The sequence below is a fragment of the Streptomyces sp. NPDC048352 genome (assembly GCF_040651895.1).
Taxonomy (GTDB): domain Bacteria; phylum Actinomycetota; class Actinomycetes; order Streptomycetales; family Streptomycetaceae; genus Streptomyces.
In genome coordinates, this window is sequence record NZ_JBEZKZ010000002.1 from 54454 (window position 1) to 111852 (window position 57399).

Annotated in this window: 48 protein-coding genes and 1 tRNA gene (2 of these 49 cut by a window edge); 26 read left to right on the plus strand and 23 right to left on the minus strand. The window is 72.3% G+C overall.

Going from position 1 to position 57399, the window contains the following annotated elements; genetic code table 11:
• The 7 genes from AB0D45_RS01480 to AB0D45_RS01510 all read right to left on the minus strand — a co-directional run.
• Window positions 1-579, minus strand: partial view of a helix-turn-helix transcriptional regulator gene (locus AB0D45_RS01480; protein ID WP_362454798.1) — the 5' portion only. 300 nt of this gene lie to the left of the window's left edge; 579 of the gene's 879 nt are visible here — the first part of the coding sequence; the start codon lies at window positions 577-579; its stop codon lies off the left edge, out of view.
• A gap of 324 nt (window positions 580-903) precedes the next feature.
• Window positions 904-991 (minus strand) — tRNA-Ser (locus AB0D45_RS01485).
• 60 nt (window positions 992-1051) lie between these two features.
• A complete protein-coding gene (locus tag AB0D45_RS01490; protein WP_362454799.1) occupies window positions 1052-1990 on the minus strand; it encodes a peptidase in 939 nt (312 codons plus the stop codon).
• A 200-nt stretch (window positions 1991-2190) separates the two neighbouring features.
• A complete protein-coding gene (locus tag AB0D45_RS01495) occupies window positions 2191-3237 on the minus strand; it encodes a putative sulfate exporter family transporter (protein WP_362454800.1) in 1047 nt (348 codons plus the stop codon).
• A complete protein-coding gene (locus tag AB0D45_RS01500; RefSeq protein WP_362454801.1) occupies window positions 3237-3785 on the minus strand; it encodes a cysteine dioxygenase family protein in 549 nt (182 codons plus the stop codon). The genes AB0D45_RS01495 and AB0D45_RS01500 overlap by 1 nt, the downstream gene beginning before the upstream one ends.
• 101 nt (window positions 3786-3886) lie before the next feature.
• Complete coding sequence (locus AB0D45_RS01505) at window positions 3887-4792, minus strand: LysR substrate-binding domain-containing protein (RefSeq protein ID WP_362454802.1); 906 nt, start codon at window positions 4790-4792, stop codon at window positions 3887-3889.
• Window positions 4793-4906: 114 nt separating this feature from the next.
• The gene (locus AB0D45_RS01510) at window positions 4907-6457 is read right to left on the minus strand and encodes a trypsin-like peptidase domain-containing protein (protein WP_362454803.1); all 1551 of its coding nucleotides are present in this window, start codon (window positions 6455-6457) and stop codon (window positions 4907-4909) included.
• A 289-nt stretch (window positions 6458-6746) separates the two neighbouring features.
• Between AB0D45_RS01510 and AB0D45_RS01515 the strand changes: the two genes are divergently transcribed.
• The 3 genes from AB0D45_RS01515 to AB0D45_RS01525 all read left to right on the plus strand — a co-directional run bounded on the left by AB0D45_RS01515 (window position 6747) and on the right by AB0D45_RS01525 (window position 9397).
• Window positions 6747-7547, plus strand: a complete 801-nt coding sequence (locus AB0D45_RS01515; protein ID WP_361595497.1) for a glycerophosphodiester phosphodiesterase — start codon at window positions 6747-6749, stop codon at window positions 7545-7547.
• 183 nt (window positions 7548-7730) lie between these two features.
• Window positions 7731-8246 carry an ATP-binding protein gene (locus AB0D45_RS01520; protein ID WP_362454804.1) on the plus strand — a complete coding sequence of 172 codons (516 nt, stop codon included), beginning with the start codon at window positions 7731-7733 and terminating at the stop codon, window positions 8244-8246.
• Between the two features lie 176 nt (window positions 8247-8422).
• A complete protein-coding gene (locus AB0D45_RS01525) occupies window positions 8423-9397 on the plus strand; it encodes a DUF5926 family protein (RefSeq protein ID WP_362454805.1) in 975 nt (324 codons plus the stop codon).
• 181 nt (window positions 9398-9578) lie between these two features.
• Here AB0D45_RS01525 and AB0D45_RS01530 read toward each other — a convergent pair whose 3' ends face one another.
• Together AB0D45_RS01530 and AB0D45_RS01535 are read right to left on the minus strand one after the other, a co-directional pair.
• The gene (locus AB0D45_RS01530; protein ID WP_362454806.1) at window positions 9579-10139 is read right to left on the minus strand and encodes a hypothetical protein; all 561 of its coding nucleotides are present in this window, start codon (window positions 10137-10139) and stop codon (window positions 9579-9581) included.
• 156 nt (window positions 10140-10295) lie between these two features.
• Complete coding sequence (locus AB0D45_RS01535) at window positions 10296-11018, minus strand: bifunctional DNA primase/polymerase (protein WP_362454807.1); 723 nt, start codon at window positions 11016-11018, stop codon at window positions 10296-10298.
• 421 nt (window positions 11019-11439) lie between these two features.
• Here AB0D45_RS01535 and AB0D45_RS01540 point away from each other — a divergent pair, with 421 nt between their 5' ends.
• Window positions 11440-13044, plus strand: coding sequence for a PP2C family protein-serine/threonine phosphatase (locus AB0D45_RS01540; protein WP_362454808.1), 1605 nt, complete (start codon window positions 11440-11442; stop codon window positions 13042-13044).
• A gap of 148 nt (window positions 13045-13192) precedes the next feature.
• Window positions 13193-14659, plus strand: a complete 1467-nt coding sequence (locus AB0D45_RS01545) for an aminopeptidase P family protein (RefSeq protein ID WP_362454809.1) — start codon at window positions 13193-13195, stop codon at window positions 14657-14659.
• A gap of 60 nt (window positions 14660-14719) precedes the next feature.
• Here the strand turns inward: AB0D45_RS01545 and AB0D45_RS01550 are convergent, their stop codons facing one another.
• Window positions 14720-15235, minus strand: a complete 516-nt coding sequence (locus AB0D45_RS01550; RefSeq protein ID WP_362454810.1) for an ATP-binding protein — start codon at window positions 15233-15235, stop codon at window positions 14720-14722.
• A gap of 224 nt (window positions 15236-15459) precedes the next feature.
• Here AB0D45_RS01550 and AB0D45_RS01555 point away from each other — a divergent pair, with 224 nt between their 5' ends.
• The 10 genes from AB0D45_RS01555 to AB0D45_RS01600 all read left to right on the plus strand — a co-directional run bounded on the left by AB0D45_RS01555 (window position 15460) and on the right by AB0D45_RS01600 (window position 25521).
• On the plus strand, window positions 15460-15615 hold the full coding sequence (locus AB0D45_RS01555; RefSeq protein ID WP_362454811.1) for a hypothetical protein: 156 nt from the start codon (window positions 15460-15462) through the stop codon (window positions 15613-15615).
• 35 nt (window positions 15616-15650) lie between these two features.
• Entirely contained in the window at window positions 15651-16475 is an 825-nt protein-coding gene (locus AB0D45_RS01560; RefSeq protein WP_362454812.1) for a hypothetical protein, read from the plus strand.
• A gap of 113 nt (window positions 16476-16588) precedes the next feature.
• Entirely contained in the window at window positions 16589-17320 is a 732-nt protein-coding gene (locus tag AB0D45_RS01565; protein WP_362454813.1) for a YcnI family protein, read from the plus strand.
• An 80-nt stretch (window positions 17321-17400) separates the two neighbouring features.
• A complete protein-coding gene (locus AB0D45_RS01570; RefSeq protein ID WP_362454814.1) occupies window positions 17401-18054 on the plus strand; it encodes an SCO family protein in 654 nt (217 codons plus the stop codon).
• Window positions 18051-18581, plus strand: a complete 531-nt coding sequence (locus AB0D45_RS01575) for a copper chaperone PCu(A)C (protein WP_362454815.1) — start codon at window positions 18051-18053, stop codon at window positions 18579-18581. Before AB0D45_RS01570 ends, AB0D45_RS01575 begins: the two co-directional genes overlap by 4 nt.
• Window positions 18582-18603: 22 nt before the next feature.
• Window positions 18604-20619 carry a copper resistance protein CopC gene (locus tag AB0D45_RS01580; protein ID WP_362454816.1) on the plus strand — a complete coding sequence of 672 codons (2016 nt, stop codon included), beginning with the start codon at window positions 18604-18606 and terminating at the stop codon, window positions 20617-20619.
• Between the two features lie 5 nt (window positions 20620-20624).
• Complete coding sequence (efeB, locus tag AB0D45_RS01585; RefSeq protein ID WP_362454817.1) at window positions 20625-21908, plus strand: iron uptake transporter deferrochelatase/peroxidase subunit; 1284 nt, start codon at window positions 20625-20627, stop codon at window positions 21906-21908.
• A gap of 42 nt (window positions 21909-21950) precedes the next feature.
• On the plus strand, window positions 21951-22886 hold the full coding sequence (pheA, locus tag AB0D45_RS01590; RefSeq protein WP_361595539.1) for a prephenate dehydratase: 936 nt from the start codon (window positions 21951-21953) through the stop codon (window positions 22884-22886).
• A 548-nt stretch (window positions 22887-23434) separates the two neighbouring features.
• The gene (gene serS, locus AB0D45_RS01595) at window positions 23435-24712 is read left to right on the plus strand and encodes a serine--tRNA ligase (protein WP_361595542.1); all 1278 of its coding nucleotides are present in this window, start codon (window positions 23435-23437) and stop codon (window positions 24710-24712) included.
• Window positions 24709-25521: an HAD family hydrolase gene (locus AB0D45_RS01600; RefSeq protein WP_361595545.1), complete on the plus strand. Its 813-nt coding sequence runs from the start codon at window positions 24709-24711 to the stop codon at window positions 25519-25521. The genes serS and AB0D45_RS01600 overlap by 4 nt, the downstream gene beginning before the upstream one ends.
• Window positions 25522-25706: 185 nt before the next feature.
• On the opposite strand, the gene AB0D45_RS01605 is transcribed toward AB0D45_RS01600, so the two are convergent.
• From AB0D45_RS01605 to AB0D45_RS01625, 5 genes are all read right to left on the minus strand, one after another.
• Window positions 25707-26378 carry a rhomboid-like protein gene (locus AB0D45_RS01605; RefSeq protein WP_362454818.1) on the minus strand — a complete coding sequence of 224 codons (672 nt, stop codon included), beginning with the start codon at window positions 26376-26378 and terminating at the stop codon, window positions 25707-25709.
• Between the two features lie 86 nt (window positions 26379-26464).
• Window positions 26465-27184 (minus strand): ABC transporter permease subunit, encoded by a 720-nt coding sequence (locus AB0D45_RS01610; protein ID WP_361595551.1) that lies wholly within the window; start codon window positions 27182-27184, stop codon window positions 26465-26467.
• Between the two features lie 14 nt (window positions 27185-27198).
• Window positions 27199-28110, minus strand: coding sequence for an ABC transporter ATP-binding protein (locus tag AB0D45_RS01615; protein WP_362454819.1), 912 nt, complete (start codon window positions 28108-28110; stop codon window positions 27199-27201).
• The gene (locus AB0D45_RS01620) at window positions 28107-28994 is read right to left on the minus strand and encodes an ABC transporter permease subunit (RefSeq protein WP_361595557.1); all 888 of its coding nucleotides are present in this window, start codon (window positions 28992-28994) and stop codon (window positions 28107-28109) included. Before AB0D45_RS01620 ends, AB0D45_RS01615 begins: the two co-directional genes overlap by 4 nt.
• Window positions 28984-29973 (minus strand): ABC transporter ATP-binding protein, encoded by a 990-nt coding sequence (locus tag AB0D45_RS01625; protein WP_362454820.1) that lies wholly within the window; start codon window positions 29971-29973, stop codon window positions 28984-28986. The genes AB0D45_RS01620 and AB0D45_RS01625 overlap by 11 nt, the downstream gene beginning before the upstream one ends.
• A gap of 217 nt (window positions 29974-30190) precedes the next feature.
• Between AB0D45_RS01625 and AB0D45_RS01630 the strand changes: the two genes are divergently transcribed.
• The 3 genes from AB0D45_RS01630 to AB0D45_RS01640 all read left to right on the plus strand — a co-directional run bounded on the left by AB0D45_RS01630 (window position 30191) and on the right by AB0D45_RS01640 (window position 33924).
• Entirely contained in the window at window positions 30191-31060 is an 870-nt protein-coding gene (locus AB0D45_RS01630) for a M24 family metallopeptidase (RefSeq protein WP_361595563.1), read from the plus strand.
• Window positions 31061-31065: 5 nt separating this feature from the next.
• Complete coding sequence (locus tag AB0D45_RS01635; protein ID WP_362454890.1) at window positions 31066-32838, plus strand: SDR family oxidoreductase; 1773 nt, start codon at window positions 31066-31068, stop codon at window positions 32836-32838.
• Between the two features lie 171 nt (window positions 32839-33009).
• Window positions 33010-33924, plus strand: coding sequence for a MerR family transcriptional regulator (locus AB0D45_RS01640; RefSeq protein ID WP_362454821.1), 915 nt, complete (start codon window positions 33010-33012; stop codon window positions 33922-33924).
• 115 nt (window positions 33925-34039) lie between these two features.
• Here the strand turns inward: AB0D45_RS01640 and AB0D45_RS01645 are convergent, their stop codons facing one another.
• The gene (locus tag AB0D45_RS01645; RefSeq protein WP_362454822.1) at window positions 34040-34825 is read right to left on the minus strand and encodes an aquaporin; all 786 of its coding nucleotides are present in this window, start codon (window positions 34823-34825) and stop codon (window positions 34040-34042) included.
• A 133-nt stretch (window positions 34826-34958) separates the two neighbouring features.
• On the opposite strand from AB0D45_RS01645, the gene AB0D45_RS01650 reads away from it, so the two are divergent.
• The 3 genes from AB0D45_RS01650 (at window position 34959) to AB0D45_RS01660 (ending at window position 40586) form a co-directional block, all read left to right on the plus strand.
• Complete coding sequence (locus tag AB0D45_RS01650) at window positions 34959-35498, plus strand: RNA 2'-phosphotransferase (protein ID WP_361595572.1); 540 nt, start codon at window positions 34959-34961, stop codon at window positions 35496-35498.
• Window positions 35499-35640: 142 nt separating this feature from the next.
• Window positions 35641-37545 carry an HSP90 family protein gene (locus AB0D45_RS01655; RefSeq protein WP_362454823.1) on the plus strand — a complete coding sequence of 635 codons (1905 nt, stop codon included), beginning with the start codon at window positions 35641-35643 and terminating at the stop codon, window positions 37543-37545.
• Window positions 37542-40586, plus strand: coding sequence for a tetratricopeptide repeat protein (locus AB0D45_RS01660; RefSeq protein ID WP_362454824.1), 3045 nt, complete (start codon window positions 37542-37544; stop codon window positions 40584-40586). The genes AB0D45_RS01655 and AB0D45_RS01660 overlap by 4 nt, the downstream gene beginning before the upstream one ends.
• 95 nt (window positions 40587-40681) lie before the next feature.
• Here AB0D45_RS01660 and AB0D45_RS01665 read toward each other — a convergent pair whose 3' ends face one another.
• A complete protein-coding gene (locus tag AB0D45_RS01665; RefSeq protein ID WP_362454825.1) occupies window positions 40682-41584 on the minus strand; it encodes an LLM class flavin-dependent oxidoreductase in 903 nt (300 codons plus the stop codon).
• Between the two features lie 179 nt (window positions 41585-41763).
• On the opposite strand from AB0D45_RS01665, the gene AB0D45_RS01670 reads away from it, so the two are divergent.
• Window positions 41764-42645: a Cof-type HAD-IIB family hydrolase gene (locus tag AB0D45_RS01670; protein ID WP_361595584.1), complete on the plus strand. Its 882-nt coding sequence runs from the start codon at window positions 41764-41766 to the stop codon at window positions 42643-42645.
• A gap of 28 nt (window positions 42646-42673) precedes the next feature.
• Here the strand turns inward: AB0D45_RS01670 and AB0D45_RS01675 are convergent, their stop codons facing one another.
• The 4 genes from AB0D45_RS01675 to AB0D45_RS01690 all read right to left on the minus strand — a co-directional run bounded on the left by AB0D45_RS01675 (window position 42674) and on the right by AB0D45_RS01690 (window position 50660).
• A complete protein-coding gene (locus AB0D45_RS01675; RefSeq protein ID WP_361595587.1) occupies window positions 42674-44446 on the minus strand; it encodes a GAF domain-containing protein in 1773 nt (590 codons plus the stop codon).
• Window positions 44447-44542: 96 nt separating this feature from the next.
• On the minus strand, window positions 44543-48088 hold the full coding sequence (cydD, locus tag AB0D45_RS01680) for a thiol reductant ABC exporter subunit CydD (RefSeq protein ID WP_362454826.1): 3546 nt from the start codon (window positions 48086-48088) through the stop codon (window positions 44543-44545).
• A gap of 46 nt (window positions 48089-48134) precedes the next feature.
• Window positions 48135-49136, minus strand: a complete 1002-nt coding sequence (cydB, locus tag AB0D45_RS01685) for a cytochrome d ubiquinol oxidase subunit II (RefSeq protein WP_362454827.1) — start codon at window positions 49134-49136, stop codon at window positions 48135-48137.
• A gap of 18 nt (window positions 49137-49154) precedes the next feature.
• The gene (locus AB0D45_RS01690; RefSeq protein ID WP_362454828.1) at window positions 49155-50660 is read right to left on the minus strand and encodes a cytochrome ubiquinol oxidase subunit I; all 1506 of its coding nucleotides are present in this window, start codon (window positions 50658-50660) and stop codon (window positions 49155-49157) included.
• Between the two features lie 202 nt (window positions 50661-50862).
• Here AB0D45_RS01690 and AB0D45_RS01695 point away from each other — a divergent pair, with 202 nt between their 5' ends.
• Complete coding sequence (locus AB0D45_RS01695; RefSeq protein ID WP_361595600.1) at window positions 50863-51231, plus strand: cyclophilin-like fold protein; 369 nt, start codon at window positions 50863-50865, stop codon at window positions 51229-51231.
• A gap of 118 nt (window positions 51232-51349) precedes the next feature.
• Here the strand turns inward: AB0D45_RS01695 and hisC are convergent, their stop codons facing one another.
• The gene (hisC, locus tag AB0D45_RS01700) at window positions 51350-52429 is read right to left on the minus strand and encodes a histidinol-phosphate transaminase (protein WP_362454829.1); all 1080 of its coding nucleotides are present in this window, start codon (window positions 52427-52429) and stop codon (window positions 51350-51352) included.
• Window positions 52430-52791: 362 nt separating this feature from the next.
• On the opposite strand from hisC, the gene AB0D45_RS01705 reads away from it, so the two are divergent.
• From AB0D45_RS01705 to AB0D45_RS01715, 3 genes are all read left to right on the plus strand, one after another.
• On the plus strand, window positions 52792-53907 hold the full coding sequence (locus AB0D45_RS01705) for a LacI family DNA-binding transcriptional regulator (RefSeq protein ID WP_361595606.1): 1116 nt from the start codon (window positions 52792-52794) through the stop codon (window positions 53905-53907).
• A gap of 231 nt (window positions 53908-54138) precedes the next feature.
• The gene (locus tag AB0D45_RS01710; RefSeq protein ID WP_362454830.1) at window positions 54139-55383 is read left to right on the plus strand and encodes a metallophosphoesterase; all 1245 of its coding nucleotides are present in this window, start codon (window positions 54139-54141) and stop codon (window positions 55381-55383) included.
• 150 nt (window positions 55384-55533) lie between these two features.
• Window positions 55534-56343, plus strand: coding sequence for a hypothetical protein (locus tag AB0D45_RS01715; protein ID WP_362454831.1), 810 nt, complete (start codon window positions 55534-55536; stop codon window positions 56341-56343).
• 69 nt (window positions 56344-56412) lie between these two features.
• Here the strand turns inward: AB0D45_RS01715 and AB0D45_RS01720 are convergent, their stop codons facing one another.
• Window positions 56413-57399: the 3' portion of a hypothetical protein gene (locus AB0D45_RS01720; RefSeq protein ID WP_362454832.1), read on the minus strand. It continues 75 nt past the right edge of the window; only the last 987 of its 1062 coding nucleotides appear in the window; the start codon falls outside the window, past its right edge; it ends in the stop codon at window positions 56413-56415.

Genomic DNA, 57399 nt, shown 5'->3' on the forward strand with positions numbered 1-57399 from the left:
CAGGAACTCGAGCTGTTCACGCATGATCTCGGGGCTGCCGACCACGCGGCGCAGTGCGGATTCGTCCAGCACGGCCCATAAGCGAAGGGGCCGTGCCGGGTGGTGGGCCCGGGACTGACGGCGCAGCCGGACGTCGTGGCGTACTGCAATCTGATCGGGGGTGGCGTGAGGGATCGTTTCCGCGATGACCGCGGCCGCGTAGGCAGGAGTTTGCAGCAGACCGGGGATCACCAGGGACTCGTAGGTGCGGATCGAGGAGGCTGCCGTTTCCAAGCCGATGTAGACGGCGTAGGGAACCTCACCGCAGGCGACCCACCAGCCCTGCCGGTCCGATTCCGTTGCCATCTGCATCAGCAGGTCGATGGCCTGCGGGTCTGTGACTCCGTAGAGGCCGCACAGGTCCCGTACGTCGCGGCGCTTGATGGCACGGCGGCCGTTCTCCAGGTGGCTGACCTTGGACTGGGAGATCAACAGGTGCTCCGCCACCTGCGTACAGGTCAGGCCGCGTGCCAGGCGGAGCCGACGCAGCTCCGCGCCCAGTCGGCGCCGTCTGAGGGTCGGGTTCCCACTCACCGCCACGGACGGTCTACCTCCGGCTCGGAGCAGTCGTACAGCCACAAGGTGCCCGGGCGGACGTGTCCGCCACGAGTGATCAACGGGCCCTGCCGACAAGTCTCATGTCTGGCGAACGCAGCCGCGTGCAGAGCCCGAGCGAATTTCACCCGGACGACACGGACTTCCACCTATCCGCAGGAAAAGCAGGTATATCTGCCGATTGCCTGCGTGAGCACTCGCCAGGGGCTCGGCGCGGCTCTGGGGCTCGTGCGCGGGAAAGACGGGACACACGGCGAAGGGGTGCCCCTGATCGGGGCACCCCTTCTGGTCAGCGCGTGCGCTGAGGTGTGGCGGTGGGTGTGGGATTTGAACCCACGGTGACTCGCGCCACGACGGTTTTCAAGACCGTTCCCTTAGGCCGCTCGGGCAACCCACCTGGCCGGTACAGAGTACCGGGATGTCGGGGTGGGTGGGGTGGGTGTTCCGGTCGGCGGGGTCAGGAGGTCTGGGCCTTGTCGTAGGCGGCCTTGACCTCGTTGCCGAAGTACGGGCCGAACATCGTGTTCGGCAGGAAGGTGTAGCCGAAGCTGTTCACCGAGACCTGGGTGCCGAGGCCCGTGGACTCGTTGAAGTCCTGGAACCAGGGGCCGCCGCTGGAGCCGCCGGTCATGTTGCAGGCCAGGCTGTGGTCCTTGGTCAGCAGGAAGTCCTTGCCGGTGCCGGCGCTGCAGTAGACGAGCTTGGTGCCGTCGTAGGGCGCGGCCGCGGGGAAGCCGAAGGAGTACATCCGCTTGTTGTAGCCGCCGTTGAACAGGATGCCCTGGGCGCCGACGACCTGGCTGAGCTTCTGCCCGTTCAGCGGAGCCACGACGGCGAGGCCGACGTCCATGTTCATGTCCTCGCTAGCCGCCCACTGGTCGGTGGCGAAGGTCTTGGTCGCCGGCCATTGGCCGTACGGGGCGTTGCCGTTGTCGTACGCCGGCACGAAGATCCAGTTGGTGTGCCAGGCGCCCTGGTACTTCACGCAGTGGCCGGCCGTGATGACCGTGCTTCCGTTCTGGCTGGTGATCGAGTCGCCCGAGCAGGAGGCCGTACGGCCCTGGAAGGTGAAGAACACCCGGCCCGAGGTCTTCACCACGGCCCCGCCGCCCGTCCACGCGCCGCCGGCCTGCGGGAACGCCGTGGGGGAGGTGGCGGGGACCGTGGTGGGGCGGACCGCCGCCGTGGGCGCCGTACGGGCGCCGCGGGGGGCCGCCGACACGTCCAGCGGGGTGGCCTGGCGCATCCGCTCGGGAGTCCAGAAGCCGGAGGTCTGCCGGGGCCGGAACGAGGCGGGCGACTCGGCCGCCGCCGAAGGGGAGGCCGCCGTCAGGGCCCCCGCGAGCAAGGCGCCCGCGGCCAGGAGGACGGATGCCGCCGTGCGATGACGATTCACGCAGGACTCCTTCTGCCGTGCCCGTGCCGGTGGGGCCCGGGCAGGGTGGGGTGCAGAGCTGTCGGTGCGGATCGGCTGTTCGGATTGCGGGGGCAGAGTCGCACGAGGCCCCGCAGATGTCAGGGGGCAGTCCGTACGTTCGGTCGGTTCCGGCCAGGAAATGGCCAACTGTCCATGCGTCGCTTCGTCATGTGGGGTCCTCAGGCCGTCAGGACGACTCCCGCGTACGAGACGCCGGCCACCACCACCCAGGCGCCGAGACCGAGCGCCGCGGCCCGCCCGCCCGTCCTGGCCAGCGTCGGCAGGTGCACCGCGCTCCCGAGCCCGAACAGGGCTGCCGCCAGCAGGCCCTCCTGCGCCGTGTGCGCCCACTCCAGCACCGCCCCGGGCAGCAGCCCCGTGGCACGCAGCGCGGCCGCCACCAGGAACCCGGCGACGAACAGCGGCACCGGAGCCGGCCGGCGCCCCGCGGAGGTACGCACCCCGCGCCGCCGGGCCCGCATCGAGAAGGCCACGGCCGCCACCAGCGGAGCCAGCAGGGCCACCCTCATCAGCTTGACCAGCACTGCCTCGCCGAGCGCTCCGGCACCGGCGGTCTGGGCCGTCGCCACCACCTGCCCGACGTCGTGGACGCTCGCCCCCACCCACCGTCCGAAGGCGAGGTCCGAGAGCCCCAATGGGCCTTGCAGCAGCGGGAGCACGGCGATGGCAAGGGTCCCGCACAGGGTGACCAGCGCCACCGAGGCGGCCACGTCCTCCTCGTCGCTTCCGGAGACCTCGCTCACCGCACCGATGGCCGAGGCTCCGCAGATCGAGTAGCCGGTGGCGATCAGCAGCGGCTGGTCCCCCGGGAGTCCGAGGCGGCGGCCCAGCCAGACCGTGCCGAAGAAGGTGGCCGCGACCACCCCGGACACCATGGCCACCGTCCCCCAGCCCAGTCGGAGCACCTGGTCCAGGCCCAGGCCGAGGCCCAGCAGGACGATGCCGATCCGCATCAGCCGCCGCCCGGCCAGTGACAGGCCCGGGCGGGCGGGCCCGCGCACGAAGGTCCGTACACCGGGGAGGTGGGCCACCGCGATCCCGAGGACCACCGAGGCGGTCAGCATCGGCACGGCGGGCACCAGCAGGTGCACGCACCAGGCCGCCAGGGCTCCGGCGGCGGCAGCCGCCAACCCGGGCCAAGGCGTGGGTGTTTCACGTGAAACATGGCGGACCGCCTCGCTGTGGGGGCGGTGGAGGAGGGCCATCAGTCGACGGGGAGCGTGTAGACGCGGCGGATGCTGGTGCCCAGGCGGGAGACGTCGGCTCCGTACACGTGCAGGGATATGGCCTTCGTACTACAGGAGTTGCGCACCTTGTGGATGTCTCCCGGAGGGGCGAAGCCGCAGACGTCGCCCTGACCGTTGACCACGTCCTCCGTGGCGACCAGCCGCGCCACGCCCGTGCCGGGCGCGAGCCGGTACCGGCGCTCGCTCTCCTCGCCCTGGTGCACCCCGGCCACGCACCACGACACGTGGTCGTGGATGCAGGTCTCCTGGCCGGGCAGCCAGACCAGCGCGACCACCGAGAAACTGCCGTCGGGCTCCGCGTGCAGGATGTGCTGGCGGTACCGCTCGGGGTCCCCCTCCTGCTGGGCGGCGGTCAGCAGGTCGGACGCGCCCAGGTGCGGGGCGAGCCGCTCGCCCACCAGGTAGGCGGTCAGGTCGGGGGCCAGGCCCCGGTCCACGACGCTGCGGATCTCACTGACGAGGGCGGCCATCCTCGTGGTCGTACGGGCCGGCGTGGTGGTGGTCATGCAAGCAGCGTCCGCCGGTGCATCCATCACGTCCAACGACAGTTATGACGTGAAATCCCTAGCTCTGCTTATGGATTGCAGGGTGGTGGGGGATGGCCGCATCAGCAGCCGATGCGGTTCGACGCGGCCTTCTTCAGCTCGTCCAGCACCACCGCTGTCGCCGGGATCCGGAGATGGTCCCGGTAGACGTACGCGGCGATGTGGCGACGGGCCGCGGGCTCCAGCACCCGCCCGCAGACCCGGCTGAGGGAGAGCGAGGGCAGGACAAGCGCGGGCATCATCGCCACGCCCAGACCCTGCGCGACCAGGCTCTGGACCACCAGGTTGTCATCGGTGGCGAAGCGGATGTCCGGTACGAAGCCGAGCTCCGCGCACTCGTGCAGCAGGTTCGCCCGGCAGCGCGGACACCCCGCGATCCACCGCTCCTCCGCGAGGTCGGCGAGGTGCACGGCCCGGCGCCGGGCCAGCGGGTGACCGGTCGGCAGCAGCACCGTGAGCTGGTCCTCCAGCAGCCTGACCTCGGCCACCTCCTCCGGGACCTCCTCGTGCAGCCCGGGATAGGTGAAGGCGAGGGTGATGTCGCACTCGCCGCGCTGGAGCCGCCGCAGGGATTCAGGGGGCTCGCCCTCCAGCAGCTCCACCTGGACGCCCGGGTGGTCCTTGGCGAGACCGCTGAGCGCCTCCGGCACAAGGGTGACGTTGGCGCTGGGGAACCCGCAGACCCGTACGCGCCCGGTCCGCAGCCGCGTGTACGCCTTCAGCTGGGCCTCGGCGGCGGAGAGGGTGCCGAGGATGGACTCGGCATGCCTGGCCAGGGACTCGCCGGCTTCGGTGAGCTTCATCCGGCGGCCGACGCGCGTGAACAGCGGGGTGCCGACGGCACGTTCGAGTGCCTTCATCTGCTGGGTGATCGCGGGCTGGGTGTAGCCCAGGACGCGAGCGGCCGCCGAGTACGATCCCGCGGCGACCACTTCATGGAATGTCCGTATGTGCCGTGAATCGAACACGAGCGAAGCATAAGCAGATATTGGAAGGGGCCGTAGGCGGAATCCCGCCCACGGCCCCTTCCATCAAGCCACTGTCGAGCGGCTGTTCACCGCTCCCGCCGTGGCCGCTGCCGGTTACTTGTCGCCGACGCGCGAGCCGAGGGTGATGTCGACCGTGGTCGGCTTGCCGCCGCGCAGGTAGGTCAGCTTCACCGTGTCGCCCGGCTTGTACGTCCAGATCAGGCTGATCAGGGTCGGGCCGCTGTCGACCGGCTTGCCGCCGAACTCGGTGATGATGTCGCCGGGCTTGAGGCCCGCCTTGCCGGCCGGGCCGTTGGGGTCGACCAGCTCGTTGGCGGGCGCCCCCTGCTCGGAGATCTTGGCGCCGTCCGACTTGGCCTGGAGGTCGACCGAGACCGAGATCACCGGGTAGACCGGCTTGCCCGTCTTGATCAGGGACTCCGCCACGTTCTTGGCCTGGTTGATCGGGATGGCGAAGCCCAGGCCGATGGACCCGGCCTGGCCGCCGCCGAATCCACCGTTGCCGGCGGACTGGATCGCCGAGTTGATGCCGATGACCGCGCCTCGGCCGTCGAGCAGCGGGCCGCCCGAGTTGCCCGGGTTGATGGAGGCGTCCGTCTGCAGGGCGCTCATGTACGAGTTCTTGCCGCCGGAGCCGTCACCGGACGCCACGGGCCGGTTCTTGGCACTGACGATGCCGGTGGTCACCGTGTTGGACAGGCCGAAGGGGGCACCGATCGCGATGGTCGGATCGCCGACCGCGACCTTGTCGGAGTCGCCCAGCGGCAGCGGCTTGAGGCCGGCGGGCGGGTTCTTCAGCTTGAGCACGGCGACGTCGTAGCCCTGGGCCCGGCCGATCACCTCGGCCTCGTACTTCTTGCCGTCGGAGAAGGTCGCGGAGAGCTTGCCGCCGTTCGCCGCGGAGGCCACCACGTGGTTGTTGGTGAGGATGTGGCCCTCTTGGTCGTAGACGAAGCCGGTGCCGGTGCCGCCCTCGCCGTCCCCGGCCGAGGCCTCGATGGTCACGACGCTGGGCAGGGCGTTCGCCGCGGTGCCCGCGACCGAGCCGGCATCGCGCTTGAGGTCCTTGGGGGTGTTGCCCGCGGTGATGGTGGTGGAGCCGAAGCCGCCGCCGTCGTTCCGCTCGGCCGCCCAGTAGCCGACGCCGCCGCCGACGCCGCCCGCGAGGAGGGCCGCCGCCAGGACGGCCGCCACGAGGCCGCCCTTGCCCTTCGGCTTCGGCGCCGGGGTGCCGTCGGTGGTGAGCGGGGCGCCCCAGGCTCCGCCGTGCCCGCCGTGGCCGCCGTACGCCGGGACCGCGGGCGGCGGCGGGGGCCAGGCTTCGGCGCCGTACGCCGTCTGCCCGGCCGGGGCGTGGGGCTGCGCGTCGGGCTGGCCGTAGCCGTAGGCCGGGGGCGCCGAAGCCGGCGCGGGCGGCAGCTGCTGGGTCTGCTCGGCACCGGCCGGAGCAGGAGCCGACGTCGGAGCAGGGCCCGGCGCCTGAGCGGCGTCCGGCTCGACGGGCACACCCCCGTGGGCCGCCGGTGCGGCGGCGGGCGCGGCCGGAACCTTGGCCAGGTCGGGGGTGGAGGCGGCCGGCGCGGGGGGTACGGACGGGGCCGCGGGGGGCGTCGGGGCCGCGGTGCCCTCGTTCTCGGTGCTCACAGCGCTCTCTCCTCGTCACACACGGCTTACAGGCTTACACGGCTGCACAGGATCGGGACAGGTCCGACTCCGGACATACAGGATGAAACCGGGCCGACGCCCATCTGGCATCGGTCCGACTGAACGTTCGAGCTGCCGTACAAGTTCCACGGCAAAGCCTTTCCCATGGCCCGTCAGGGCACTGTAAGCCGGACCTGTGCGTCTTCCCCCATTCTTTATATCCGACATATCAGACGCACCCGCAGGACTCCCCCCGACACGCGGGGCTCCTCGATGGCACCATGACCGGGTGACCCACGCATCGCCGCGCCCCATCCAGGTCGTCGCCCACCGCGGCGCCTCGGAGGACGCCCCCGAGCACACCTTGGCCGCGTACCGGAAGGCCATCGAGGACGGCGCGGACGCCCTCGAATGCGACATCCGGCTGACCGCCGACGGCCACCTGGTCCTGGTCCACGACCGCCGCGTGAACCGCACCTCGAACGGCCGCGGCGCCGTCTCCGCCCTGGAGCTGGCCGATCTCGCCGCCCTCGACTTCGGCTCCTGGAAGGACCGCGAGGAGTCCCCCGACTGGGACGCGGACCCGGAGCGGACCTCCGTGCTCACCCTGGAGCGGCTGCTGGAGCTGGTCTCCGACGCCGGCCGGCCCGTCCAGCTGGCGATCGAGACGAAACACCCCACCCGCTGGGCCGGACAGGTGGAGGAGCGGCTCCTCTTCCTCCTCAAGCGCTTCGGACTGGACGCCCCGCCCGCCGACGGCCCGCACCCGGTCCGGATCATGAGCTTCTCCGCCCGCTCCCTGCACCGGGTCCGCGCGGCCGCGCCGACGGTACCGACCGTGTACCTGATGCAGTTCGTCTCGCCCCGGATGCGCGACGGGAGGCTGCCCGCCGGAGTGAAGATCGCCGGACCGTCCATGCGGATCGTGCGCAACCACCCCGGCTTCATCCGCAGGCTCCAAACCGCCGGCCACTCCGTACACGTATGGACAGTGAACGCTCCCGAAGATGTTCAGCTATGCGCTGATCTGGGTGTGGAAGCGATCATCACGAACAGGCCACGCCAGGTTCTGTCCCAACTCGGGCGCTGACGTCCCCTTTTGCCCACCCGTCACGCCCGCCCCGCCCGTAACGGGGAGTGCACCGGCGCATCCGCTGCGCATCCGGGGCTCGCGAATGCGTCATGACAGCGTCAGAGGGCCTCGTCACGGCGGTTTCCGGTCCAGGCCATTGGGGCATCCAGACCATGGCGTGGGGCTAAGGAGGTTCCGGGGGTGGCGTTGGTGATGGCACAGGAAGTGCCCACGTCGTCGTGCATGGACATTCGCCATGGTCCTGCGGGCGTGGGCGAGGCGAGGCACCGGATGCGCGAGCAACTGCGCATGAGCGGCCTGTCCGAATCGGTCGTGGACGATGCCGTACTGATCCTTTCCGAACTGCTCAGCAACGCCTGCCGCCACGGCCGGCCGCTGGGCCGGCGTGAGATCGGGGACGGGGAGGTGCGCGCCGCGTGGCGCGTCGACACCACGGGGCGGCTGACGGTCGAGGTCACGGACGGTGGCGGCCCGACCCGCCCGGTTCCGGCCACGCCCTCGGTCACCGCGCACGGCGGGCGGGGGTTGAACATCATCAGCGCCCTGGCCCAGGACTGGGGTGTCCGGGACGGAGCGGCGGGTGAGGTCACCGTCTGGGTGATCGTCGCCCGGGGGTCCCGGCACGACGATTTCGCTACGCGCGTCACAGCCCCGGCGATGGACTTCGCGGCGGCCTTCGACGATCTGGATCCGTGAAGCGGACCGGTCCCGCACGACATGCTTGACCCGCACCACCGGCCATCCGCACAGGCGGCCGTCCGGGAGCGCACGCCGACCGTGCTCCCGGCCGCACCCCACCGGTCGCGGCGGTACGAACGGCTAGGCTCGCGCCCAGAGAACCGCCGTACCGCCGCAACCGGGAGACACCCACGATGGCCAAGAAGCGCCCTGCCGCGAAGACCGCGAAGCCGCAGCTCGAGAACGGGGAGATCCCGGTCGTCGGCGCGCGCGAGCCCTGCCCCTGCGGCTCGGGCCGCCGCTACAAGGCCTGCCACGGCGCAGCCGCCTCGCACGCCTCGACCGAGCACGTGCGGCGCCCGTTCGAGGGACTTCCGGGCGAGTGCGACTGGGTGGCGCTGCGCGAGCTCGTCCCCGCGGCCACCATCCCGCTGACCCTCAAGGGCGGTCTGCCCGAGGGCGTCCCGTCCGTCACCCTGGTGACCGTACTGCCCATGGCCTGGCCGGCCCTGCGGCGCGAGGACGGCTCGGTCCTGCTCGGCCTCCAGAACGACTCGACCACCGGCGACCTGGCCCGCGATCTGGCCGACACCCTGGAGCGCGCGCTCGTCGCCGAGCCCGGCACCCCGGTGGCGGCCCGCCGGGTGCCGGCCGAGGGTCCCCGGCTCCAGGATCTCCTCGACCCGGACGGCGTTTTCGAGCCGGTTGTGCACACGGGCTTCGAATTCTGGATTCCGGAGGCGGAAAGCGCCCAGAACGCCTCTCCGGAGATCGCCGCCTCGCTGGAGCGCGCCAACGCCGCCGCCATCCCGACCGTCAAGCTGACGGGCGTGGACGCGGCCTACTGGTGCGAGACCCCGGATAAGAACCACCTGCGCTGGGTCATGCCGCACCCCGAGGAGAAGCTGCTCGACGCCCTCGCGCGCCTGCACGCCGCGGGCACGTCCTCCCTCGGCGAGGGCACGAAGCTCGTCGGTTCCTTCCGCGCCCACGGCCTCGTGGTCCCGGTCTGGGACCTGCCCACCGGGGTCTCCGCGGACGACGTGGAGAAGCCCGCCGCCGAGTTCGCGGAACGGCTGGCCGCGGCCCTCGCCGCGGACGCTCCGCTGACCCCCGAGGAGCGCCGCGCTCGCGGCGGCCTCACCAACCGCCAGGTGACGCTGAGCTGACGCACGGCCACGCACGGGTCCGGTGACTGGGGTCACAACTCCCGCTAATCGCCTGCAAATCGATGTCTGAATATCAGAGATCGAATTTGCGAACAGGCGATCTCTTGTTACCGTTCTTGTAGCCCGGTCGCTGGTGCATCCCCCGTCGCCAGCGACCGGGCCCTTGTCTTTCCGGTGGCGTTCAACCTTCGCCCGGGCCCGGTGAGTTGCTCCCGGACCGCAGCAGCAGCCGCCCTTCATCATCCGGAACTGCAAACTCCGCTACGGCCGAGTAGTCCTCCGGCGCCCCCGCCGAATCACCCCGGGGCGTCTCGCACAGTCCGGGCTCGTCCCCCGCCCCGACCGCACAGCGGATCTGCACCGTGCGCCCCGCGGGCCCCATCACGGTCAGTACGGCGTCCAGCGCGCGTCCGCTGGTGTTGCGGTAGTAGCTGCGGCCCCAGGTCTGTCCCGCGCTCTCCAGGACGCACGTCTGCGCCTCCAGCCCCTGCGGAGCGGAGAGTTCGGGTCCGCAGCGGGAGGCGGTACGCGGCTGCTCCGCGGGTCCCGGCCGGGCCGGGCCCGCGGCGGGACGCGCCGCGTTCGGGGCGGGGGAGGAGCGGGAAAGGCCGAGCGAGGTGAGCAGTCCCCCGCCTTTTCCGTCATCCTGACCGGCGATATCCGGCCCGGCGATCGCTCCGGCCAGGGGAAGCGACAAGATGACCAGCACACCGGCGCCGATACCGATCAGGCGGAGATTCATTCGCCGAAGATAGCGACGCGGGAAAGGGGCGCGGAGATCCCCGCGCCCAATTCCCTTGCAAACCCGCTGCGCTGGCACCCGTACGAGTGATGCGGCGGCGCGACTCCGGCGACCCCGGCCGCTCGGTATGCGAGCCGACTCCGGCGACGCGCCTGTTCAGTACGCGAGCCGGCTGCCGCCGCCGGGCGCGCCGCTGCTCGCCTCGACGAGCGCGTCCACGACCGCCTCGACCTCCGGCAGCCACAGCCCGCCCGGGCCGGACGCGGGCTCCCGCTCCCAGCGGACCTGCCCGCCGCCGCTGGCCGCGGAGGGCGGCAGCAGCAAATAGCCGCCCTCACCGTGGAAGCGCAGCGAGGAGGGCACGTGGTCCTTGGCGTACAGGAGTTCGCCGAGTCGCTCCAGCGAGTAAGGCGCCACCAGCAGGGACCACCGGGTGGGCGTGGCGACGATCGGACCGAGCCGCATGCCCTGCGCGTCCAGCCGTACGACGGCGCGCGCGGCCGCGCCGGCCGGCAGGCTCACCGCGCACGGTGCGCCGCCGCCGGTCGCCAGCAGCACCGGGGCGGCGGGCCGCCTGGCCCACCACCAGGCCACCATCCGGGCGTCGGTCGTGGCGGCCAGCAGCCCGGGGTCGAAGGGATGCGCGCCGGGCACCACGCAGTCGGGCTCGGGGCAGGCGCACCGCGGACTGTCGGCGGCGGCCCGGCCGACGCCCGGCAGTACGGGCCACTGCCAGACGGTGGCACAGGTCAGCGCCCCGTCGAGCAGGGAGGCGGCCGCCGTGCCGTCCACGCCCGTCTCGGCTGAGCGGGAGGCGGAGCGCGGGAATTTCAAGCGATCGCGGAGCCGCTGGAGACGCCTTCCGAGGATCTCGCGCATGAGCGCTCGTTCCTTTCCGTTGAACGCCGAAGGGCCACATCACACCATGTATCCGGTGTTTCACCACACGTGCACGTTTCGCGTCACTGTCCGCCTGAAGCAGGTTCACACGGTTCGTGCAGTTGTCTTACGGGTCCGTCAAACGTCCGGCGGGGACCCGGAGCGAGCGGCCCGGGCGACCCGCACCGGTCTCGAGACCGGCTGCCGCCGCTAAGGACGACTGCCCGCGCCGGGCGGTTCCCGGCGGTGCCGGGAGGGCGTCAACTGACCCCGGGCACCATCGAGTACGTACCCGGAGCCCTGGGAGCGCCTGTCCAGTCGAGCGCAAAAACCGTCCGCTTCCCGCTTTTTCCGGCCAAGTTTTAGCCCGGGCTGGACAGTGAGTTGCCGCCCCACGGACACCAGTATTCCCACCTGGGCAATGCTGGACATCGCTCCTCGTGTGCGTGTAGATGTGGATCCATTGATGGCGGCGCAGCACGATCTGGGGGTTTGCGATGCTACATGGCGAATCGCACCAGGTGGAAAGGCGGACGCCATGAGCGCCCCGCATCTGCCGAAAGTGGCTGGAATCGATCCAGCAGTTACAGCGCCCGCGCACACTGCGGCGCCCACGCCCGGTTCCACTCCCCCGACCTCCCCGTCCACGGCCGCGCCGGGTCATCCCGCCGGCTCCGCTCCCGCCCCCACCGCTCCCGCCCGGGGCGCCCCGCCGGCGGCGAGCAGCGTCATCCAGGACCGGCTGGCGGGCATGGTCTCCGACCTCACCACCCTCCACGAGCTCACCGAGCGCCTCGCCCGGGCCGATGACCTCGACTCCTCCCTCCGGGAACTCCTGCGCGCCGGAGCCGCCCTCGTCGGCGCGCGCCGCGGACTGGTGGTCCTGGAGCCCTCCGACGGCCTCGGCCCCGCGACCACCATCGGGCTGGGCCTCGGCCGCGCGGACCTCGGGCACATCGAGACGGTGCCGCGCAGCGCCACCTCGTACGGCCGCATCCTCGACGGACTGCCCGGCGCCCACGGGGGCTCCGAGGTGCTCCCCGAGGCGGGCACGACGGCGGTTCCCGGCTCCGGGGGTCACGCGCCCCCCGTGGACCCGCGCCACCGGGAGGTCGCGGCCCGGCTCGGTTACGCCGCGAGCTACGCGCTCCCGCTGGCCGCCGGCGCCACGGGCCGGCTCGGCGCCGCCGTCTGGCTGTACGACGAGCAGGCCGAGCCGGGCGAGCGCCAGCGCGACCTCGTCGGGCTGTACGTCCGGCACGCCGCCGAACACCTGGCCCGGATGCTGGAGGTCACGCGCTCGCGCGAGCGGCTGGCCACCATCGCCGGGGAACTGCTGCCCAGCCGGCTGCCCCGGATCCCCGGGGTGCAGCTCGCCGCCCGGCACCGCACCGGTCCGCAGGGCGGCGGCGACTGGTACGACGCACTGCCGCTGCCCGAGGGCGCGATGGGGCTGGCCGTCGGATCCGTCACCGGGTCCGGCCCGAGCGCCGTCGCGGCGATGGGCAGGCTGCGCGCCTCGCTGCGGGCGTACGCAGTGATGGAGGGGGAGGACCCCGTCGCGGTCCTGTCCGACCTGGAGCTGCTGCTGCGCCTGACCGAGCCCGCGCGCTCGGCGACCGCGCTCTTCGCCTTCTGCGAGCCCGCCGCCCGCAAGATCGTCCTCGCGGGTGCGGGGCACACGCCGCCGCTGCTCATCGGCGAGCGCCGGACCGAGTACGTGGAGACCTCCCTCTCCGCGCCGCTGGGGATGCTGGCGTGCTGGGAGGCGCCGAGCGTGGAGATCGAACCCGCGCCCGGAGAAACGGTGCTTCTCTACACCGACGGCCTGCTGCGGCGTACCGGCGACCCCATGGACCGGGCCTATGCCCGGTTGCACGCGGCGGCGGCGGGGGTTCCGCGGAGCGCGCGGGAGGACCCGGCGGCCATCTGCGACCACATCCTGAAGACGGTCCTGCCGGAGGAGGCGGCCCGCCCGGCCGACGCGTCCGAGGACGTCGTCCTGCTCGCGGCCCGGTTCGACTGACGCCCGCGCCCGGCCGCCACCCCACCGCGGAAGCATGCGCCCGGTTTGACTGATATGTCACAGGTCTGGCCGGGGGCCTTCCCTTCGCACATACGATGGACGAGGTCCGTACCCGGTCCTTGCATGTCGTAGCAGCGGAGGAGAAGACGTGGCTGACGAGCTCACCCCGGAGACCCCGGAAGAAGAGCAGCCCAAGAAGAAGCACAAGCAGCGCAAGAACGGGCTGTACCCGGGCGTCAGCGATGAACTCGCGGAGAACATGCGTACCGGCTGGGCCGACACCGAACTCCGCGGCCTGGAGCCCATCGCCCAGGCCGGGCACACCGCCGACCGCCGTGCCGCGCTGTCCGCGCGCTTCCCCGGTGAGCGGCTGGTCGTCCCGGCCGGCCGCCTGAAGGTCCGCTCGAACGACACCGAGTACCCCTTCCGCGCCTCGACCGAGTACGCGTACCTCACCGGCGACCAGACCGAGAACGGCGTCCTCGTCCTGGAGCCCGCCGGGGAGACCGGCCACCAGGCCACCGTCTACCTGCTGCCCCGCTCCGACCGCGAGAACGGCGAGTTCTGGCTCTCCGGCCAGGGCGAGCTCTGGGTCGGCCGCCGCCACTCCCTCACCGAGGCCGAGCAGCTCCTGGGCATCCCTGCCAAGGACGTGCGCACCCTTCCCGAGGCCCTCGCCGAGGCCACCGGCCCGGTGCGCGTCGTACGCGGCCACGACTCCGTCATCGAGGCCGCCCTCACCGACAAGGTGACCAAGGAGCGCGACGAGGAGCTGCGCGTCTACCTCTCCGAGGCCCGCGCCGTGAAGGACGCCTTCGAGATCGGCGAGCTCCAGAAGGCCGTCGACTCCACCGTCCGCGGCTTCGAGGACGTGGTGAAGGTCCTCGACAAGGCGGAGGCCACCTCCGAGCGCTACATCGAGGGCACCTTCTTCCTGCGCGCCCGCGTCGAGGGCAACGACGTCGGCTACGGCACCATCGCCGCCGCCGGCGCCCACGCCTGCACGCTGCACTGGGTCCGCAACGACGGCGCGGTCCGCTCCGGCGACCTGCTGCTGCTCGACGCCGGCGTGGAGACCGACTCCCTCTACACCGCCGACGTCACGCGCACGCTGCCGATCAGCGGCACGTACAGCGACATCCAGCGCAAGATCTACGACGCCGTGTACGAGTCCCAGGAAGCCGGCATCGCCGCGGTCAAGCCGGGCGCCAAGTTCCGCGACTTCCACGACGCCTCGCAGCACGTGCTCGCCGAGAAGCTCGTCGAGTGGGGCCTGCTGGAGGGCCCGGTCGAGCGGGTCCTGGAGCTCGGTCTCCAGCGCCGCTGGACCCTCCACGGCACCGGCCACATGCTCGGCATGGACGTCCACGACTGCGCCGCCGCGCGCACCGAGGCGTACGTGGACGGCACGCTGGAACCGGGCATGTGCCTGACCGTCGAGCCCGGTCTGTACTTCCAGGCCGACGACCTGACCGTGCCGCAGGAGTACCGCGGCATCGGCGTCCGGATCGAGGACGACATCCTCGTCACCGAGGACGGCAACCGGAACCTGTCGGCCGGGCTGCCCCGCACCTCGGTCGAGGTCGAGGCCTGGATGGCGCGCCTCAAGGGCTGACGCCGGCGGGTGGACGTACGGGTGGGCGGGAACCGGTCGCGGTTCCCGCCCTCCGTCGTCCTACGACACCTTCAGCAGCGCGTCGTCGCGCCACTTCAGCATCTTGTCGAAGCTCACCACGGCCCCCCGGCCGGGCCGGTTGCGGAAGCGGACGTGGTCGGCGAGTTCCTCGATCAGGTGCAGTCCCCGGCCGTGTTCGGCCAGGCAGGAGCCGGAGGGTCTGCGGCGGGCCACCGTCGAGGGCGGGAATCCCGGGCCCGAATCGGTCACCTCGATGCGGCAGCGGTCCCCGTCCAGATATGCCGTGACGTGGTACGCCTCGGTGGCTGCGTCTCTGCCTTCGCCGCCGCGTTCGCCGGGGCCTTCGCCGGGTCCTTCGCGGGAGGCGGCGCCCGGGCAGCCACCGCGGCCGCCGTGCTCGACCGCGTTCGCGCAGGCCTCGCTCAGCGCGACCGACAGGTCGTAGCAGATGTCCGGGTCCACCCCCGCGGTCTCCATCGTCCCCAGCAGCAGCCGCCGCGCGAGCGGCACGCTCGCGGCTTCGCGCCTCAAGTGGACAGACCACCAGATGCTCATACGGATACCTATTGCCGTCCGCACCGAGCCGTAAGCCCCTGGCGGCCGGCACAGCCCTCATTCGGCCGACGCGCAGTTCCCGGGCGGCGGTGTATGCGGCGCCGCGAGGCCCTTCCGGGGCGCCCGCCGAGCCCGGCCCGGCACCGGCGGCGGAGGGTCACCACGGGTCGGCGCGATCTCGGGAACCCGTCAAGCCGAGCGCACCGCCGGAGGGCGGCCAGCCGGTGGAGCGCGCACCGCCGGAGGGCGGCCGGGACGTGGAGCACGCACCGCCGGAGGGCGGCCGGGACCTGTGCGCGGCTGACCGCGGGCTGATCCGGGACGGACCGGACACCGACCCGCAGACCGGAACCCAAGGGTCCCTCCAGCACCTGCCGTAGGCAGGGCCCGGGCGCAGTGCGATGATGACCCGGCCATGACTGCCACCCACACGACACGCGCCGGAGCCGGTCTCCGGATGACCCGGGCCGCGGTGTTCACCGCGGTCTGTGTCGTGCTGTCCGCGGCCGGCCACGCGGTGGCCTCCTGCGCGACCGTGCCGTGGTGGGCCCTGGCCCTGGCCTTCGCCGCCGTGTTCGCGGTCGCGGCCCCGCTCGCCGGGCGCAGGCGCCCGCTGGCCGGGATCGCCGCCGGGCTCGCCGCCGGACAGCTCGGGCTGCACACGCTGTTCGGCCTCGGCCAGCACGGCGCCGCGACGTCCCAGGCTCCGGCGGCGGGTTCCTCCGACGCCTCGCTCGCGGCGCTCGCCGCCCAGCTGGTCTGCGGTGGCAATGCCGTACCGCTGAGCGCGGCCGACGCCCGGCAGATCCTGGAGGCGGCCGGACTGGACCCGGCCGCGGTGGCCGCCCAGGCCGCCGCGCAGGCGCACATGGCCCACGCCCACGTGGCGGGCGGCACCGCCGCACCGGCGGTCGGCCTGTTCAGCCCGGCCATGATGATCGGCCACCTGCTGGCCGCGCTCGCGGCCGGCTGGCTGCTGGGCCGGGGTGACGCCGCCCTGTTCCGGCTCGTCGAACTGTCCCGGCTCCCGCTCCGCGCGGAAGCCGACCCCATACGTCCGCTGCGCGCCGCGCTGGCCTTCGTACGGGCCCTCGCGGCCGGACTCCCCGGCGCGCCCGCCCGCGGCCCCCGGGCCGGCCGGAGCGCTGCCGCACCCGCCGTCTCCACCGGCCGGGACGCACTGCTGCACACCGTGATCCGGCGCGGGCCGCCGGCGGCCGCGCTCGTCCTCGCAGCCTGACGCGGCACCCCGCTCCCCGGAACACCCGGCGGTGGCTCCGGTGCCGCGACCTCCTCGCGCGCCCGTGCGCGGAGGAGCCACCGTCACCCCTGCTTCCGTGGAGTGTTCCCGCCATGAAGACCTCTCGCGTCTCCTTCACCGCCGCCCTCGCCGCCGGTGCCGTCCTCGCCCTGTCCGGCACCGCCTTCGCGCACGTCAGCGTGCAGCCCGGCGAGGCCACCAAGGGCGGCTACGCGACGCTCAACTTCAAGGTCCCCAACGAGCGCGACAACGCCTCGACCACCCAGCTCGAGGTCAACTTCCCGGTCGACCAGCCGCTCACGTCCGTCATGCCGCAGGAACTCCCCGGCTGGACGTCCACCGTCGAGAAGACCAAGCTCGACAAGCCGCTGACCGTGCACGGGAAGCAGATCAACGAGGTCGTCACGAAGGTCACCTGGACCGGCGGCAAGATCGAGCCCGGCAAGTTCCAGCAGTTCCCGGTCTCCGTCGGCAAGCTCCCCGAGAACGCCGACAAGATGGTGTTCAAGGCGATCCAGACGTACGACAACAACGAGGTCGTCCGCTGGATCGAGGAGCCCAAGGAAGGCGCCGCGGAGCCGCAGACGCCGGCGCCCGTGCTGAAGCTGACCGCCGCCAAGGCCGCGGACGACCACCACGACACGGCCGCCAAGCCGGCTGCCGACGGGAGCAAGAACCCCGGCGAGGGCAACGGCGACGGCGGACACGACGAAGCCGCCAAGAGCGGCTCCGACACGACCGCGCGCACCCTCGGCATCGTGGGCATCGTCGTCGGCCTCGCCGGCGTCGCCTTCGGCATCGCCTCGCGGCGCCGCGCCTCCTGAGGCGTCGGGGCCCCGGCCCCCTCGCCCCGCGGTCGTACCCCCGACATCCGCACCATCCCCGACCCCAGGGACGATTTCCCATGCGCACCACACGTGTGACGGTCGCCGCCCTCGCGGTGGCGACCGCGCTCGCCCTCACCGCCTGCGGCGGCGGGACCGAGAAGAACACCGGTTCGGTCACCCAGATCACCGGCCAGAAGAAGGCCGGAACCGCGACCGTCCTCGACCGCCCCTTCGACAAGCCGGAGCTCGTCCTCACGGACACCACCGGCAAGCCGTGGAACCTGCGCGAGCAGACCAAGGGACGGCCGACGCTCATGTACTTCGGCTACACCAACTGCCCCGACGTGTGCCCCCTGACGATGAGCAACATCGCCGTCGCCAAGAAGGCGCTCCCCAAGGGGGAGCAGGACAAGCTCCAGGTCGTCTTCGTCACGACGGACCCCGAGCGGGACACCCCCGACTCCCTCGGCGCGTGGCTCAGGGCCCAGGACCCGTCCTTCACCGGACTGACCGGGGACTTCGCCACCATCCAGGCCGCCGCCCGATCTCTCGGCATCGGTATCGAGGCCCCCAAGAAGGAGGCCGACGGCACCGTCGTCTCCATGCACGGGGCCCAGGTCATCGCGTTCTCGCCCAAGACCGACGAGGGCTACGTCCTCTACGGCGAGGGCACGACCGTCGACGACTACACCAAGGACCTGCCGAAGATCATCAAGGGGGAGAACCCGTGAACGCCCGCACCATCCGCACCATCGCCGCCGCCCTCTCCCTGACGGCAGCGCTGGCCATATCCGGCTGCTCCTCAGGCCAGGACGACGGCTCCGGGTCCCCGGCCGGCGCGGGAGCCTCGGCTGCACCGGAGGCCGCCCAGGCCGCCCAGGGCGGCATGACGGTCAGCGGAGCCTTCATGCCCGAACCGGTCAACGACAAGATGGCCGGCGCTTTCATGGTCATCAAGAACGGCTCGAAGACCGCCGACAAGCTGGTCTCCGCCGGCAGCCCGCTCTCGGACGATCTGCAGATCCACGAGACCAAGGACCAGAAGATGCAGCAGGTCCAGTCGATGGACGTGCCCGCGGGCGGTGAGCTGCGGCTGGAGCGCGGCGGCAACCACATCATGTTCATGGGGCTCAAGAACCAGCCGAAGGTCGGCGACAAGATCACCATCGAGCTGCGGTTCGAGAAGGCCGGCCCTGTCAAGGTGGAGCTGGACGTCAAGGAACGGACGTACACCGCGCAGAACTCCACTTCCCACTGACGGACCGAGGAACTGACACGCCATGACGGCCACCGCCCCCGCTCCTCCTTCCGCCCGCGCCCGCACGGCGGCACTCCTGCCGCGGCTGGCACTGGTTCTCGCAGCCCTGCTGGCGGCCCTGTTCACCGCGGCCGCCCCGGCCACGGCGCACGCGGCACTCACGGCGAGCGACCCGCAGGACGGGGCGGTGGTCGCCACGGCGCCCGCCCAGGTCACCCTCTCCTTCTCGGAGCAGGTCGCCATGGGCGACGATTCCATCCGCGTCATGGACCCCCAGGGCAAGCGCGTCGACACCGGCGAGCTGCGGGACATGTGCAGCGGATCGACCATCCGCTACGGCACGGCCCTGCACCCGGGCCTGCCCGACGGCACGTACACGGTCGCCTGGCAGGCCGTCTCCGCCGACAGCCACCCGATCTCCGGGGCCTTCACCTTCTCCGTCGGCGCCCCTTCGGCGACCAGCGTCGCCCTCCCCGCGCAGCAGGTCGGCGGCGGGCCCGTCGGCATCGCGTACGGCATCGCCCGCTACGCGGCCTACGCCGGGTTCACCGTCCTGGTCGGCGGCGCCGCCTTCATCCTGCTGTGCTGGCGCCGCGGCTCGGCGGAGCGGCCTCTGCAGAAGCTGGTGGTGCGCGGCTGGGTCACCCTCACCGCCGCCACCCTGGCGATGCTGGTGCTGCGCACCCCGTACACCGGCTCGGGGAAGTTCGCCGACGCCTTCGACCTCGACGGGCTCAAGGCCGTCCTGGAGACCAAGACCGGCGCCTCCTTCCTCTCCCGGCTGCTGCTGCTTGGCGCGGCCGCGCTCTTCATCGCTGTGCTCTTCGGTGCCTACGCCCGCCGGCAGAAGGCCTCCGGAGCGGAGGCGGACACCCTCGGGGAGGACGGCGCCGAGGAGAACAAGGAGACGAGCGACCTCGCTTTCGGACTGGGCATCGGCGGCACGGTCGTGGCCGGCGGCATCGCCGCCACCTGGGCCCTGTCCGAGCACGCCTCCACCGGCATCCAGCCCGGGATCGCGATGCCGGCCGACATCCTGCACCTGCTGGCCATGGCCACCTGGCTCGGCGGGCTCACCGCACTGCTGGTCGCCCTGCACAAGGTGGCGGACATCGAGCGGGAAGCCGTCCGGCGCTTCTCCCGCGTCGCCTTCGTCAGCGTCCTGGTCCTCGCCGTCACGGGCGTCTACCAGTCCTGGCGCCAGGTCGGCAGCTGGTCCGCCCTCACGGGCACCAGCTACGGCAGGCTGCTGCTGATCAAGGTCGCGCTCGTCGCGGTCCTCGTCGGCATCGCCTACCTGTCGCGGAGGTGGACCTCCCGGCTCGGGGAGGTCCGGACCGGGGAGCCGGCCGCGGTGCCCGCCGGACGCGATGTTTCACGTGAAACAACGACCGGAAGTGCCGTCCCCTCAGCCACCGACGCCGCCGGCGCCGGCGCCGACCCGGACGCCGAGCCCGTCGACCCGAAGCGTGCCGCCCAGCTCGCCCGCCAGCGGGCGGCCCGCGAGAAGGCCCGGGAGACGCGCGTCCGCGACGCCGATCCGGGCCGCGCCGGCCTGCGCCGCTCCGTACTCGCCGAGGCGGGTGTGGCGGTCGTACTCCTGGCCGTCACCACCGTCCTGACCAGCACCGAACCCGGGCGCGCCGTCGAGCGGGAGACCGGCCGGGGCGGAGCATCCGCCCCCGCCGTACCCAACCGCCCCGTCAAGATCACCCTGCCCTTCGACACCGGCGGCCAGAACGGCAAGGGCAACGTCCGGCTGGAGCTCGACCCGGGCCGGGTCGGCGCCAACACGCTCCACCTGTGGGCCGACGGTCCCGACGGCACCCCCCTCGACCTCCCCGAGGTCAAGATCGCCTTCACCCTCCCGGCCAAGGAGATCGGCCCGCTGCCGCTCGCCCCGGACCGGGCGGCTCCCGGACACTGGACCGCGTCCGGGGTCCAGCTGCCGCTCGCGGGCGAATGGCGCATCGACGTGACCGTACGCACCTCCGACATCGACCAGACGACCGTCCAGAAGAACGTGAAGATCGGCTGAACAGCGTGACCGACAGCACCGGGAGCAATCCCGACATCGAGATCTCCCGGCGCCGGCTGCTGGGCACCGTAGGCGCCGCGGGCGCCGCCGGGCTCGCGCTCGGCGCCACCGGCGGCGCCCTCGTGCGGTCAGCGGTCTCCGACTCCCCGGCCGGCTCCCCCGGAGCCACCGGGTCCCTCGCCTCGCTCGGCGCCACCCAGGTCGCCTTCCACGGCGAGCGCCAGGCCGGAATCACCACCCCGCTCCAGGCCAAGGGCCACGTCCTCGCCTTCGACCTGGCGCCGGGCGCCGGGCGCACGGAGGCCGCCGCGCTGCTGCGCCGCTGGTCCGACACCGCCCGGCGGCTCATGGCGGGCGAGACCGCCCCGACCGCCGACAGCGGGATCGCCCTGGACGCGGGACCGTCCTCGCTCACCCTCACCTTCGGCTTCGGCCACTCCTTCTTCGAGCGCACCGGCCTCACCGCCCGGCGCCCGGTGGCCCTCGACCCGCTGCCGGACTTCTCCTCGGACCGGCTCGACCCCCAGCGCAGCAACGGCGACCTGTGGGTCCAGATCGGCGCCGACGACGCACTGGTCGCCTTCCACGCCCTGCGCGCCGTGCAGAAGGACGCCGGGGAGGCCGCCCGGGTGCGCTGGCAGATGAACGGCTTCAACCGGTCCCCCGGCGCCACGGCCTCTCCCATGACCGCACGCAATCTGATGGGCCAGGTCGACGGCACCGGTAACCCGAAGCCCAAGGACCCCGACTTCGACAAGCGGATCTTCGTGCCGGGCGCCGGACCAGGACCGGCCGAGCACTCCTGGATGGGCGGGGGCTCGTACGCCGTCGTACGGCGGATCCGGATGCTGCTCGACGACTGGGACAAGCAGTCCCTCGCCCAGCAGGAGCAGGTCATCGGCCGGACCAAGGCCACCGGAGCTCCGCTGACCGGCGGCGACGAGAAGACCCCGCTCGCCCTGGACAAGTTCGGCGCCGACGGCAAGCCGGTCATCCCGTCCAACGCCCACGCCCGGATCTCCGCCCCCGCGCAGAACGGCGGGGCCGCGATGCTCCGGCGGCCCTTCTCGTACCACGACGGGATCGGCCCCGACGGCACTCCCGACGCCGGGCTCCTCTTCATCTGCTGGCAGGCCGACCCGCTGCGCGGGTTCGTCCCGGTCCAGCGCAAGCTCGACCGCGGTGACGCCCTGTCGGAGTTCATCCGGCACGAGTCCAGCGGGCTGTACGCCGTCCCGCCCGGGCCGCGCGAGGGCGAGTACGTCGGACAGCGGCTGCTCGAAGGGTGAACAGCGCCGCATCGGCGGGTGGCACGGCATTAGGCTGACCGCATGTCGGCCACCCGCTTCACGTATCTCGGTCCCGAGGGCACTTTCACCGAAGCCGCCCTGCGCACCCTGCCGGAAGCCGCCACCCGGGAGCTGGTCCCGATGGTGTCGGTGCCGGCCGCCCTGGACGCCGTGCGCAACGGCGAGGCCGCGGCGGCGCTGGTGCCGATCGAGAACTCGGTGGAGGGCGGGGTCACCGCCACCCTGGACGAGCTGGCCTCCGGTGAGCCGCTCATGATCTACCGCGAGGTGCTGCTGCCCATCGCGTTCGCGCTGCTCGTGCGGCCGGGGACCAAGCTGTCGGACGTCAAGACCGTCACGGGGCACCCCGTCGCCCAGCCCCAGGTGCGCAACTGGCTGCGTACGCACCTGCCCGATGCCGTGTGGGAGTCGGCGGCCTCCAATGCCGACGGTGCCCGGCTGGTGCAGGAGGGCCGGTTCGACGCGGCCTTCGCGGGTGAGTTCGCCGCCGCCACCTACGGGCTGGAGGCGCTGGTCACCGAGATCCACGACGCGCAGAACGCCGAGACCCGCTTCGTGCTCGTCGGACGGCCCGCCCGGCCGGCCGCGCCCACCGGCGCCGACAAGACGTCCGTCGTGCTGTGGCTCGGTGACGACCACCCCGGCGCCCTGCTGGAACTCCTCCAGGAGTTCGCCGTTCGCGGGGTGAACCTGATGCTGATCCAGTCCCGTCCGACCGGGGAGGGGATCGGCAACTACTGCTTCGCGGTCGACGCCGAGGGCCACATCTCCGACCGCCGCGTCAGCGAGGCCCTGATGGGGCTGCGGCGCACGTGCCCGCAGGTCCGCTTCCTCGGCTCCTACCCGCGTGCCGGTGTCGCGCTGAGTGAGGTGCGCGCCGCACGGCCGGGAACCTCCGACGCCGACTTCACCGAGGCCTCCGACTGGCTGGCGCGCTGCCTCGACGGCCGGGCGTAGCCCTCCCTTCCCTGTCCACAGAGTTATCCACAGGCCGGGATGGGGACCTGGGGACAAGTCGACAGAGCGGCCCGACAAGGTCGACATATCGGCCCGCCGCCCCAGGTTTCGCGCTGGGGAGCGGAAGGTGAACGGCGTCACCTCTGTATCACCGATCAACTCTTTGGAGCGAGCCATTCCCACCCGAATGAGTGTGTGAGGGCGGTTTGAACCCTGATCGGCCCAGACCGCTCCTCGATCCCTATTGATCTCATTCGATGTCCACAGACCGGGCACACAGCCTGTGGATAAAAGCGGCCCCTCGAGGATTCCTGTGGACAAGAGCCGGTCTCCGAGCCTGCTCAGAGCGGCCGCGTCGCGTCGCCCCGTATCCCCTTTCGCGGAATGGGGCCGGTTTATCAACCGGTCGCAGTGTCCGGATACAGCCGCCTGGCGCAACCCGGGTCAAGCCCTCGGCCCGCCCCTTGCTTTCCCCTCAATTGGGACATAGTGACACGCAGCGTGATATCGGTGTGATCCCAGGAAGCCCCGCCCGGTAGCCTGGAGGGGTGATTGACCTTCGGCTGCTCCGTGAAGACCCTGACCGTGTCCGCGCCTCGCAGCGCGCCCGTGGAGAGGACGTCGATCTCGTCGACGCACTGCTCTCCGCCGACGAGCGCCGCAGGTCCTCCGGCATGCGCTTCGACGAACTGCGCAATGAGCAGAAGTCGCTCGGCAAGCTCATTCCCAAGGCCTCTCCGGAGGAGCGGGCGGAGCTGCTGGGCAAGGCCGAGCAGCTCAAGCAGGACGTCAGGGCCGCGGAAGCCGAACAGAACGAGGCGGACGAGGCTGCCAAGCAGCTCCTGCTGAAGCTCGGGAACATCGTCCACGAGGACGTCCCCGTCGGCGGCGAGGAGGACTTCACCGTCCTCGAGACGCACGGCACGATCCGCGACTTCGGTGCCGAGGGCTTCCAGCCCAAGGACCACCTGGAGCTCGGCGAGTCCCTGGGCGCCATCGACGTCGAGCGCGGCGCCAAGGTGTCGGGTTCGCGCTTCTACTACCTCACCGGTGTCGGCGCCCTGCTCGAACTCGCTCTGGTGAACGCGGCGATCGCGCAGGCCACCGAGGCGGGCTTCATCCCGATGCTGACCCCCGCGCTGGTCCGCCCGCGCGCCATGGAGGGCACCGGTTTCCTCGGCCAGGCCGCGGAGAACGTCTACCACCTGGAAAAGGACGACTACTACCTGGTCGGCACGTCCGAGGTCCCGCTCGCCGCGTACCACATGGACGAGATCATCGACGCCGACAAGCTGCCCCTGCGGTACGCCGGCTTCTCCCCTTGCTTCCGCCGCGAGGCCGGTACGTACGGCAAGGACACCCGCGGCATCTTCCGCGTCCACCAGTTCGACAAGGTCGAGATGTTCTCCTACGTCGCGCCCGAGGACGCCGAGGCCGAGCACAAGCGCCTCCTGGAGTGGGAGAAGCAGTGGCTCACGAGCCTGGAGCTGCCGTTCCAGGTGATCGACGTCGCGACCGGCGACCTGGGCTCCTCCGCCTCCCGCAAGTTCGACTGCGAGGCCTGGATCCCGACCCAGGGCAAGTACCGCGAGCTGACCTCCGCCTCGAACTGTGACGGCTTCCAGGCCCGCCGCCTGGCGATCCGCTACCGCGACGGCAAGAAGACCGCTCCGCTGTCCACGCTGAACGGCACCCTGTGCGCCGTCCCGCGCACCATCGTCGCGATCCTGGAGAACCACCAGCAGGCCGACGGCACCGTGCGGGTCCCCCCGGTGCTGCGCCCCTACCTGGGCGGCCGCGAGGTCCTGGAGCCGATCACCAAGTGAGCCCGGCTCCCTTCCCGTACAAGCTCGTCGCGACAGACCTCGACGGCACGCTGCTGCGTGACGACGGCACCGTCTCGGAGCGCACCCGCGAAGCGCTCGCCGCGGTCACCGCGGCGGGCGCGGCGCACATCGTCGTCACCGGCCGTGCCGTGCCCTGGACCCGGCACGTGCTGGACGACCTCGGCTACCAGGGGATCGCCGTGTGCGGGCAGGGCGCCCAGGTCTATGACGCGGGGGCACACCGGCTGCTGACCTCGGTGACGCTGGACCGGCAGCTCGCCGGCCTGGCGCTGTCGAAGCTCGAGGCCGAGGTGGGTCCGCTGGCGCTGGCCGCCAGCCGGGACGGGGTGGCGGGCGAGGTCCTGTTCGGACCGGGCTACCAGGTGCAGGAGGGCCTGCCGGCGCTCTACCTGGAGGACACCGCCGAGGTCTGGACGGCCCCGCTGAACAAGCTGTACATCCAGCACCCGGGCATGGGTGACGACGAGCTCGTCAAGGCCGGCCGGGAGGTCGTGGGCAGCCTGGTCGACATCGTCATGGCCGGCCCCGGGATAGTGGAGATCCTTCCGCTGGGCCTGAGCAAGGCCACCGGCCTGTCGCTCGCCGCACGGCGGCTGAAGGCCAAGGCCGCGGAGACGATCGCCTTTGGTGACATGCCCAACGACATCCCCATGTTCGGCTGGGCCGCGCACGGTGTCGCCATGGCCAACGCGCACGCGGAGCTGAAGGCCGTGGCCGACGAGGTGACGACCTCCAACCAGGAGGACGGCATCGCGGTGGTGCTGGAGCGCCTGCTCGCCACCCTGTAGCAACGGGGATGCGGTACCTCCGGGGATGCGCCCCGGGGCCGGACGTACGAGAGGTCCGGGACGGCCCGCGCCGCAAGGCGCGCTCGAAGTGGCCGTCCCGGACCTTTTGTTACTCCCCGCACCACTCACTGTGCCCCGGTCGCACGTGCCGTACCAGCGAATTTCCGCCGGTCGGCCACCGTGCATCAGGGGCGTGTTTCACGTGAAACATGGGCCGCCGGCCGGTGCCCGTGCGCATCCGCGTGCTGGGTCAGCGGCCAGGCGAGGAGCCCGACGGCCAGGGAGATGGCGTGGCCGAGGTCGGTGAAGGTTCCGCCCGTGAAGAGGGGAAGACCGAAGAAGGCGACCGCCCCGACGAGGTAGAACCATCTCCAGGGGCTGCGGAGCCGGTAGGTCAGCACACCGACCGCGGCCGCGAGTCCGTAGCTGACGCCGATGTCCACGACATGGGTCATGCTGTGTGGCGCCCGGTGGTCCTCGATGGCCATCAGGAGGACCTTCTGGCTGACGAGGGTGGCGACGACATGGGCGGTCGCGACGATCAGGAGCCAGCGCAGGGTGCCGAGCCAGCGCTCCACGGGTGCGTGGAAGAGCTCGAAGAGCACGGCGTAGAGGGGGAGTGAGGCCGGGTTCTCGATCCAGAAGGCGCTGCTGAGCAGAGCCCGTACGGGGTACTTCACCAGCTGGTGGAGGTTGCTGCTGCTGCGGTGGAGCAGCAGGTGGTCCAGCCGGTCGGGGGCGATCGCCACGACGAGGCTGGTGACGGCGACGATCAGCAGCCATATGTGCGTGCCGGGCGAGGAGCGTATCCAGGACCTCAGGGGCCTGGACGGCTCGGGCTCGGGAAGCACGTCCATGCACCGATGATGCCGGGCGAACCTGTGCCCCGCCCGGCCGGTGGGCCGGGCGGGGCACGAGCGCCGGCATACGGCCGGCGGCGGGCCTACTCCTCGCCGGCGAGGGTGAGGCGGCGCAGCTTCTGGCCCGCGTAGACGGTGGCGCCGATGGTGACCGCGAGGAGCAGGGCCACCGCGGTGGGCAGGCCCACGGTGGCGTCGACGTACCCCTGTCCGGCGACCTTCTCGGCCAGGGCCAGGGCCCACTGCTGGACGCTGAGCGTCTTGGCTCCGGAGACCAGGCTGCCGAAGAGGGACTCCCAGATCAGGGCGTAGACGAGGCCGAAGACGACCGCGTGCCGGCTGACCGTGCCCAGCAGCAGGAACAGCGCGCTGTAGGCGATGGAGGCGACGAGGGCGGCAACGGTGTAGGCGACGGCGATCTGCTGGCCGTTGCCGTTGAGGATGAAGCCCGCGATCAGGGTGGGGATGGCGGAGAAGGCCATCGTGACCGCGATGGCGACGATCAGCTTGGTCATGATGATCGTCGGGCGCTTCACCGGCTTGGAGAGCAGGTAGACGATCGAGCCGTCGTCGATCTCGGGACCGATGGCACCGGTGCCGGCGATGACGCCGATCAGCGGGACCATCGTCGCGAGGGCGAAGCCGCCGAGGAGGTCGGCCGCCACCTTGTCGTCCACGCCGGTGAAGAAGCGGACGGCCAGGGCGATGACGATCAGCAGCGCGGGGAGCGCGAAGAGGATCAGCGCGCGGCGCCGGCCGAGCAGGGCCCGGTAGGTGAGCCGGGCGACGGTGGGGTTGTACATGGGTGCCAGCTCCTTCAGGCCGCGACGAGGTAGGAGAAGACCGACTCGAGGGACTCGTCGGAGGGCGAGACCGTGAGCAGCCGGATGCCGTGCGCGCGGGCGACGCGCGGCAGCACCTCGGTGAAGCGCCCGAAGTCGACGGCCTGGATGCGCAGCGCGCCTTCCTGGAGGTCGACCTCGATGCCGGCCGTGGACGGGTCGGCGATCAGGGCCGCGGCGAGGGCCCGGTCGTCGGAGGAGCGGACGAGGTAGCGGTGCGGGCGGTCCGTCATCAGGCGGCGGATCTTGCGGAAGTCGCCGGATGCGGCGTGCCGGCCGGCGACGACCACCTCGATGTGGGAGGCGAGCTGCTCGACCTCCTCCAGGATGTGGGAGGAGAACAGGACGGTGCGGCCCTCGTCGCCCATCCGCCGCAGCAGGTCCATGAGCTGCATCCGCTGGCGCGGGTCCATGCCGTTGAAGGGCTCGTCCAGGAGGAGCACGGAGGGGTCGTGGACGAGCGCGGAGGCCATCTTCACGCGCTGGCGCATGCCCTTGGAGTACGTGGAGATCTTGCGGTCCTGGGCGTACTCCATCTCGACGGTGGCCAGGGCCCGCTGGGCCGCCGCGTCGTCGAGGCCGTGCAGTTCGGCGTTGGCAACGACGAACTCGCGGCCGGTGAGGAAGTCGTACATCGCCTCGCGTTCGGGTACGACGCCGATCTGCTCGTAGACCCGCTCGTTGCGCCAGATCGGCGTCCCGTCGAGGGTGACCGTGCCCGTGGAGGGGGCGAGGAAGCCGCCCATCATGTTGATGAGGGTCGACTTGCCCGCTCCGTTGGGGCCGAGGAGTCCGGTGACGCCGGGACCGATGCGCATGGTCACGTCGTTGACGGCGACGACGTTCCCGAACCAGCGGGAGGTGTGGTCGATGTCGATGAGGGTCACAGCCCGGCCTTCCGGTAGCGGGACATCAGGGCGCCGTAGGAGCCGACGATGAGGCCGAGTACGACGAGCAGGTAGACGACGCCGGTGGCGGAGGAGGGGCCCTCGCCGCCGGGGAAGGCCGAGGTGCCGCCGAGGAAGGCGGTCTGCACTCCGTCGATCAGGCTGATCGGGGAGAACAGGCCCATCCACTCGATGGCCCCGGTGTTCCCGGTGGAGTAGGCGACGGCCTGGAGCGTGGAGACCGCCCCGTACGGGATGAGCAGCAGCGCGATGACGGCCGCCACGCCGAACCCGCGGCGCGGGGTGAGGGCGGCCATGACCAGGCCGAGGCCCGCGAACAGCAGCGACAGCAGCAGTACCGACACCAGACCCTGCCCGAATCCCTTCGTCTGGTCACCGAAGTCGAACTTCGCCAGCAGCGAGCCGATCCACATGATCAGCAGCGGGGTGGCGGTGAGGATGAAGAGGGCCGAGGCCATGGCGGCGTACTTGGCCACGACGTAGTCGACGCGCTCGATGGGCCGCGAGAAGTACAGCGGCACCGTCTTGAAGCGCAGGTCGCGCGAGACCGACTGCGGTGCCTGGGAGGCGAGGTAGAGGCCGATGACCACCTGCGTGGTCAGGGCGTACGTCGTGTACTTGATCGGCAGGTCACTGGAGCCGGGTACGGCGATGGCCACCGCGACGATGATCAGCGCGGGGACGCACATCACCGCGAAGAGGATCATCGGCAGCACCTTGGACTTGGCGGAGCGGCCGAGCCCGTACGCGCCCCGCAGGGACTGCGAGAACAGCGAGGTACGGGCATACGCGCGGCCGAGCCGGGGTCCGTCGTAGGACCGGTAGCCGATGTTGTGGATCTGGGTGGAGGTCTCAGGCGCCATCGGAGCCGGCTCCCTTCTGGTGGGCGGTGGGCGCGGGCCGGCCGCTGTCGCGGAAGACCTCGGCGATGTGGTGGCGGCGCTGTTCCATGCGGACCAGGCCGAGGCCGAGGTCCGCGACGGTGTCGCGGACGGTGTCGTACGTGTCCTCGCCCTTGGCCTCCACGAGGAGGATGTGGCCCGCGCCGGGCAGGCCCTGCTCCTCACCCGCGTGGAGGCTGATGCCCGCAGCGGTGAGCGCCTCGCGCAGGGCCGCGGTGCCGTCCGGGTGCGCGTCGGAGTCGGTGACCTCGACGGCGAGGGTGGTCGTGGTCTGGGTGAACTCGCTGGTGGAGCTGGAGCGCAGCAGCTTGCCGCCGTCGACGACCACCACGTGGTCGCAGGTCCGCTCCAGCTCGCCGAGGAGGTGGGAGGTGACCAGGACCGAGATGCCGAAGTCGGTGTGGACCCGGCGGATCAGGCCGAGCATCTCGTCGCGGCCGACCGGGTCGAGACCGTTCGTCGGCTCGTCGAGGAGGACCAGCTGCGGGTCGTGGACCAGCGCCTGGGCGAGCTTGACCCGCTGCTTCATGCCGGTGGAGTAGCCGCCGATGGGGCGGTAGCGCTCCTCGTACAGCCCGACGTGGCGCAGCGTGTCGGCGGTCCGCTCGCGGGCGGCGGTCGGCGGGAGCCCGGACATGCGCGCCATGTGGACGACGAACTCGGTGGCCGAGACGTCGGGGGGCAGGCAGTCGTGTTCGGGCATGTAGCCGACCCGCTCACGGATGGCACTGCCATGCGTGGCGACGTCGAGCCCGAGCACGGCGGCACGGCCCTCTGTGGCGGGGGACAGTCCCAGCAGGATCTTGATCAGCGTGGACTTGCCGGCTCCGTTGGCGCCCACGAGTCCGGTCACGCCGGGCCCGATGTCCAGGGAGAGCCGGTCGAGGGCGGTCACTCGGGGGTACCGCTTGCTCAGGCTTTCGGTCGCGATGACAGTCACGGCTTCGACGTTAGTGGCGCGGGGACCGAGGATCGTCAGACCTGGAGCGGGACCGCGTATCCGCCTTGAGGACTACGAACGCTGCCGCAAGGCTGATGCCGACGGAGTTTTCCACAGGTCCGTGCAGGCCCCTTGACGCCGACTCCGGTCATTGTCACATTCATCAGTGTCAGGTTTCGGCGTGAGGTCTACACGGCTACAGGGACGGACGGCTGGCATGACTGGGGACACCAAGCAGCGCACCGCGCACGACTCCGGGCAGCTCTCCGCCGGGCTGCGCGGCTTCCGGGAGGTCCAGCGGCTCGCGTACGAGTGCGCGGAGACCGTGGCGGCGCAGCTGCGCCCGGGTGTCACCGAGCGCGAGGCGGCACGGATGCAGCGCGAGTGGCTGCGCGAGCGCGGGGTGCGGGACTGGTTCCACCTGCCCTTCGCCTGGTTCGGGGACCGGACCGCCTTCGCGAACTTCAAGATCCCCCTCCAGTTCTTCCCGACCTCGCGGCGGCTGGAGCCGGGGATGCCGTTCATCCTCGACATGGCACCGGTGTACCGGGGCTACGCGGCCGACATCGGCTATTCCGGGAGCCTGGGTCTCAACCCCGTGCAGGACCGGCTGATGTCCGATCTGCGCCCGCATCGGGAGCTGATCCTGGAGCAGGTGCGCGAGCGCCGCCCGCTGCGGGAGGTCTACGAGAACGTCGAGCGCCTGATGACCCGCCAGGGGTACGCCAACCGGCACCGGGCCTACCCCTTCGGCGTCATCGCGCACAAGATAGACCGGGTCAAGGAGCGCCGCTGGTCCCCGACCGCGTTCGGCTTCGGCACCCAGTCCCTCAAGGGGCTGGCCTCCGACGCGCTGCGCGGGCACCGGGAGGGCTGGTCGCCGCTGTGGAGCCCGTACCACTTCTCCGACCACCCGCCGCAGCCCGGCCTGTGGGCGGTGGAGCCGCACCTGGGCTTCCGGGGCACCGGCGCCAAGTTCGAGGAGATCCTGGTCGTCACCGACTCCCGGGATCCCGTCGAGAGCGCGTTCTGGCTGGACGACGACCTGCCGCACGTGCGGCGCTGGGCTGAGGAGAAGGCGGCATGAGCGGGATGAGCGGGACGGCACCGGAGGGGGCGCGCGAGCGCCGCGTGCGCACCGGCGGGATCGAGCTGTGCGTCGCCGAGCTGGGGGAGACGGACCGCCCGACCGTCGTGCTGGTGCACGGCTATCCGGACAGCAAGGAGGTCTGGTCGGCGGTCGCCGAGCGGCTGGCGGCCCGCTTCCACGTGGTGCTGTACGACGTACGCGGCCACGGGCGCTCCTCCGCTCCCGTACCGCTGCGCGGGGGCTTCACCCTGGAGAAGCTGACCGACGACTTCCTGGCCGTGGCGGACGCCGTGAGTCCGGACCGTCCGGTGCACCTGGTGGGCCACGACTGGGGTTCCGTCCAGGGCTGGGAGTTCGCGACGGTCGCCCGTACCGAGGGCCGGATCGCCTCCTTCACCTCCATCTCGGGGCCCTCCCTCGATCACTTCGGGCACTGGATCAAGCAGCGGATGGCGCGGCCCACCCCGCGGCGGGCCGCCCAGCTGCTGGGCCAGGGCTCCAAGTCCTGGTACGTCGGCATGCTGCACACGCCGGTGCTGCCGGAGCTCGCCTGGCGGGGGCCGCTCGGCAAGCGCTGGCCCAAGATCCTCGAGCGGTTGGAGGGCATCCCGGCCGGCCCGTACCCGACGGCCTCCCTGTCCTCCGACGCGGCGCACGGCGCCTGGCTCTACCGTGACAACATACGGGCCCGGATGAGGCGTCCCCGCACCGACGCGTACGCGCACGTACCGGTGCAGCTGATCGTGCCGACCCAGGACGCGTTCCTCTCCGAGCGGCTCTACGACGGCCTGGAGCGCTGGGCTCCGGACCTGGTGCGCCGGACCCTGCCCGCGAAGCACTGGATCCCCAGGACCCGGCCGGACCAGGTGGCGGCGTGGATCACCGACTTCGTCACGGCCCGGGAGGAGCCTGCCTCCCGGGCGCCGGAGCAGCGGGCACCGGGCAGGTACGCGGACCGGTTCGGCGGTCAGCTGGTGCTGGTCACCGGCGCCGCCAGCGGGATCGGGCGGGCCACCGCGTTCGCGTTCGCCGAGGCCGGGGCCCGGGTCGTGGCCGTGGACCGGGACGGCGAGGGTGCGGCCCGCACGGCCGAGATGGCACGGCTCGTCGGCGCCCCGCAGGCCTGGGGCGAGTGCGTCGACGTCAGTGACGAGCAGGCGATGGAGAAGCTCGCGGTGAAGGTCGCCGGCGAGTACGGGATCGTCGACGTGCTGGTCAACAACGCGGGGATCGGCCTGTCCGGTCCCTTCCTGGAGACCGGCTCCGAGGACTGGAAGAAGGTCCTGGACGTCAACCTGTGGGGGGTCATCCACGGCTGCCGGATCTTCGGGCGGCAGATGGCGGAGCGCGGGCAGGGCGGCCACATCGTCAACACCGCCTCGGCCGCCGCCTATCTCCCGTCCAGGACGCTGCCCGCGTACAGCACCTCCAAGGCCGCGGTCCTCATGCTGAGCGAGTGCCTGCGCGCGGAGCTCGCCTCCGAGTCGATCGGGGTCTCGGCGATCTGTCCGGGCATCGTGAACACCAACATCACCGCCACCTCCCGGTTCGCCGGGGTGGACCCGGCCGAGGAGAAGCGCCGCCAGGAGCGCTCCTCGCGGCTGTACGGACTGCGCAACTTCCCCCCGGAGAAGGTCGCGGACGCGGTCCTGCTGGCCGTGGTGAAGAACCGGGCCGTGGTGCCGGTGACCCCCGAGTCCAAGGCCGCCCTGTGGATGTCCCGGTTCGCGCCGAACACCCTGCGGCGCCTCGCGAAGCTGGAGCCCCGGCTGTGAGCCCGGCCGGCGGCCCGCCCGGCACGGCCATACCCCCCTCCTCCCCGCGGTCGTACCATCCCTCGCAGGAGGGCTCGCTGCGCAAGGCGGTCGAGTACCCGGCGGCGCCTCCTGCCGCCCGGACCGCGGCGGGCGCGGCCGGCCGGGCCGCCATGTCGTAGGGAGCCGGGATTGTCCGATCAGGCGGTAGCCGAGTACCGGATCGAGGATCTGGCCCACCACAGCGGGGCCACGGTGCGCACGATCCGGGCGTACCAGGACCGCGGCCTGCTGCCGAAGCCGGAGCGCCGGGGCCGGTCCAACGTCTACCGGGACACGCATCTGGCGCGGCTGCGGCAGATCGCCGACCTGCTGGACCGCGGCTACACCCTCGCCTCCATCAAGGAACTGCTGGAGGCCTGGGACGCGGGGCGCGGGCTGGGCGGCGTACTGGGCCTGGTCGCGGAGGTGCACGGGCCCTGGACCGACGAGGAGGCCGACCGGATCAGCCGGGAGGACCTCAACGCCCGGTTCGGCGGCCTGCCCGACGACGACGCGGTGGACGAGGCGTGCGAGCTGGGGGTGCTGGAGCGGATCCCGGGGCGTCCGGACGAGTTCCTCGTGCCCTCGCCGCAGGAGCTGGCGGTCGCGGCCGAGCTGTACGCGGCCGGGGTGCCGCTGGTGGCGATCACCGGGCACCTGCGCGAGCTGCGGGGGCAGGTGGAGCACATCGCCTCGCGCTTCCTGGAGTTCACGACCGAGCACGTCTTCGCCCGCTACCTCGGCCCGGTCCCCCCGACTGACGCGGACGCGGCCGAGGCGGCGACGATGGTGCGCCGGCTGCGGCCCCTGGCCCAGCAGACGGTGGACGCCGAGCTGGCGCGGGCGATGCGGCTGTTCGCGACCCGGCACCTCCAGCGGCACCTGGGTGCCGGCGGCGGGGCGCAGCCGGCGGGGTCGGCCCCGGTGGCCCTGCCGGCCGGGACGGTACGGGCGGTGCAGGAACTGGTGGGGCCGGAGCACGTGGCGGAGTTCGTCCGGGCCGCGACGGAGCGGGAGCTCCAGGCCCGGACGATGAACGAGCTGGCGAGCAGGGGCGGCCGGTAATGCTCGATCGGTAGTCCACAGGGGGTCCCCGGGGCGAATCGCTCAGATGACGCCGAAACCCGCCGAAAGGGTTGTGGACAACTGCCGTCCGCCTGTGGGCAACACGTGCGGGGTCTCAGACGATGACCTCGAACCCGCCAGGCGTACGGGTCATATCAGCCACCTCGGTGTCCGGCTTCCCGTCCCCCGGAAGGGACAGCGACTCCCCGTGGCCGTGGCGCTCGCGGCCGTAGAGGAGCGTGGCCAGGGCGAGTCCGAGGACGCCGCCGAGGAGCTGCGCCGCGACGAATCCGGGCAGCGACTGCGGTGCGATACCGGTGAAGGAATCGCTGAAGGCGCGTCCGACGGTGCCGGCGGGATTGGCGAAGGACCCGGAGGAGGTGAACCAGATGGCGGCGGCGATGTACGCGGCGACCGCGGCCGGGATCAGCCTCGGCCGGCCGATGCGGCCGAGCCCGTGGATGACCAGGACCAGACCGGCGGTGGCGATGATCTCGCCGATCAGCAGGTGGCCCCCGTCGCGGACCTGGGTGGAGAAGGTTCCCGGGGTGCGCCCGAACATCGTCTCCGCCAGGACGGCGCCGCCGATGGCACCGGTGGTCTGGGCGGCGGCGTAGGCGAAGGCCTCCCGTGCGTCGAGGCCCTCGCCTCCGGTACGCCGCGCCCACCAGGCGGTGAGGGTGACGACCGGGTTGAGGTGGGCGCCCGAAAGGGGGCCGAACAGGGTGATGATCAGGCCGAGGCCGATCGCGGAGGCGAACGAGTTGGCGACGAGGGCGACACCGGTGTCGCGGCTGAGGTTCGCGGCCTGGATGCCCGAGCCGATCACCACCACGAGCAGGCCTGCGGTGCCGATGAGCTCGGCCGCCGCACGCCGAAGCAGTGAGGCCTTATGTGTCATGGTTTCTCCCGCGGGATAAGTCACGTAGCGGAAAATGTATTCCGTATCTTGGAAAGATGATAGAGGCGGTCCAGCCCTGTCCCGGCACGGAAAATCACTGCCCGCGGGCCGTCCGAGCGGCCAAGCTGGGGACATGGATGACCGACGCACCGTGAAGGTGTCCAAGTACGTCTCGAAACACCTGCGGCATCAGCCGGAACGGATCGGACTGGTGCTCGACCCCCGGGGCTGGGTGGAGATCGACGATCTCCTGAGGGCCGCCGCGGAACACGGGTTCCCCTTCAGCAGGGCCGAACTCGACCACGTGGTCGCCGCCAACGACAAGCAGCGCTTCGCCGTCGACGGCACCCGGATCCGGGCCAGCCAGGGACACACCGTCGCGGTCGACCTGGGCCTGCCGGAGGCCGAACCGCCCGCGTACCTCTACCACGGCACCGTCGCCGCCGCCCTGGACGCGATCCGCGCCGAGGGGCTGCGCCCGATGGCCCGCCACCACGTGCACCTGTCGCCCGACCGCGAGACGGCGACCCGCGTCGGCGCGCGCAGAGGGCGCCCGGTGGTCCTGGCCGTGGACGCCGGGGCGATGCGGGCCGCCGGGCACGTGTTCCGGGTCAGCGCCAACGGGGTGTGGCTGGCGGACTCCGTACCGCCGGAATTCCTCCGCTTCCGTTAGCGCGCGGGCGCCTGCCGGGCGAGGCGGAATTCACGGCGTGATTGTCGGATCGTCCACCTACTCTGTTCCTCGTTCCGGGATCAGTGAGGGGGGTACCTCGCGATCGCCGACCGACCCACGCGAGCAAGCGAGCTGATGCCTGATGACATCCGTGTCCCCGTCCCCGTCCGACCTCCCCGCCGGATCGCCGGCCGGCGGCGCCGTCAACAACTTCCAGGTCGACCTGCGCGGCCTGGTCGACCTGCTCTCCCACCACCTCTACTCCAGCCCCCGCGTCTACGTCCGCGAACTCCTCCAGAACGCCGTGGACGCCGTGACCGCCCGTCACGCGCACGAGCCGGGCGCGGAAGTCCGCATCCGGCTGTCCGCCTCCGCCGGGCGGGTCACCATCGAGGACTCGGGCATCGGGCTGACCGCCGCCGAGGCCCACTCCCTCCTCGCCACCATCGGCCGCAGCTCCAAGCGTGCCGGTGACGGCGAGCTGCAGGGCCTGGAGACCGCCCGCGGCCAGTTCCTGGGCCAGTTCGGCATCGGACTGCTCGCCTGCTTCGTCGTCGCGCGGCAGATCCGGGTCGTCACCCGCTCCGCCCGCGACCCCCAGGCCGCGCCCGTGGAGTGGCTGGCCGCCGACGACGGCTCGTACACCGTCCGGGAACTTCCCCACGACGCCCGCCCCGAGCCCGGCACCACCGTCCACCTCGAGGCCCGCCCCGGTGCCGAGGAATGGACGGAGCCCGCACGGGTCGAGCGGCTCGCCCGCGACTACGGCTCCCTGCTGCCCCACCCGGTCACCTTCGACGAGGGCCCGGGCAGCACTCCGCGACCCGTCACCGACCGGCCCGCCGTATGGGACCGCGCGTTCCCCACCCCGGCCGCCCGGCGCGTCGCGCTCGCCGGGCACTGCGCGCAGCTCTTCGGTTTCACCCCGCTCGACAGCATCGACCTCGACCTGCCGGTGGCCGGCGTGCGCGGAGTCGCGTACGTCCTGCCCGAACCGACCAGCCCCGCCCACCGGGCCGGACACCGCGTCCACCTCAAGGGCATGCTGCTGACCGACCAGGCCGACAACCTGCTGCCCGACTGGGCCTTCTTCGTCCGCGCCGTCCTCGACACCGACACCCTGCGGCCCACGGCCTCCCGCGAGAACCTCTACGACGACGAGACCCTGGCCGCCGTACGCGAAGCCCTCGGCGCCCGCATCCGGGCCTGGCTCGCCGAACTCGCCGCGAGCGAACCCGACCGGCTGGCGGCCTTCCTGAGCGTCCACCACCTCGGTGTGAAGTCCCTCGCCCGGCACGACGCCGAACTGCTCGGCCTGATGCTGCCGTGGCTGCCGTTCGAGACCAGCGACGGATCGATGAGCCTGGAGGAGTTCACGGCCGCCCACGCCGAGATCCACTTCACGCGCACCGTCGAGGAGTTCCGCCAGATCGCGCCGATCGCGGCGGCCCACGGGCTCGGCATCGTCAACGCCGGCTACACCTACGACGCCGACCTGCTGGCGCTGCTGCCTTCCGTCCGCCCCGACCTGAAGGTCACCGAGCTGGACGCCGGGGCCGTCACCGACCGCCTCGACCCGGTCCCCACCTCCGTCGAGCTGTCCCTCGCCGCCTTCCTGTCCACCGCCCGTACCCGCCTGGAACCGCAGAGCTGCGACGTGGTGCTGCGCGCCTTCCAGCCCGTCGCCGTGCCCGCGCTCTACCTCGACGACCGCCAGGCCCGCCAGGAGCGGGACCGGACCACTGCACTCGAGTCGGCCGACTCCCTGTGGAGCGGGATCCTCGGCTCGCTGCGCGGCTCCGGCCCGCGTGCCCGCCTCGTCCTGAACCACAACAACCCCCTGATCCGTCGGATCGCGGGCCTGCCCGACCCGACGCTCGCGGGCACCGCCGTCGAATCGCTCTACGGCCAGGCGTTGCTGATGTCCCAGCGACCGCTGCGCCCGGCCGATTCCGCCCTGCTCAACCGGGCCTTCCTCGGGCTCCTGGAATGGGCGACCCATTCCGTCGACACCACGACCGCCCAGTCCCAGGAGGACGAGAAGTGAGCACCCTGACGGCCGAGGAGATCCGGCGCGCCCTGCACGAGAACCACGGCCTGCCGCACGGCGCCGCGCGCAACGCCCAGGCGGAGGCGCTGACCGCCGCCGCCGAGGTCTGCGGTGACAGCGAGGTGTTCCGGCTCGCGCTGGTCAACCAGATCGACGCCTACGAGTACAGCGCCGAGCGCAGCCGCATGGTGGTCCCCTTCGCCCGCCTGCTCCAGGAGTACGACCGCGACCCCGCGGCCTTCGACGCGGGCGACGCGCACTCCCTCTTCTGGCGCTTCAAGTGGGTCTCGGGCCAGATCATCAGCTCCCCCGACGTGCCCGTCTCCTCCGTCACCGGCTACCTGGAGGACATGGAGAAGCGCTACCGGATCGCCGGGTACAGCGAGCGGGCGGTACGCCAGTCCGAGTACTTCCTCGCCGACGCCATCGGGGACGACGAGCGCGCCGAGCGCGCCATGGCCCAGTGGCGTGCGGCCGAGCGGGACGCGATGAGCGACTGCCACGCCTGCGAGACCAACTCGCAGGGCGTGTTCTGGGCGACCAAGGGCGAGCACGCCAAGGCGATCGAGGTCTGGGAGCCCGTGCTCAACGGCGAGCAGACGTGCATGGAGGAGCCGCACCGGGTGCTCGCCCGCTCGCTGGTCCCCCTGCTGCGCCTCGGCCGCACCGACGAGGCCCGCTCGCACCACCTGCGCGGCTACCGGATGGCGCGGGGCAAGGAGAGCCTGCTGCGCTCGATCGGCCAGCACATCGAGTTCTGCGCCCTCACCGGCAACGAGGCGCGCGGTGTGGAGATCCTCGCCGAACACGGTGCGCACCTGCGGCCGCTCGTGGACGTCAAGACGCAGATGGACTTCTACGCCGGGGTCGCCGTCCTGCTGCGGCGGCTGGTGGAACTCGGCCACGGCGCCGATCCGACGGTGCCCTACGAGGGCTCACCCCAGACCGTCGAGGAGCTGTACGGCGTCCTGCGCGGGGAGGCCGTGGCCATCGCACGGCGGTTCGACGTCCGCAACGGCACCACCCGTGTCTCGGAGCGGCTCCTGGAACGGCTCGCCCAGGCCCCGCTGGCCGACGTGCTGCCCTTGGGGGTACGCAGTGCCGCCCTCCCGCAGCCGGCCCCGGCAGCGCCGGCACCGGTCCCCGCTCCCGCGCCGGCGACCGCCGCCGGGTTCGCCGAGCTCGTCACGCGGGCCCGGACCGCCCGCGACACCGGCCACCCGGACACCGACCGGCTGTGGGAGGAGGTGGCCGTACGGGCCTCCGCGCTGCCGGAGCCGGAGCTGGACCCGCTGCTGCGCGCCGAGCTGGCCGATCACCGGGCGCTGACGGCCGCTCGGGCCGGAGCCCCCGGGGCGGCGGAACTGCTGGCGGCCGTACGCGACGGCTACCGCGCGCTGGGGCAGGCCGAACGCGCCGCCCTCGCCGAGCTGCGGCTGGCGAGCGCGGCCGCGCAGGCCGGGGCGGCGCCCGGCGAGGTCCGCAGGCTCCTGGCGGCGGGGCTGCACGCCGCGGAGGCACTGGACGCGGGGGAACCCCTGCGGGCCCGCCGGATCGCGGTCGCGGAGCTGTCCGCGCTGCGCATGGAGCCGTACCTGCGCTCGGCGGAGGCCGCGCACGAGCACGACCACGGGCACGGGGAGGGCCACGGGCACGGGGAGGGCCACGGGCACGCGGAGGGCCACGGGGGCGGGGAGGGCCACGACCACGGCCACCAGCTGCTGGCGGCCGAGCTCGCCTCCTTCGTGTCCGCCTACGGGGCGGCCCTCCCGGATCTGGCCGCCGAGGCCGAGGAGATGCTGGGCCGGCTGACGCTCTCGCGGGGTGACACCGACCGCGCCCTGGAGCTGCTGGCCGCCTCCGCGGCCCGGTCGGTCGAGGTGGGCCGGCCCTGGCAGGCGGCGGACCTGCTCGCCCTGCGGGCCGGGGTGCTGCTGTCGCTGGGGCGGCCCGAGGAGGCGGAGGAGGCTGCGCGGTCCGCCCTGGAGCACTCCGCCGAGGTGACCGACCCCGAACAGCAGGGCCTCGTACGCCTCACGCTCGCGGACGTCCTGCTGCGGCGGCGGGACGCGCAGGCGGAGGCCGCCGAGCACGCCCTCACGGCGGCGCACTGGTTCGACCAGGCGGGACTGGCCGCCGACGGGGGGGCCCAGGCCCGGTGGATGCTGGCCCAGGCCTACGCCCGGAGCGGCCGGACCGCCGACGCGGCGGAGGTGCTCCAGTCCGCGCTGCCCGACCTGCTGGAACACGGCGACGGACAGGCGGTCTCGGCGCGGGAGTTCCTGGGCAACCTGCTCCGCGACCTGCGCGAGTCGCGGGCCGCGTCGGAGCAGTTCCTGCTGGCCGCGGAACTGGTCGAGGACTGGGAGGACCCGCGGCCCCAGGCGGGCTTCGCGCAGGCCGCCGCCGACTGCCTCTCCGACGCCGGCCTGGCCGAGGAGGCGATCGCCGCGTACCGGCGCGCTCTGGAGCTGCGCCGCCTGACCGGGGACGCGGTGGTCTCCGAGGTCCGGATCCTGCGCTCGCTGGCCTGGCTGGGGCTGCGCGAGGAGGTCACGGAGGCGACCGCGGCAGCCGCTCGGGCCCTGATGGAGGAGGCCGCCGGAGTCCTGGAGGCGGCCCTGGCGGCCGGTGACCCCGAGGACCCGGAGCTGCTCGCCGAACTGGCTCAGACCTGGCACCAGCTGGCACAGGTACTGGACCGGCTCGTGGGCTCCCTGGCGCCGGAGGACGCCGAGGACTCCCCGTCCGGGGACGCTCTGAGCCCCGCCGCCGTCGAGGCACTGCGGCTGGAGGAGATCCAGTGGTGGGAGCGGGCGGCCGAGCTGTACGCGCGGCTCGGGGCGGAGTACCTCCAGGACCGCTTCCAGTGCCTGAACAACGCCGCCTGGACCGACCACGAGCTGGGCCGGCCGGCCGAGGGCGCGGCCAGGATCTCGGCCCTGGTGGAGGAGGTCGAGTCGCTGCCCGAGGGGACGGCCCCGGAGTGGCTGCTCCCGCAGGCACGCCGGATCATCACGACTCTGCTGGCCGCCTGACCGCCCGGCCGACCGGGGCCCCGCCGTGTGGCGGCGGCTCCGGCCGGTTCCGGTGGGCCGCCGGCTCGGCTGGCCCACCGGTTCCGGTGGGGCGGTTATTCGCCCAGCTGGGAGAGCGCCTCGGTGGCGATCCGCTCGAAGACGGCCTCGTCGGCGGCGAAGTCGGAGTCCGGGATCGGCGCGTGGATCACCAGCTCGGTGAAGCCCAGCTCGCGGTGGCGACCCGCGAAGTCGACGAACGCGTCCACGGACGCCAGCATGGTGCTGCGCTCCGGGGTGAAGCCCGTCAGCAGCACCTTCTCGATGGAGTCGGAGTCCCGGCCGATCTCCGCCAGGGCCTTCTCCAGCCGCCCGTACTGGGTGCGGAGGGCCTCCAGCGACTGGTCGGGCGTGCCCTGGAAGACCTTCGGGTCCCCGGCGGTCACCCAGGCCTGGCCGTGGCTCGCCGCAAGCTTCACTCCCCGCGGGCCGGTCGCCGCGACGGCGAACGGCAGGCGCGGGCGCTGGGTGCACCCGGGGATGCTGCGGGCGTCCTGGGCGGAGTAGAAGGTGCCGTGGTGGGTGAGCGCCTTCTCGGTCAGCAGCCGGTCCAGCAGCGGTACGAACTCGGCGAACCGGTCCGCCCGCTCGCGCGGGCTCCACTCCTCCTGGCCCAGCGCGGTCGCGTCGAAGCCATTGCCACCCGCGCCGATGCCGAGGGTGATGCGGCCGCCCGAGATGTCGTCCAGCGACATCAGGTCCTTGGCCAGGGTCACCGGGTGGCGGAAGTTCGGCGACGTGACCAGGGTGCCCAGGCGGACCCGCTCGGTGACGGCGGCAGCGGCGGTCAGGGTCGGGACCGCGCCGAACCAGGGACCGTCGCGGAAGGTCCGCCAGGTCAGGTGGTCATAGGTGTAGGCGGTGTGGAAACCGAGGCGCTCGGCCCGCTCCCACTGGTCGCGTCCTCCCTCGTGCCACGGGCGTACCGGCAGGATCACAGTGCTCAGGCGCAGAGTCATGCCCTTGAGCGTACGGCGGTCCGTGTCCTGTACACCAACGACACCTCGCCCCTCCGGGCCCGGCCGGCGCCGCCCGCGACACGGGACGCGTGTTTCACGTGAAACATGCCCGCCGGGCCGGGGCCGGACGGTTTCACGTGAAACATCTCTGCGCGATCATGGTCCGGCGGCAGGGGCCCATGGGTGAAGATGGAGCGGTGACCTCGGCTCCTCAGCGCCCGGACGGGCCAACCCCCGCACCCCGGCTCATCGCCACCGACCTCGACGGCACCCTGCTGCGCGACGACAAGTCCGTCTCGCTCCGCACGGTCGCCGCGCTCGCCGCCGCCGAGGAGGCCGGGATCGAGGTCTTCTTCGTCACCGGCCGCCCCGCCCGCTGGATGGACGTGGTCAGCGATCACGTGCACGGCCACGGGCTGGCGATCTGCGCGAACGGCGCCGCCGTCGTCGACCTCCACGCCGGCCGGGAATTCGTGCAGGTCAGGGCGCTGCCCCGGGCCACCGCGCTCACGGTTGTGGACACCCTGCGGAAGGCCGCCCCCGGCACCTCCTTCGCGGTCGAGATGACCACCGGCATCAACTACGAACCGGCCTACCCGCCGTTCTTCCAGGACCCGGGTGCCACGGTCGCCACCGCCGAGAAGCTCCTCCACGAGGAGTCCGAAGACCGGGCGGCGCCGGTCCTGAAGCTGCTCGCCCACCACGCAGAAATGGCCCCGGACGAGTTCCTCGCCCTGGCGCGGTCCGCTGCGGGCGCCTACGCCTCGATCACCCGCTCCAGCCCGACCGCTCTCCTGGAGATCAGCGGACTCGGGGTGTCCAAGGCCAGCACCCTGGAACTGTGCTGCGCCGAACGCGGTATCTCCGCCGCCGAGGTCGTCGCCTTCGGAGACATGCCGAACGACGTGGAAATGCTCCGCTGGGCCGGAACCTCGTACGCGATGGGCAACGCCCACCCGGATGTGATCGCGGCCGCGTCGGGCCGCACGGTCGCCAACAACGAGGACGGGGTCGCCGTCGTCATCGAACGGATGCTGGCCGAGCGCGCCACGCGCGGCTAGCGCCTCGCCACCCACCGGCGGGGGCGCCTCACAGCGGGGCCTCCCACACCAGGGTGGTCCCGGCGTCGTCCTCCCCGAGGCCGGGTCCGTACCAGCTGGAGCCGCCGAGCGACTCCGCCCTGCGGCGCAGGTTCCGCAGCCCGCTGCGCCGGCCGCCCTCCGGCATGCCCACGCCGTCGTCGGCGACCTCCAGCCGTACGCCGGGCCGGCCGTCGGGCAGGCTGGCGGTGGCGTCGACCAGGACTTCGATCCGGGACGCGTCCGCGTGCCGGAACGCGTTCGACAGCGCCTCGCGCAGGGCGGCGATCAGGTTCTTGCCGACCAGTTCGCCGACGACCGTGTCGAGGGGGCCGACGAAGCGGTGCGCGGGCTTGAAGCCCAGGGGCACGGCCGCCATGTTGATCTCCCGCAGGACACGGGTGCGCAGCCCCGACGGAGCTTCCGCCGGCCCCTGCTGGAGCGCGAAGATCGCGGTGCGGATCTCCTGGATCGTCACGTCGAGCTCGTCCACGGCCTTGCCCACGCCGTCGCGGACCTCCGGGACGACGGACCGGCGCTGCGCGCCCTCCAGCATCATCCCGGTGGCGAAGAGCCGCTGGATGACGAGGTCGTGCAGGTCCCGGGCGATCCGGTCGCGGTCCTCGAACACCGCGAGCCGCTCCCGGTCGCGCTGGGCCTCGGCCATCATCAGGGCGAGGGCTGCCTGAGAGGCGAACTGCGTGGCGAGCGTCCGCTCCGACTCGGTGAAGGGCCTGGCGCCCCGGGCCCGCGGGGTGACGAGCGCGCCCAGGACCCGCCCGCCGCTGTGCAGCGGCAGCATCATGCAGGGCCCGTACGGTCTGGTCAGCCTGCTGATCATGCGGGGGTCGGCGGCGGCGTCCTCCACGAAGACCGGCTCGCCCCGCAGGAGCTTGTCCACCACCGGGCTCTCGGCGGGGACGACCAGGCCGAGCGAGGTGGCCGGGTTGTCCGCGGAGACGGCGACGATCTCCATGCCGCCTTCCTGCGCCGGCAGCATCACGATCCCGGCGGCGGAGTCGGCCAGGCGCCTGGCCTGTTCGGCCACCACCGCGAGGGCGTCGTCCGCGTCCCCGCCGGACAGCAGGGCGGTGGTGACGGCCACCGAGCCGTCGATCCAGCGCTCGCGCTGGGTGGCGGCCTCGTACAGCCGGGCGTTGCCGATGGCGATGCCCGCCTCCGTGGCCAGCACCCGGACCATGTGGACGTCGTAGTCGTTGAACTCGCCGCCGCCGTGCTTCTCGGCGAGGTAGAGATTCCCGAAGATCTCCCCCTGCACCCGGATCGGCACGCCGAGGAAGCTCTTCATGGGCGGGTGGTGGGCGGGGAAGCCCGCCGACCGGGGATCCTTCGCCAGGTCCGCGAGCCGGACCGTGTCCGGATGGGAGATGAGCGCCCCGAGCAGGCCCCGCTTCCCGTCGGGGCGGTGCCCGATCGTGCTCGCCAGCTCGCTGTTGACGCCGAAGGTGACGAAGTCCGAGAGGCCCGGACCGTCCGTGTCCACGACCCCGATCGCCGCGTAGCGGGCGTCCGCGAGCTCGGCGGCCGTCTCGCAGATGCGGTCAAGCGTGGAGTGCAGTTCGAGGCCGGTACCGACCGAGCGCATGGCCTCCAGCAGCTGGGGGACGCGCGCGGTCAGCTCGGTGGACAGCCCTTGCAGGCTCCGGGTGGCCTGAGTGGCGGCCTCCAGCGGATCCGGAGCCGGTGCCTTCCCACGGGATTCCAGCGGATCCGGTGCGTCCCCAGGGGACTCCGGCGGCTCCTGCGACTCCTCCAGCGACATGCCCTTGAGCCTAGTTAGTCCCCTTTGGCGGGGAAAGTCAGCGCGCGTTCCGGAGAGCTCGGGGGCTCCGGAGGGAGCGGGGTTCCCCAGGGCAGGTCAGCCCGCCGCACCGGCCAGCGCCCCGTCGGCCTCCCGTTCCCGCTCCAGAAGGCTGCGCAGCGGCCCCTCCACCTCCGCCAGCTCCGCGTAGGCACCCCGCTGGACGACCGCTCCCCGGTCCAGTACGAGCACCTCGTCCACTGCCGCCAGGCCCGCGAGCCGGTGCGTGATCAGCACGGTGGTCCGGCCCTCGGTGGCCGCCAGCAGGTCGGCCGTCAGGGCGTCCGCGGTCGCCAGGTCCAGGTGCTCGGCCGGCTCGTCCAGGACGAGGACGGGGAAGTCCGCGAGCAGCGCCCGGGCCAGTGCCAGCCGCTGGCGCTGCCCGCCGGAGATCCGCTCCCCGTGCTCCCCGACCAGGGTGTCCAGCCCGTCCGGGAGCCCGTCGGCCCACCCCAGCAGCCGGGCGGCGGCGAGCGCCTCGCGCAGCTGCTCCTCGCTCGCCCCCGTGCGGGCCAGCCGCAGGTTCTCGCGCACCGAGCTGTCGAAGAGGTGCGCGTCCTGGGCGCACAGGCCCACGACCCGGCGCACGTCGTCGCCGTCGAGGGCGCGCACGTCCGTCCCACCGAGGGTGTACGAGCCTTCGCGCGGGTCCAGGAAGCGCAGCAGGACCTGCGCCAGGGTGGTCTTGCCCGAACCCGACGGCCCGACGACCGCGATCCGCCGTCCGGCCTCCAGCGTCAGGTCCAGCCCGTGCAGCGCGTCCCGTTCCTGCCCGCCGTGGCGGGCGGCGAGTCCGGTCAGCCGCAGGGGGAAGGGCGAGGCCGGCAGCGCACGGGGGTCGGCCGGCTCGGCGACGGGCACCGGAGCGTCGACGACCTCGTACACCCGCTCGGCGCTGCGGCGCACGCGCTGCCGGTACTGGACGGCCAGCGGCAGCCCGCTGACGGCCTCGAAGGCGGCGAGCGGGGTCAGCACCACCACCGCCATGGCCACCCCGGACAGCCGGCCCTCCGCGACGGCCCCCGCGCCGGCGAGCGCGGCGCACACCACCGTGAGCCCGCACACCAGGGCGGACAGCCCCCCGCCGAGCCCGGTGGCCGCGGCCCCGCGCGAGGCGATCCGGGTCAGCACCCCGTCGCTCTCCCGCGCCCGCTCCTTGCGGCCGGCCAGGGCTCCGGCCACCGTCAGTTCGGCGGTACCGGTCAGCAGGTCGGCCACGCGGGTGGCGAGTTCGCCGCGGGCGGGCGCCAGCCGCCGCTCCGCACGCCGCGCGCAGGCCCCGCTGAGCAGCGGCACCCCCACCCCGGCGGCGAGCAGCCCCACCGCGAGCGCCGCCCCCGCCCCGGGCAGCAGCCAGGCGGTGAAGGCCACCGATCCGGTGCCGACGAGCACCGCGGTACCCACCGGGAGCAGCCACCGCAGCCAGTAGTCCTGAAGTGCGTCGGCGTCCGCCACCAGCCGGGTCAGCAGGTCCCCGCGCCGCTGTTCGCGCAGTCCGGCGGGGGCGATCCGCTCCAGCCGCCGGTACACCGCCACCCGCAGCCCGGCGAGCATCCGCAGGACGGCGTCGTGCGACACGAGCCGCTCGGCGTAGCGGAACACGGCCCGCCCGATGCCGAAGGCCCGCGTCGCCGTGACGGCCACCATCAGGTAGAGGACCGGCGGCTGCTGCGAGGCCCGGGAGATCAGCCACCCGGACACGGCCATCAGCCCGACGCTGCTCCCGACGGCCAGCGCCCCGAGCAGCAGCCCGAGCCGGAACCGGCCCTGCCAGGGCGCGGCCACGGCCCGCACCCGCCGCAGCGGGTCCCCGGCCGATCCGGAGCCGTCGGCGCCCGCGCCGCCCGGGCCGCCGTCGGCCCGCTCCGCCGCGCCCCCGAGGATCCACTCCCCGGGGTCGGACGCCACCGCCGCACCGCCGGGGGCCGTCCCCGCACCGGCGTCCCGGGACGCACGGGCCGCAGCGCCCTCGCCCAGCGCCACCACCCGGTCGGCGACCGCCAGCAGCGCCGGCCGGTGCACCACCAGCAGCACGGTCCGCCCGACCGCGAGGCGGCGTACGGCCTCCACGACCGCGGCCTCGGTCTCCCCGTCCAGGGCGGCCGTCGGCTCGTCCAGCAGCAGTACCGGCCGGTCCGCGAGGAACGCCCGGGCCAGCGCCAGCCGCTGGCGCTGACCGGCGGACAGCCCGGCCCCGCCCTCGCCGAGCTCGGTCCGCGCGCCGTGCGGCAGGGCGGAGACGAACTCCCAGGCACCGGCGTCGCGCAGGGCCGCCTCGACCGCGTCGTCATCGGCCCCGGGCCGGGCGAGGCGGACGTTCTCGGCGATGGTCCCCGCGAACAGGTGCGGCCGCTGGGGCACCCACGCGATCCGCTCCCGCCACTGTTCGAGGCAGAGCGCGGTCAGGTCCGTGTCCCCGATCCGCACCCGTCCGGAGGTGGGGGCCACGAAGCCCAGCAGCACGTTCAGCAGGGTGGACTTGCCGGCCCCGCTCGGCCCGGTGAGGGCCACGCACTCGCCGGGCTCCACCACGAGCGACACGGGTGCGGGCGAACTCGCGCCGCGGCCCTCGTACCGGACCTCCACCCCGTCGAGCGCGATCCGCAGCCCGGTGGCCGGCACTGCGGCACCGCCGCCGGAGGCGGGGGCCGGGGTTTCCAGGACCTCGAAGATCTCCTCGGCGGCGGCCAGCCCCTCGGCGGCCGCGTGGTACTGCGCCCCCGCCTGCCGCAGCGGCAGATAGGCCTCCGGCGCGAGGATGAGGATGACCAGGCCGGTGTACAGGTCCAGCTCCCCGTGCACGAGCCGCATGCCGACGGTCACGGCGACGAGCGCCACCGAGAGCGTGGCGAGCAGCTCCAGCGCGAACGAGGAGAGGAAGGCGATGCGCAGGGTACGCATCGTGGCCTGGCGGTAGTCGTCGGTGATCTTGCGGATCGACTCGGCCTGCGCCTTGGCCCGCCCGAAGACCTTCAGCGTCGGAAGCCCCGCCACCACGTCGAGGAAGTGGCCCGACAGCCGGGACAGCAGCCGCCACTGGCGGTCCATCCGGGTCTGGGTGGCCATGCCGATGAGGATCATGAAGAGCGGGATGAGCGGCAGGGTGACCAGGATGATGGCCGCCGACACCCAGTCCTCGGTGACGATCCGGGCGAGGACCGCCGCCGGGACCACCACCGCGAGCCCCAGCTGGGGCAGGTAGCGGGAGAAGTAGTCGTCGAGCGCGTCCACACCCCGTGTGGCCAGGGACACCAGCGATCCGGTCCGCTGTCCGCTGAGCCATCCGGGCCCCAGGGCGGCGGCCCGGTCCAGCAGCCTGCCCCGCAGTTCTGACTTGACCGCCGCGCTCGCCCGGTGCGCGGCCAGCTCCGTGAGCCAGGCGACCAGCCCGCGCCCCAGCGCCACTGCCGCGAGCAGCAGCAGTGGCGTCCGGAGCGCGGTGCCGTCGAGTCCCTGCTCGAAGGTCCCGACCACGATCTCGGCGATGAGCACCGCCTGGCCGATGACCAGCCCCGCTCCGGCGAGCCCGAGGGCCACCACCGCCCCCAGGAAGAGGCGGGTGGAACGGGCGTACCGCAGCAGGCGCGGGTCGATCGGTTTCACGTGAAACATCCCCTCGGCAGGGTCGGGCAGGAGTGACGCGCGCGGCTCAGTGCGCGTCGACGATGTGCTGGGTACCGATCCGCTTGCGGAACACCCAGTACGTCCAGCCCTGGTAGAGCATGACCAGGGGAGTGGCCACGGCGGCGCACCAGGTCATGATCTTCAGGGTGTACGGGGTGGACGAGGCGTTGGTGACCGTGAGGCTCCAGGCCTCGTCCAGTGAGGACGGCATGACGTTCGGGAACAGCGTCAGGAAGAGCATCGCGACGGCCGCCGCGATGGTGAGCCCCGACAGGGCGAACGCCCAGCCCTCACGGCCCGCCAGGTTGCACCCGAGGGCCGCGACCAGCGCCAGGACCGCGACGGCCATGGCGATCAGGCTCCAGCCGTCACCGCGCGAGACCTGGGTCCAGATCAGGAAGACGAGGGCCAGGACCGCCGTCACCGCACCCAGCCGGGTCGCCAGCACGCGGGCACGGTCCCGGATGTCCCCGACGGTCTTGAGCGAGGCGAAGACCGCGCCGTGGAAGGTGAACAGCGTGAGGGTGACGAGGCCGCCGAGGACCGAGTAGACGTTGAGCAGGTCGAGGACGCTGCCGACGTACTCCATGTTCCGGTCGATCTTCACGCCGTGCGCGATGTTGGCGAAGGCCACGCCCCACAGGAAGGCCGGGATCAGCGAGGTCCAGAAGATCGCGTGTTCCCAGTTGGTCTGCCACCGCTCCTCGGACCGCTTGTGGCGGTACTCGAAGGCGACGCCCCGGACGATGAGGCAGCCCAGGATGAGCAGCAGCGGCAGGTAGAAGCCGGAGAACAGGGTCGCGTACCACTCCGGGAAGGCGGCGAAGGTGGCACCGCCCGCCGTGAGCAGCCAGACCTCGTTGCCGTCCCAGACGGGCCCGATCGTGTTGATCAGGACCCGCTTCTCCGTGCGGTCGCGGGCGAGCAGCTTGGTCAGGACACCGATGCCGAAGTCGAAGCCCTCCAGGAAGAAGTATCCGGTCCACAGGACCGCGATCAGTACGAACCAGACGTCGTGAAGTTCCATGGTGTGGTCTCCCCAGCCTCAGTACGAGAAGGCCATCGGCCGGTCGGCGTTCTTGTCGTCCCCGCCGACCCTGGTGGGCGGGTTCAGGTCGGCCTCGGTGAGCTCGGGCGGGCCGGCCTTGACGTACTTCACCAGGAGCCGGACCTCGATCACCGCGAGCACGGCGTAGAGCAGCGTGAAGCCGGTCATCGAGGTGATCACCTCACCCTGCGAGACGTTCGGCGAGACCGCGTCCCTGGTGCGCAGCACGCCGTAGACCACCCAGGGCTGGCGGCCCATCTCGGTGAAGATCCAGCCCCAGGAGTTGGCGATCAGCGGAAACAGCATGGTCCACAGCGCGACGATCCAGTACAGACGGCCGAACCGGGGGCTGAGCGCCTTCTTGAAGAGGACGAGATGGGGGACCTCGTCCTCACCGGTGCGCAGTCCCGGCGGAAGCAGGAACCGCTTGCGCGTCAGCCACAGCCCCAGGACCCCGATCCCGAGGGAGGCCATGCCGAAGCCGATCATCCAGCGGAAGCCCCAGTAGGCGACCGGGATGTTGGGGCGGTAGTCGCCGGGGCCGAACTTCTCCTGCTCGGCCTTGTTGACGTCGTTGATGCCGGGGACGAAGGAGGTGAAGTCGTCGTTGGCGAGGAAGGACAGCAGGCCCGGAACCTCGACGGCGACCTTGTTGTGGCCCTTCTCCACGTCCCCGTAGGCGAAGACGGAGAAGGGGGCCGGCGCCTCGCCGTCCCACAGGGCCTCGGCGGCGGCCATCTTCATCGGCTGCTGCTTGTACATCACCTTGCCGAGCAGGTCGCCGCTGATCGCGGTGCCCATACCGGCGATGATCATGACGACCAGGCCGAGCCTGAGCGAGCTGCGCATCACCGGGACGTGCTTGGTGCGCGCTAGCTGGAAGGCGGCGATGCCGACCATGAACGCGCCGCCGACGAGGAACGCGGCCGTGATGGTGTGGAAGAACTGGGTGAGCGCCGTGTCCTGGATGAGGACCCGCCAGAAGTCGGTGAGCTCGGCCCGGCCCCGCTCCTCGTTGATGCGGTACCCGACCGGGTGCTGCATCCAGGAGTTGGCCGCCAGGATGAAGTAGGCGGACAGGACGGTGCCGAGGGAGACCATCCAGATGCAGGCCAGGTGGATCTTCTTCGGCAGCTTGTCCCAGCCGAAGATCCACAGACCGATGAAGGTCGACTCGAAGAAGAAGGCGATCAGGGCCTCGAACGCCAGCGGGGCGCCGAAGACGTCGCCCACGAACCGCGAGTAGTCGGACCAGTTCATGCCGAACTGGAACTCCTGGACGATGCCGGTGACGACACCCATCGCGATATTGATCAAGAAAAGCTTGCCCCAGAACTTCGTGGCCCTGAGGTACTTCTCCTTTTCGGTCCTGACCCACGCGGTCTGCAGGCCGGCGGTCAGCGCGGCGAGCGAGATCGTGAGCGGCACGAAGAGGAAGTGGTAGACGGTGGTGATGCCGAACTGCCAGCGCGCCAATGTCTCAGGCGCCAAAGCTAGGTCCACGTCGTCTTCTCCTTGTCGTCGCCGTGGTCACAGCGGGCAGTCTGCCTGGCGGGTTCCCTCTCATACAGGGAGGAAGCAGGACACGCTTGTGAACGCGTTCACATTCACAAGCATTATGTCCTACCACCCACGGCCCCCTTCAAGGGGGGTCCCCCTTTATCGGCCCCTAGCCAAGAAATTCAACAGATTGTTGAATACGGCCATGCAGATACGAATCTCCTGGCCTGCGGGCCTGCTCACCGCGACCCTCGACGAGACCCCGACCAGCAAGGCGCTGGCCGCGGCCCTCCCGATCTCCGCCTCCGCGAACACCTGGGGCGAGGAGGTCTACTTCGACACCGGCGTCTCCGTCGCCCTGGAGGCCGACGCCCGGCAGGTCGTCGAGCCCGGCACGGTCGCCTTCTGGACCGAGGGCGACGCACTCGCGCTGCCCTACGGGCCCACGCCCATCTCGCGCGGAGGCGAGAGCCGCCTGGCGAGCCCCTGCAACGTGCTCGGCTCGTTCGACGGCGACCCCCGCCTCCTGGCCACCGTCCGCGACGGCGACCCCATCCGCGTGGAACTGGTCTGACGGCCCCGGCACCCCGCACCGCCGCCGGACGGCCACAGCCCCCGACCCCGGCAGACCCGACCCCGGCAGCCCCTACCCCGGCAGCTTGACCAGGGCAGCCCTGACCACCGCTCCCCGACTACAGCTCCTTGAAGAACGCCTCCGCCGCATGCAGGAAGAGGTCGTTCGCCTCGGTCTCACCGATCGTGACCCGCAGGCCCTCGCCCGCGAAGGGCCGGACCACCACACCGGCCTTCTCGCAGGCCTCGGCGAAGTCGAGGGTCCGCTCCCCCAGCCGCATCCACACGAAGTTGGCCTGGGTGTCCGGAACCGTCCAGCCCTGCGCCAGCAGCGTCTCGTGGACCCGCTTGCGCTCGCACACCAGGGCCCCGACCCGGCCCAGCAGCTCGTCCTCGGCCCGCAGCGAGGCCACCGCCGCGTCCTGCGCGAGCTGGCTCACACCGAAGGGCACCGCCGTCTTGCGCAGCGCCGCGGCCACCGGCTCGTGCGCCACCGCGAAGCCGACGCGCAGGCCGGCCAGCCCGTACGCCTTGGAGAACGTACGCAGCACGGCCACGTTCGGGCGGTCGCGGTAGAGCTCGAGGCCGTCCGGCACGTCGGTGTCGCGCACGAACTCGCGGTACGCCTCGTCCAGCACCACCAGCACGTCCGAGGGCACCCGGTCCAGGAAGCGCTCCAGCTCCGCGCGGCGCACGGCGGTGCCGGTGGGGTTGTTGGGGTTGCAGACGAAGATCAGGCGGGTGCGGTCGGTGATCGCTGCCGCCATCGCGTCCAGGTCGTGCACGTCCCCGTCCGTCAGCGGCACCTGCACCGACGTCGCACCGGAGATCTGCGTGATGATCGGGTACGCCTCGAAGGACCGCCATGCGTAGATCACCTCGTCACCCGGGCCGGCCGTCGACTGGATCAGCGACTGGGCCACGCCCACCGAGCCGGTGCCCGTGGCGATGTGCTCGACCGGCACCCCGAAACGATCCGCCAGCTCGTTCACGAGCCCGGTGCAGGCCATGTCGGGGTAGCGGTTGAAACGTCCGGCGGCCGCCACCGCGGTCTCCAGTACCCCCGGCAGCGGCGGGTACGGGTTCTCGTTCGAGGACAACTTGAAAGCGACGGCCCCGCCCGCGGCGGCGGGCTTGCCGGGCTTGTAGGTGGGGATGCCGTCCAGCTCGGCGCGCAGCTTCGGGCTCTTCTCGCTCACCGCAGGTCCTCCTCGACCGTCCGGTCGACGTCTGGGTCGACTCAATACTGCTCACCTTATGAGGATTCCGCCGATACGAGAATGGTGGGCGCCAGGAACACAGGGGGAGCGCACGCATATATGCGCGCGCCGGTGGCCTGCGCCGTGGCGCGCGTCCCTCGTGCAGGTGAGTTGCGACCCGTCCGCGACGGCGCCGTTTTGGCATGTTCGTAGCGGCCGACAAGCCCGACTCTCAGCCCCGAGCCCCAAACGGCTTCGTTTCCAAGGTCATTGGGGGTGGCGAACCATGCAGAATCGTGCCTGTCAACGCGTGCATATGCACCCGAACCACCCTGCCCTCCGAGCCCTACTATCGGCTCGCCATGACAGCAGCAGGGGAGCACCAGGTGAGCCGGACCGAGACCACCCGGCGGGCCGGCGGGCGACAGGGCCGGGCCGGCATCAGGGACGTGGCCGCCGCGGCGGGCGTGTCCATCACAACCGTCTCCGACGCGCTCAATGGCAAGGGGCGGCTGCCGGACGCCACCCGCCGCCACGTCCGCGAGGTCGCCGACCGGCTGGGGTACCGCCCCTCCGCCGCGGCCCGCACCCTCCGTACCGGCAAGTCGGGTCTGATCGGCCTGACCGTGACCACGTACGGGGATGAACCTTTCACCTTCACCGAATTCGCGTACTTCGCCGAGATGGCCCGGGCCGCCACCTCCGCCGCGCTCGCCCGCGGCTACGCCCTCGTCATCCTGCCCGCCACCTCACGACACGACGTCTGGTCCAACGTGGCCCTCGACGGCACCGTCGTCATCGACCCCTCCGACCACGACCCGGTCGTCAGCGAACTGGTCCGCCAGGGCCTGCCCGTGGTCTCCGACGGCCGGCCGGCGGGCACCCTGCCCGTCACCGCCTGGGTGGACAACGACCACGAGGCCGCCGTACTGGGCCTCCTCGACCACCTCGCCGCCGCCGGCGCCCGCCGCATCGGGCTGCTGACCGGCACCACCACCGACACCTACACCCGGCTCTCCACGACCGCCTACCTCAACTGGTGCGAGCGCGTCGGCCAGGACCCCGTCTACGAGTCCTACCCCGCCCACGACCCGTGCGCGGGCGCCGTCGCCGCCGACCGGCTCCTCGCCCGCCCGGACCGGCCGGACGCGGTCTACGGGCTCTTCGACCCCAACGGCACCGACCTCCTCGCCGCCGCCCGGCGCTACGGGCTGCGGGTCCCCGAGGACCTGCTCCTCGTCTGCTGCAGCGAGTCCACCGTCTACGCCAACACCGAGCCGCCCATCACCACTCTGTCCCTCAAGCCCCGGCGGATCGGAACGGCCGTCGTACAGCTGCTGATCGACGCGATCGAGGGAGTGGACACCGGGCGCCCCGTCGAACAGGTCGTGCCCACCGAGCTGATCATCCGTACCTCCTCGCAGCGCAGGACGCCCCGCACGACGGTCAGTCCGCCCCGTTCCCCGTCCCAGGACTGACCGCGGGCCCGACGTACCGGAGCGGCCGACGGCCCCTCCGAGGATTTCGACAACACCGAAAACGGGAGAAAAGGGCAGGAAGGAGAGGTTCCGGCCGGGATTCACCACCCCTGGTGCGTCACAGAGCGCGAGTCGCATTCCTATGATGGGCGCACGACATCACGGACCCCCTCCCCCGGAGGTGAGGAGGGTCCGCAGGTGTACGGCAGTGCGACGGTGGTGGAGGGGTCGATGACTCAGGGGGCCGGTCAGGGACCCGCGATGCGGACGGACACGCTGCGGGACTTCCGGGTGCCGGTCACCGAACCCGCGCCGTATCCCGTTCCCGCCGTGCTGCCCGGCGAGCCTCCGGTGTACGGCGAGTACCCCGCGTACTACGAGGACGGCGCGCCCGTGCCCCCGCGGCCCGGCTACGCCCCGGAGCACGCCGACCACCCCACCGCCGCTCCCCCCGGCACGGGGAGCGTCCCGCAGCAGCGCGCCGCGGGCGAGGGCGCGTACGACGGTGACGGCGGGTACGACGGCGGCGACGACCCGGACGGCTACACCCCCACCCAGCGCGACCTGCCCGTCATCGGCCGCGGCGCGGCGGGCGGGCCGGGCGACACCGTGCAGGTCCACTACGTCCCCCCGGAGACTTCCGGCTCGGGCCCCGGCCCCCTCTACGTCGTGGGCGACGTACACGGCTACCTGGACGAGCTCATCAGGGAACTCCAGGCCCAGCAGCTCATCGACGCCGAATGCCGCTGGTCCGCCGGTAACGCCCGGCTCTGGTTCCTCGGCGACTTCACCGACCGCGGCCCCGACGGCATCGGCGTCATCGACCTCGTCATGCGGCTCTCCGCCGAGGCCGCCGCCGCCGGCGGCTACTGCAAGGCCCTGATGGGCAACCACGAGCTGCTCCTGATCGGCGCCAAGCGCTTCGGCGACACCCCGGTCTCCTCCGGCGCCGGCACCGCCACCTTCCAGGCCGCCTGGCTGCTCAACGGCGGCCAGCGCACCGACATGGAGCGCCTGGAGGACGTGCACCTCCAGTGGATGTCCCGCCTCGACGCGGCCGCGCTCGAGGACGGGCACCTGCTGCTGCACTCCGACACGACGGCGTACCTCGACTACGGCAACTCGATCGAGGACGTCAACGACACCATCCACGAGCTGCTCAACCGCAACGACGCCGACATCACCTGGGACCTCTTCCGCAAGTTCACCAAGCGGTTCGCCTTCCGCGACGAGGAGACCGGCCCCCAGGCCGTACGGGAACTCCTGTCCACGTACGGCGGCGGCCGCGTCGTCCACGGCCACAGCCCCATCCCGTACCTGCTCGGCGAGGTCGGCACCGAGGACGGCGAGGACTCCCACGGACCGGAAACCGTGGACGGGCCGCACGTGTACGCCGACGGGCTGGCCATCGCGATGGACGGCGGGGTGACGATGGCGGGCAAGCTGCTCGTCGTTCAACTACCTCTGCGCGACTGAGCGTTCGCGGAGCGGGGTATTTCAGCAAAGCCCCTGTCACGGCGTGGTGGGGGCGCTCTACCATCGCCCTGTCCGTAGCAGGCTCTCCTCCGTCCTGTGCCGGGGCCCCGGATCCACGCGGGCATACCGGTACGTACGGAGCATCGGGGGATGCACATGACCAGCGCTCCGCACCTGCTCACCGAAGACCGCCCCGAATTCGACCGGCTCCTCGACGAGACGCTGCGCACGGCGGACGAACGGCCCGAACTCGCCGCCATCGGCGAACGGCTGAACGCCGAACAGCTGCGCACCATGGCCCTGGCCGCCATCACCCTGCTGACCGCCGCCGCGGCGGCCGAGTACGACCACTACGTGTCGCTACGGGAGGAACTGCGCGACGGGGCCCTCTCGGCCCCCGGGACGGCCGCCGAGGACGGCGCCGACGAGCAGGGCGGCGGTGCCGGGGTGAGCGCCGTCGTCGGCGTCCTCGCACCGGTCCTCGCCGGTACCGCCATGCTGATCTTCCTGTTGGTGGGCTACGGCCTCAAGCTGATCGAGCCGACGCCCGCCTTCGCCGAGACGATGCTGACGGCGGGCTGGCTGTTCGGCGGGCTCACCGTGGCCGGCCTGCTCTTCGCGGTGATCGCGCTGCTGGTCACGGCCCTGCGCAACAGCTCCACGGAGGTCGCCGCCGAGGAGGGCGTGCCGATCCCCGACGAGCTCTCCCGCGCCCGGGAGGCCTGGCGGAACGCGCTGCTCGAGCGGGGCATCGTGCCGTTCCTGCGCGACGCCCTGGCCGACCCGACGGCCGGATCGGGCTATCCGGTGCCGCGTACGCCGGGGGCGGGGCGGATCCCCTCCCTGGGCTACGGCCGGCCCGGCTTCACCAGCCCGGGCACGCCCGGCCAGGGCCCCGGCTCCGCCTCCCCGGACTTCACGAGCCCGGACGTGGGCGGCCCGGACCGCCCGCCGGACTGACGTCCGGAGGCGGCCCGGGCCGCGGGGGTACTGCGTGTGGGTCCTACGTCGGATCAGGTACGCCGGGTACTAGCGCGTCCGGGCCGCGTGGGACTTCGCGATCTTGTTGACCGGGTGGTTCGGCTTGGTCTTCAGGAACGGCTTGTCGCCGAACTTCCGCTGGAGGAGCGCCGGCGGGAAGCCGGAGACCTGCGTCCAGCCGGCGTCACAGGTGAGGCTGCGCTCGCCCATGGTGTTGACCCGGCGGCAGGTGATCTCCCAGAGCTCGTTGTCCGTGGTCAGCACCTGGACGGAGACGTCGTTCGCCTGGGACGCGACGGAGATGGCACAGGCGTTGGCGGGGAAGTCATCCCGGGCGCCCACGTTGACCCAGAAGAAGGCGCTGTTGTCGGGGCTGATCCGGCGGATGCCCGCGTACGCGGTCCCGTTGGTCAGGACCGCCTTGACCTCTTCGGAGTTGTTCGGGTTGTACGCGTCGACGTCCTGGCACGGACCGGCGGGACCGGTCGCGCCGGTGGCACCCGTCGCACCGGCCGGGCCGGTCGCGCCGGTCGCACCGCCGCCGCCGGGGCCCGTGGCACCGGTCGCACCGGTCGCGCCCGTCGCACCCGTCGCACCGGCCGGGCCGGTCGCGCCCGTCGCACCGCCGCCGGGGCCGGTGGCGCCCGTCGCACCCGTCGCTCCGGGGACGCCCTGCTCGCCCTGCTCACCGCGCGGGCCGGTCGGACCCGTCGGTCCGGTCGGGCCGGTCGGGCCCGTGGCACCGGTGGCGCCCGACGGGCACCGGTCGTGGTCGCCGTGGTCGCCGCGCGGGCCGTCGTCGTCGCCCCCGCCCAGGTACTGGTCCAGCAGTTCCTGGGTCAGCGGCTTGCCGGCGTTACGGTTCTGCTGCGGGTGGTCGTGCGGCGGCCGGTCGTGCGGCGGGCGGTCCTCGTCACACTCGTCCCCTCCGCCCGCGAGCCCGACGGCGCTCAGGGGGGCGGCGGCGGTGATCGCCTGGGCCGTTGCGAGGGCGGGGCTGGCCAGGCCGACCATGACCAGGGAGAGCGAGGCCAG

Bases quoted from the DNA above. Each gene is read 5' to 3' on its own strand.
- AB0D45_RS01495 (WP_362454800.1), bottom strand. From the start codon at position 3,237: ATGGCCCTCCTCCACCGCCCCCACAGCGAGGCGGTCCGCCATGTTTCA.
- AB0D45_RS01500 (WP_362454801.1), bottom strand. From the start codon at position 3,785: ATGACCACCACCACGCCGGCCCGTACGACCACGAGGATGGCCGCCCTC.
- AB0D45_RS01525 (WP_362454805.1), top strand. From the start codon at position 8,423: ATGGCCAAGAAGCGCCCTGCCGCGAAGACCGCGAAGCCGCAGCTCGAG.
- AB0D45_RS01530 (WP_362454806.1), bottom strand. From the start codon at position 10,139: ATGAATCTCCGCCTGATCGGTATCGGCGCCGGTGTGCTGGTCATCTTG.
- AB0D45_RS01535 (WP_362454807.1), bottom strand. From the start codon at position 11,018: ATGCGCGAGATCCTCGGAAGGCGTCTCCAGCGGCTCCGCGATCGCTTG.
- AB0D45_RS01540 (WP_362454808.1), top strand. From the start codon at position 11,440: ATGCTGGACATCGCTCCTCGTGTGCGTGTAGATGTGGATCCATTGATG.
- AB0D45_RS01550 (WP_362454810.1), bottom strand. From the start codon at position 15,235: ATGAGCATCTGGTGGTCTGTCCACTTGAGGCGCGAAGCCGCGAGCGTG.
- AB0D45_RS01560 (WP_362454812.1), top strand. From the start codon at position 15,651: ATGACTGCCACCCACACGACACGCGCCGGAGCCGGTCTCCGGATGACC.
- AB0D45_RS01565 (WP_362454813.1), top strand. From the start codon at position 16,589: ATGAAGACCTCTCGCGTCTCCTTCACCGCCGCCCTCGCCGCCGGTGCC.
- AB0D45_RS01570 (WP_362454814.1), top strand. From the start codon at position 17,401: ATGCGCACCACACGTGTGACGGTCGCCGCCCTCGCGGTGGCGACCGCG.
- AB0D45_RS01580 (WP_362454816.1), top strand. From the start codon at position 18,604: ATGACGGCCACCGCCCCCGCTCCTCCTTCCGCCCGCGCCCGCACGGCG.
- pheA (WP_361595539.1), top strand. From the start codon at position 21,951: ATGTCGGCCACCCGCTTCACGTATCTCGGTCCCGAGGGCACTTTCACC.
- AB0D45_RS01605 (WP_362454818.1), bottom strand. From the start codon at position 26,378: ATGGACGTGCTTCCCGAGCCCGAGCCGTCCAGGCCCCTGAGGTCCTGG.
- AB0D45_RS01610 (WP_361595551.1), bottom strand. From the start codon at position 27,184: ATGTACAACCCCACCGTCGCCCGGCTCACCTACCGGGCCCTGCTCGGC.
- AB0D45_RS01620 (WP_361595557.1), bottom strand. From the start codon at position 28,994: ATGGCGCCTGAGACCTCCACCCAGATCCACAACATCGGCTACCGGTCC.
- AB0D45_RS01630 (WP_361595563.1), top strand. From the start codon at position 30,191: ATGACTGGGGACACCAAGCAGCGCACCGCGCACGACTCCGGGCAGCTC.
- AB0D45_RS01635 (WP_362454890.1), top strand. From the start codon at position 31,066: ATGAGCGGGACGGCACCGGAGGGGGCGCGCGAGCGCCGCGTGCGCACC.
- AB0D45_RS01645 (WP_362454822.1), bottom strand. From the start codon at position 34,825: ATGACACATAAGGCCTCACTGCTTCGGCGTGCGGCGGCCGAGCTCATC.
- AB0D45_RS01650 (WP_361595572.1), top strand. From the start codon at position 34,959: ATGGATGACCGACGCACCGTGAAGGTGTCCAAGTACGTCTCGAAACAC.
- AB0D45_RS01655 (WP_362454823.1), top strand. From the start codon at position 35,641: ATGACATCCGTGTCCCCGTCCCCGTCCGACCTCCCCGCCGGATCGCCG.
- AB0D45_RS01665 (WP_362454825.1), bottom strand. From the start codon at position 41,584: ATGACTCTGCGCCTGAGCACTGTGATCCTGCCGGTACGCCCGTGGCAC.
- AB0D45_RS01670 (WP_361595584.1), top strand. From the start codon at position 41,764: ATGGGTGAAGATGGAGCGGTGACCTCGGCTCCTCAGCGCCCGGACGGG.
- AB0D45_RS01675 (WP_361595587.1), bottom strand. From the start codon at position 44,446: ATGTCGCTGGAGGAGTCGCAGGAGCCGCCGGAGTCCCCTGGGGACGCA.
- cydB (WP_362454827.1), bottom strand. From the start codon at position 49,136: ATGGAACTTCACGACGTCTGGTTCGTACTGATCGCGGTCCTGTGGACC.
- AB0D45_RS01695 (WP_361595600.1), top strand. From the start codon at position 50,863: ATGCAGATACGAATCTCCTGGCCTGCGGGCCTGCTCACCGCGACCCTC.
- AB0D45_RS01705 (WP_361595606.1), top strand. From the start codon at position 52,792: ATGACAGCAGCAGGGGAGCACCAGGTGAGCCGGACCGAGACCACCCGG.
- AB0D45_RS01710 (WP_362454830.1), top strand. From the start codon at position 54,139: ATGACTCAGGGGGCCGGTCAGGGACCCGCGATGCGGACGGACACGCTG.
- AB0D45_RS01715 (WP_362454831.1), top strand. From the start codon at position 55,534: ATGCACATGACCAGCGCTCCGCACCTGCTCACCGAAGACCGCCCCGAA.